At 42.9% G+C, this 57671-nt stretch carries 56 protein-coding genes, 1 rRNA gene and 1 other RNA gene (2 of these 58 running past the window's edge); 16 read left to right on the plus strand and 42 right to left on the minus strand.

The features are described from left to right. From CH367_RS13165 to CH367_RS13205, 8 genes are all read right to left on the minus strand, one after another. On the minus strand, positions 1 to 494 hold the beginning of the coding sequence (locus tag CH367_RS13165; RefSeq protein WP_100762958.1) for a DUF2586 family protein. The gene continues 994 nt to the left of window position 1, outside the view; 494 of the gene's 1488 nt are visible here — the first part of the coding sequence; it begins with the start codon at positions 492 to 494; its stop codon lies beyond the left edge, outside the window. 62 nt (positions 495 to 556) lie between these two features. Beyond that, on the minus strand, positions 557 to 814 hold the full coding sequence (locus tag CH367_RS13170; RefSeq protein WP_100762959.1) for a hypothetical protein: 258 nt from the start codon (positions 812 to 814) through the stop codon (positions 557 to 559). Continuing rightward, on the minus strand, positions 811 to 1431 hold the full coding sequence (locus CH367_RS13175) for an LIC10173 family protein (protein ID WP_100762960.1): 621 nt from the start codon (positions 1429 to 1431) through the stop codon (positions 811 to 813). The genes CH367_RS13170 and CH367_RS13175 overlap by 4 nt, the downstream gene beginning before the upstream one ends. A gap of 68 nt (positions 1432 to 1499) precedes the next feature. Then, positions 1500 to 2078: a hypothetical protein gene (locus CH367_RS13180; protein ID WP_100762961.1), complete on the minus strand. Its 579-nt coding sequence runs from the start codon at positions 2076 to 2078 to the stop codon at positions 1500 to 1502. A 16-nt stretch (positions 2079 to 2094) separates the two neighbouring features. Continuing rightward, entirely contained in the window at positions 2095 to 2487 is a 393-nt protein-coding gene (locus CH367_RS13185) for a hypothetical protein (protein WP_100762962.1), read from the minus strand. Positions 2488 to 2625: 138 nt separating this feature from the next. After that, positions 2626 to 2955 carry a hypothetical protein gene (locus CH367_RS13195; RefSeq protein WP_100762964.1) on the minus strand — a complete coding sequence of 110 codons (330 nt, stop codon included), beginning with the start codon at positions 2953 to 2955 and terminating at the stop codon, positions 2626 to 2628. Further along, positions 2952 to 3185 carry a hypothetical protein gene (locus CH367_RS13200; protein ID WP_100762965.1) on the minus strand — a complete coding sequence of 78 codons (234 nt, stop codon included), beginning with the start codon at positions 3183 to 3185 and terminating at the stop codon, positions 2952 to 2954. The genes CH367_RS13195 and CH367_RS13200 overlap by 4 nt, the downstream gene beginning before the upstream one ends. A gap of 195 nt (positions 3186 to 3380) precedes the next feature. Next, positions 3381 to 3683 (minus strand): helix-turn-helix domain-containing protein, encoded by a 303-nt coding sequence (locus CH367_RS13205; protein ID WP_100762966.1) that lies wholly within the window; start codon positions 3681 to 3683, stop codon positions 3381 to 3383. A 445-nt stretch (positions 3684 to 4128) separates the two neighbouring features. On the opposite strand from CH367_RS13205, the gene CH367_RS20845 reads away from it, so the two are divergent. Further along, on the plus strand, positions 4129 to 4296 hold the full coding sequence (locus CH367_RS20845; RefSeq protein ID WP_165783289.1) for a hypothetical protein: 168 nt from the start codon (positions 4129 to 4131) through the stop codon (positions 4294 to 4296). On the opposite strand, the gene CH367_RS13220 is transcribed toward CH367_RS20845, so the two are convergent. Continuing rightward, positions 4297 to 4695: a helix-turn-helix domain-containing protein gene (locus CH367_RS13220; RefSeq protein ID WP_100762969.1), complete on the minus strand. Its 399-nt coding sequence runs from the start codon at positions 4693 to 4695 to the stop codon at positions 4297 to 4299. It lies immediately after the preceding gene. A gap of 166 nt (positions 4696 to 4861) precedes the next feature. Between CH367_RS13220 and CH367_RS13225 the strand changes: the two genes are divergently transcribed. The 5 genes from CH367_RS13225 to CH367_RS13240 all read left to right on the plus strand — a co-directional run bounded on the left by CH367_RS13225 (position 4862) and on the right by CH367_RS13240 (position 6629). After that, complete coding sequence (locus tag CH367_RS13225; protein WP_100762970.1) at positions 4862 to 5098, plus strand: hypothetical protein; 237 nt, start codon at positions 4862 to 4864, stop codon at positions 5096 to 5098. Further along, a complete protein-coding gene (locus CH367_RS13230) occupies positions 5098 to 5403 on the plus strand; it encodes an LIC13344 family protein (protein ID WP_100762971.1) in 306 nt (101 codons plus the stop codon). The genes CH367_RS13225 and CH367_RS13230 overlap by 1 nt, the downstream gene beginning before the upstream one ends. Positions 5404 to 5436: 33 nt before the next feature. Continuing rightward, entirely contained in the window at positions 5437 to 5616 is a 180-nt protein-coding gene (locus tag CH367_RS20745; RefSeq protein ID WP_125226129.1) for a hypothetical protein, read from the plus strand. Between the two features lie 4 nt (positions 5617 to 5620). Continuing rightward, positions 5621 to 6085, plus strand: coding sequence for a hypothetical protein (locus tag CH367_RS13235; RefSeq protein WP_100762972.1), 465 nt, complete (start codon positions 5621 to 5623; stop codon positions 6083 to 6085). Positions 6086 to 6188: 103 nt separating this feature from the next. Beyond that, positions 6189 to 6629 carry a hypothetical protein gene (locus CH367_RS13240; RefSeq protein ID WP_100762973.1) on the plus strand — a complete coding sequence of 147 codons (441 nt, stop codon included), beginning with the start codon at positions 6189 to 6191 and terminating at the stop codon, positions 6627 to 6629. A 304-nt stretch (positions 6630 to 6933) separates the two neighbouring features. Here CH367_RS13240 and fumC read toward each other — a convergent pair whose 3' ends face one another. The 13 genes from fumC to CH367_RS13305 form a co-directional block, all read right to left on the minus strand. Beyond that, complete coding sequence (gene fumC / locus CH367_RS13245) at positions 6934 to 8328, minus strand: class II fumarate hydratase (RefSeq protein WP_100762974.1); 1395 nt, start codon at positions 8326 to 8328, stop codon at positions 6934 to 6936. Positions 8329 to 8429: 101 nt separating this feature from the next. Continuing rightward, a complete protein-coding gene (locus CH367_RS13250) occupies positions 8430 to 10508 on the minus strand; it encodes a hypothetical protein (protein ID WP_100762975.1) in 2079 nt (692 codons plus the stop codon). A 243-nt stretch (positions 10509 to 10751) separates the two neighbouring features. Then, positions 10752 to 12014 carry a malic enzyme-like NAD(P)-binding protein gene (locus CH367_RS13255; protein WP_100762976.1) on the minus strand — a complete coding sequence of 421 codons (1263 nt, stop codon included), beginning with the start codon at positions 12012 to 12014 and terminating at the stop codon, positions 10752 to 10754. A gap of 47 nt (positions 12015 to 12061) precedes the next feature. Next, positions 12062 to 13432: a tRNA uridine-5-carboxymethylaminomethyl(34) synthesis GTPase MnmE gene (mnmE, locus tag CH367_RS13260; RefSeq protein ID WP_100762977.1), complete on the minus strand. Its 1371-nt coding sequence runs from the start codon at positions 13430 to 13432 to the stop codon at positions 12062 to 12064. Then, positions 13425 to 14135, minus strand: coding sequence for an RNA-binding cell elongation regulator Jag/EloR (gene jag, locus CH367_RS13265; RefSeq protein ID WP_100762978.1), 711 nt, complete (start codon positions 14133 to 14135; stop codon positions 13425 to 13427). The genes mnmE and jag overlap by 8 nt, the downstream gene beginning before the upstream one ends. A gap of 31 nt (positions 14136 to 14166) precedes the next feature. Continuing rightward, positions 14167 to 16047 (minus strand): membrane protein insertase YidC, encoded by a 1881-nt coding sequence (yidC, locus tag CH367_RS13270; protein ID WP_100762979.1) that lies wholly within the window; start codon positions 16045 to 16047, stop codon positions 14167 to 14169. Then, the gene (gene yidD, locus CH367_RS13275) at positions 16037 to 16282 is read right to left on the minus strand and encodes a membrane protein insertion efficiency factor YidD (protein WP_010572996.1); all 246 of its coding nucleotides are present in this window, start codon (positions 16280 to 16282) and stop codon (positions 16037 to 16039) included. Before yidD ends, yidC begins: the two co-directional genes overlap by 11 nt. Further along, complete coding sequence (gene rnpA / locus CH367_RS13280) at positions 16282 to 16599, minus strand: ribonuclease P protein component (protein WP_100763034.1); 318 nt, start codon at positions 16597 to 16599, stop codon at positions 16282 to 16284. Before rnpA ends, yidD begins: the two co-directional genes overlap by 1 nt. Before the next feature lie 10 nt (positions 16600 to 16609). Beyond that, positions 16610 to 16771: a 50S ribosomal protein L34 gene (gene rpmH / locus CH367_RS13285; protein WP_000828326.1), complete on the minus strand. Its 162-nt coding sequence runs from the start codon at positions 16769 to 16771 to the stop codon at positions 16610 to 16612. Positions 16772 to 17016: 245 nt separating this feature from the next. Further along, positions 17017 to 17133: ribosomal RNA gene (gene rrf / locus CH367_RS13290) — 5S ribosomal RNA — on the minus strand. Positions 17134 to 17180: 47 nt separating this feature from the next. After that, entirely contained in the window at positions 17181 to 18971 is a 1791-nt protein-coding gene (locus CH367_RS13295) for an FG-GAP-like repeat-containing protein (protein WP_100762980.1), read from the minus strand. Between the two features lie 57 nt (positions 18972 to 19028). After that, positions 19029 to 21368: a hypothetical protein gene (locus tag CH367_RS13300; protein ID WP_100762981.1), complete on the minus strand. Its 2340-nt coding sequence runs from the start codon at positions 21366 to 21368 to the stop codon at positions 19029 to 19031. An 88-nt stretch (positions 21369 to 21456) separates the two neighbouring features. Continuing rightward, positions 21457 to 22710 carry a valine--pyruvate transaminase gene (locus CH367_RS13305; RefSeq protein WP_100762982.1) on the minus strand — a complete coding sequence of 418 codons (1254 nt, stop codon included), beginning with the start codon at positions 22708 to 22710 and terminating at the stop codon, positions 21457 to 21459. A gap of 128 nt (positions 22711 to 22838) precedes the next feature. On the opposite strand from CH367_RS13305, the gene CH367_RS13310 reads away from it, so the two are divergent. Continuing rightward, positions 22839 to 24731, plus strand: a complete 1893-nt coding sequence (locus CH367_RS13310; RefSeq protein WP_100762983.1) for an adenylate/guanylate cyclase domain-containing protein — start codon at positions 22839 to 22841, stop codon at positions 24729 to 24731. A gap of 25 nt (positions 24732 to 24756) precedes the next feature. On the opposite strand, the gene CH367_RS13315 is transcribed toward CH367_RS13310, so the two are convergent. Both CH367_RS13315 and ssrA read right to left on the minus strand, forming a co-directional pair. After that, positions 24757 to 25413 (minus strand): DsbA family oxidoreductase, encoded by a 657-nt coding sequence (locus CH367_RS13315; RefSeq protein WP_100762984.1) that lies wholly within the window; start codon positions 25411 to 25413, stop codon positions 24757 to 24759. A 107-nt stretch (positions 25414 to 25520) separates the two neighbouring features. Next, positions 25521 to 25870, minus strand: a transfer-messenger RNA (tmRNA) gene (gene ssrA / locus CH367_RS13320). Between the two features lie 172 nt (positions 25871 to 26042). Here ssrA and CH367_RS13325 point away from each other — a divergent pair. Continuing rightward, positions 26043 to 26264, plus strand: a complete 222-nt coding sequence (locus CH367_RS13325; RefSeq protein ID WP_100762985.1) for a hypothetical protein — start codon at positions 26043 to 26045, stop codon at positions 26262 to 26264. 58 nt (positions 26265 to 26322) lie between these two features. Here the strand turns inward: CH367_RS13325 and CH367_RS13330 are convergent, their stop codons facing one another. The 3 genes from CH367_RS13330 to CH367_RS13340 are packed head-to-tail and all read right to left on the minus strand — an operon-like array spanning position 26323 to position 29238. Then, a complete protein-coding gene (locus CH367_RS13330; RefSeq protein WP_125226130.1) occupies positions 26323 to 27288 on the minus strand; it encodes a hypothetical protein in 966 nt (321 codons plus the stop codon). A gap of 46 nt (positions 27289 to 27334) precedes the next feature. Continuing rightward, on the minus strand, positions 27335 to 28702 hold the full coding sequence (rsx, locus tag CH367_RS13335) for an LIMLP_03685 family anti-sigma factor (protein ID WP_100762987.1): 1368 nt from the start codon (positions 28700 to 28702) through the stop codon (positions 27335 to 27337). An 11-nt stretch (positions 28703 to 28713) separates the two neighbouring features. Beyond that, positions 28714 to 29238, minus strand: a complete 525-nt coding sequence (locus CH367_RS13340; RefSeq protein WP_100762988.1) for an RNA polymerase sigma factor — start codon at positions 29236 to 29238, stop codon at positions 28714 to 28716. 112 nt (positions 29239 to 29350) lie between these two features. On the opposite strand from CH367_RS13340, the gene CH367_RS13345 reads away from it, so the two are divergent. Both CH367_RS13345 and CH367_RS13350 read left to right on the plus strand, forming a co-directional pair. Then, the gene (locus tag CH367_RS13345) at positions 29351 to 29653 is read left to right on the plus strand and encodes a hypothetical protein (protein WP_100762989.1); all 303 of its coding nucleotides are present in this window, start codon (positions 29351 to 29353) and stop codon (positions 29651 to 29653) included. Positions 29654 to 29840: 187 nt separating this feature from the next. Further along, positions 29841 to 30089, plus strand: coding sequence for a DUF433 domain-containing protein (locus CH367_RS13350; protein WP_100763035.1), 249 nt, complete (start codon positions 29841 to 29843; stop codon positions 30087 to 30089). A gap of 56 nt (positions 30090 to 30145) precedes the next feature. Here CH367_RS13350 and CH367_RS13355 read toward each other — a convergent pair whose 3' ends face one another. The 6 genes from CH367_RS13355 to CH367_RS13380 all read right to left on the minus strand — a co-directional run bounded on the left by CH367_RS13355 (position 30146) and on the right by CH367_RS13380 (position 37560). Beyond that, positions 30146 to 30673, minus strand: coding sequence for a NuoI/complex I 23 kDa subunit family protein (locus CH367_RS13355; protein ID WP_100763036.1), 528 nt, complete (start codon positions 30671 to 30673; stop codon positions 30146 to 30148). After that, positions 30660 to 32117 (minus strand): NADH-quinone oxidoreductase subunit G, encoded by a 1458-nt coding sequence (locus CH367_RS13360; protein ID WP_100762990.1) that lies wholly within the window; start codon positions 32115 to 32117, stop codon positions 30660 to 30662. Before CH367_RS13360 ends, CH367_RS13355 begins: the two co-directional genes overlap by 14 nt. A 167-nt stretch (positions 32118 to 32284) precedes the next feature. Then, complete coding sequence (aroC, locus tag CH367_RS13365) at positions 32285 to 33427, minus strand: chorismate synthase (RefSeq protein WP_100762991.1); 1143 nt, start codon at positions 33425 to 33427, stop codon at positions 32285 to 32287. A gap of 67 nt (positions 33428 to 33494) precedes the next feature. After that, positions 33495 to 34997, minus strand: coding sequence for an HD-GYP domain-containing protein (locus CH367_RS13370; protein WP_100762992.1), 1503 nt, complete (start codon positions 34995 to 34997; stop codon positions 33495 to 33497). 313 nt (positions 34998 to 35310) lie between these two features. Further along, a complete protein-coding gene (locus CH367_RS13375; protein ID WP_100762993.1) occupies positions 35311 to 36780 on the minus strand; it encodes an HD-GYP domain-containing protein in 1470 nt (489 codons plus the stop codon). 165 nt (positions 36781 to 36945) lie between these two features. Next, positions 36946 to 37560 (minus strand): ACT domain-containing protein, encoded by a 615-nt coding sequence (locus CH367_RS13380; RefSeq protein WP_100762994.1) that lies wholly within the window; start codon positions 37558 to 37560, stop codon positions 36946 to 36948. A gap of 182 nt (positions 37561 to 37742) precedes the next feature. On the opposite strand from CH367_RS13380, the gene CH367_RS13385 reads away from it, so the two are divergent. Beyond that, positions 37743 to 39572 carry an ABC transporter ATP-binding protein gene (locus tag CH367_RS13385; protein WP_100762995.1) on the plus strand — a complete coding sequence of 610 codons (1830 nt, stop codon included), beginning with the start codon at positions 37743 to 37745 and terminating at the stop codon, positions 39570 to 39572. A 52-nt stretch (positions 39573 to 39624) separates the two neighbouring features. After that, positions 39625 to 40014, plus strand: a complete 390-nt coding sequence (locus tag CH367_RS13390) for an SET domain-containing protein (protein WP_100763037.1) — start codon at positions 39625 to 39627, stop codon at positions 40012 to 40014. A gap of 7 nt (positions 40015 to 40021) precedes the next feature. Here the strand turns inward: CH367_RS13390 and CH367_RS13395 are convergent, their stop codons facing one another. Then, positions 40022 to 41248, minus strand: a complete 1227-nt coding sequence (locus CH367_RS13395; protein WP_100762996.1) for a DUF3095 domain-containing protein — start codon at positions 41246 to 41248, stop codon at positions 40022 to 40024. 451 nt (positions 41249 to 41699) lie between these two features. Then, entirely contained in the window at positions 41700 to 43742 is a 2043-nt protein-coding gene (locus tag CH367_RS13405) for a sigma-54-dependent Fis family transcriptional regulator (protein ID WP_165783291.1), read from the minus strand. Positions 43743 to 44092: 350 nt separating this feature from the next. On the opposite strand from CH367_RS13405, the gene CH367_RS13410 reads away from it, so the two are divergent. From CH367_RS13410 to yihA, 3 genes are read left to right on the plus strand one after another with little or no spacing between them, the layout of a single operon-like run. Continuing rightward, on the plus strand, positions 44093 to 46090 hold the full coding sequence (locus CH367_RS13410; RefSeq protein ID WP_100762999.1) for a GAF domain-containing SpoIIE family protein phosphatase: 1998 nt from the start codon (positions 44093 to 44095) through the stop codon (positions 46088 to 46090). 20 nt (positions 46091 to 46110) lie between these two features. Further along, a complete protein-coding gene (gene tilS / locus CH367_RS13415) occupies positions 46111 to 47412 on the plus strand; it encodes a tRNA lysidine(34) synthetase TilS (protein ID WP_100763000.1) in 1302 nt (433 codons plus the stop codon). Next, entirely contained in the window at positions 47409 to 48071 is a 663-nt protein-coding gene (gene yihA / locus CH367_RS13420; RefSeq protein WP_100763001.1) for a ribosome biogenesis GTP-binding protein YihA/YsxC, read from the plus strand. The genes tilS and yihA overlap by 4 nt, the downstream gene beginning before the upstream one ends. 6 nt (positions 48072 to 48077) lie before the next feature. Here the strand turns inward: yihA and CH367_RS13425 are convergent, their stop codons facing one another. The 3 genes from CH367_RS13425 to CH367_RS13435 form a co-directional block, all read right to left on the minus strand. Then, entirely contained in the window at positions 48078 to 48758 is a 681-nt protein-coding gene (locus CH367_RS13425; protein ID WP_100763002.1) for a hypothetical protein, read from the minus strand. A gap of 114 nt (positions 48759 to 48872) precedes the next feature. Beyond that, positions 48873 to 49223, minus strand: coding sequence for a PilZ domain-containing protein (locus CH367_RS13430; protein WP_100763003.1), 351 nt, complete (start codon positions 49221 to 49223; stop codon positions 48873 to 48875). Between the two features lie 128 nt (positions 49224 to 49351). Then, positions 49352 to 50290, minus strand: a complete 939-nt coding sequence (locus CH367_RS13435; RefSeq protein ID WP_100763004.1) for an MBL fold metallo-hydrolase — start codon at positions 50288 to 50290, stop codon at positions 49352 to 49354. Between the two features lie 49 nt (positions 50291 to 50339). Here CH367_RS13435 and trmB point away from each other — a divergent pair, with 49 nt between their 5' ends. Continuing rightward, complete coding sequence (gene trmB / locus CH367_RS13440; protein WP_100763005.1) at positions 50340 to 50993, plus strand: tRNA (guanine(46)-N(7))-methyltransferase TrmB; 654 nt, start codon at positions 50340 to 50342, stop codon at positions 50991 to 50993. A gap of 6 nt (positions 50994 to 50999) precedes the next feature. On the opposite strand, the gene CH367_RS13445 is transcribed toward trmB, so the two are convergent. The 4 genes from CH367_RS13445 to CH367_RS13460 all read right to left on the minus strand — a co-directional run. Then, a complete protein-coding gene (locus tag CH367_RS13445; protein WP_100763006.1) occupies positions 51000 to 54593 on the minus strand; it encodes a tetratricopeptide repeat protein in 3594 nt (1197 codons plus the stop codon). Then, positions 54590 to 56209: an LIC10124 family lipoprotein gene (locus tag CH367_RS13450; RefSeq protein ID WP_100763007.1), complete on the minus strand. Its 1620-nt coding sequence runs from the start codon at positions 56207 to 56209 to the stop codon at positions 54590 to 54592. The genes CH367_RS13445 and CH367_RS13450 overlap by 4 nt, the downstream gene beginning before the upstream one ends. Positions 56210 to 56363: 154 nt before the next feature. Beyond that, complete coding sequence (locus tag CH367_RS13455; RefSeq protein ID WP_100763008.1) at positions 56364 to 57293, minus strand: FecR family protein; 930 nt, start codon at positions 57291 to 57293, stop codon at positions 56364 to 56366. Positions 57294 to 57426: 133 nt separating this feature from the next. Continuing rightward, positions 57427 to 57671: the final stretch of a hypothetical protein gene (locus CH367_RS13460; RefSeq protein ID WP_100763009.1), read on the minus strand. It continues 1066 nt past the right edge of the window; 245 of the gene's 1311 nt are visible here — the last part of the coding sequence; its start codon lies off the right edge, out of view; the stop codon is at positions 57427 to 57429.

A 57671-nucleotide genomic window follows, 5' to 3' on the forward strand; every position in this document is an offset into this window, starting at 1 on the left:
GAGCTCACACCGGCATCCAAAGAAATCGGAGAACCGCTCGCGGGAGTGATCAACGGAGTGGAAAAGTTCGCACCTCCGTCCACGGATTTGCGATATTCCGCAACGCCGGGCGCACCTGCTTTTGTAATCTTAAGAATCACAATTCTGGTTCCTGTCGGAGTTCCTGAGGTTGTAGGCAGAGCCGCTTCTCCGTCTCCGGTTTTCGTCGGAGTTCCGACAGTTCCCGCGACGTCGTTTTGAGGACGTACACAAAGAACCGGAACCGGTTTTTGTCCTTTTGATTCGTCGAACTCTTCGAAGAATTGTTCCAAAGAATCCACGAGTTCTCCCCTTCCAAAAACGTCCTTTGCTTGAGGGGTGTTATTGATGACATAGACTCTGTTTACGTCGCCGGTTTCCGCGGTTCCGACTTTGGAACCGACGCGATCCGGTTTAACGTCGTTGAAGTTGATCCCACCGTCTTGATGGTAGGTAGTCACGTCGCCTGTTGACATTGATACGCTCCTAATATTAAGAGCAACTGAGTAGAATGGCGGACGAGCCGCTCTGTATATTATTATTTCTGAATATCAGATTTTTGATTCGGCTCGTTCGTTTTTACTTTAATTGAATTTTTTTCCTCTGCGTGTTCCGATTGATTTTCCTGTGCAACACTTTTGTTTTTGTCGATGTCTCTTCCCGAAAATTCGCGATAAGCGATCTTAAGAATCTCTTCTTTTACTTCTTCTTCGGGATCTCTTCGTAGATGATCTAAAAATCCCGCGGCCAGCGCCGGGGTAATTTCGTTCTTTTTAATAAACTCGACTGCTTTCATTGTTCCTCCGATGTTCCTATTTCAGTTGGCTCTTCGATCTGAAAGGTTCCCTGAGCCAAAGTGGGAACCGATTCCGTTTCAAAAAGTCCGTCGCTGAAAACGATCTCCATCATCAATTTGTAATATCCTAGATTTTCGGAAGGATCCGAGACGACGAAAGATTCGCCTGGTTTCACCGCTACGGTAGCTCCTTGCGCCGTCGCAAATTTCTGATGATTGGAAAGATAGATGAGAATTTGATCGACTATTCCGAGCGCTCCCGCTCCCGACCCCAAATGTCCCGTGGACGGAACGTCCTTCGAGGAATTCTGCATCCAAAAATGGATTGTATATGTAAATTCTTGAATATAATGTCTTTTTAAAAAACGAATATTTTTGACTCCGCTAACTACTGCGGGTTCCAGTTTTTGAAATCTTTTTCCGTCCGCGATCGAAACGAGTGGAGATTGAAAAATCACACAAAACGGAAACAAACTCGGATAATCGCTTACGTTTGGGCCCACTTGATAAATTCCGCTTTCCGAAAATAAGGAAACCGGCTCGGTCTCCGGAAGATCGGGGAGAACTTTGACCGAAAGGACCAAGGATTTTAAATATTCGATATGACTGATTCTCATGATGCAATTGTTTCCGTAATGATCGATAGTTTAACGCGTTTGCGTTTTCAAACAAGGAGCGAAACGTATCAAACCGCTCCTAATTTTTCCAGGTAGAAAATGCTTGGAACCCCAAGGTCGAAAAGAACATCCAGTTCATACTGAATCATATGTCCGTAAGGATCAATGTAACGAGGTCCTACTCCGTAAGGATCGGAAGCTTTTAAGAATTTTCGACCGTCCTCGGTGATTACAATTCCGATCCCGCGAATGATATGTCCTTTCTGAGTAAGATACGTCCCCAAACCGCAGGGAAATTTCCATTTCTCGAAATACTCGCACAGCTCTTCCTTGTTTCCTTTTTTCTTTACGACCCTAAAAGGAATCTCGTTGTCTTTCATTAGAATATTAAAATGTTCCGCGTGATCGAACGAATCATAAACGTTCTTTCCGTTTTTAATCACCCAATCCTCGAAGAGGGCATAATAGTTGTATGTGGTCAGTTGGATAAAATCGGAAATTCTATAAATCAATCCTATATAAACGATCAAATCCTGAAACACGTTGCCCATACACTGCTGATAATCTTTTAAAAAAAGACGAGGCGTAACCTGATCCTTTCTTTGCGGATTCCAAGGCGAAATAGGATGAGAAATGTATGATATCATAATATACTTCCTTCGTTTAACAAACGGGTTGATTGAGTTCGCAGGATCTTCGTATGGAGAATATACCCGGAATCAAACTGGATTCGAGAATACGAACCCTTAGTTCCGAACAATCCCTTTCCCACTCCGTCCATTTGCGAACGCATTCTTCCTTAAACAAACAACGGGAAAGATCCTTTGCGTGAATTCGATATGCGTTGTATCTTCCGGAAGTCACATACCATTCTCCGGCAATTCGAATCGACGGAGGAGAGCTCGCTTCCGTAGGAATCGTCAAAGCGTAATTTACGGATGAAAAACTTCCTTTACACTGCTCGTTGCGTTGATCACGGACACGATCTGCCGGATTCCGGCACGCAGTCAGAATCATAAGCAGAACCGGGAGAAAGATCGATTTCTTTGATTTCATGCGAACCTCCGCTGTGAATAATTTTTGAAAAAACAGAAACGCCCCTCGCTCCGATCAGAAAAACAAGAATTCCGAATATTAGAATCGCATAAAATTTCGTTTTCAGATCGAGAAGGTTCCACCAAAGCAGAAAGGAATTCATAACTGTCTGCTCCCTACTTCCGATTGAGAGCTTCTATCGGATTCTCCGCCTTGTTGAAAACGGTCTAAAATATCTCCAAAAACTTTTCGTTTCGTATTCAAGTCCTCGTTGATTCGTTTTCCTAGATACAAACTTCCAACCGTTCCGTAGAATACGATCAACCACTGGATCAAATCCATGTGCAACGGTCTTAAAGAATCTGGTGAAAGAATCGACAATACAGACAACGCAATCAGATAAGAAATTACTAATATAAATACAATCCAGGTTCTGAGAGTTGTATCCGAAGGTTTACCGGTTCTATCGTCTTTGAATAAGAATCTCATTCCGATCTTCTCCCTTTTGAAGAGGTGAGTTTGATCAAATCCTTGACATCGGCTTTGATTTCCGAAAGATCCTTCGATATGGATTCCATCTCAGTTTCTATCTTTACGATGCGAATTTCGTGGTCCTTATACATCGTGCTGTATTGAATCGCGGCTGAGACAACAAAACCTAAAACGACAAGAAACTCTTTGATTCCGAGTTTAATCTGACTTATTTTTGAACTCTCCATTCTTCCTCACAAAAAAAATCCCGCACTGTGGCGGGCTTCAATGACTACTCAATCGCTTCCGATTGTGAGGTAAGAATAACACGTCTTCCGATCGAATCCAAGGGTCGAATCGAATCGTATCTGCTTGTTCCGCTCTTAATACTTCGTACGTTTGGGAGCGAATGCGTTATTCGTCCTTGAAAGGAAGAATGGAAATCAATAGATTTGTTTTTTGGTTCTGCGAGAAAGCGCCACCTTTTCCAAATCTCCCACGAAAAATCTACGAACGCGCGGACTCCATTCTATAAAAGGAATCTCGTGATCGATCACGTATTGATTGAACGTTCTTACGGATAGATTCAAATATTGAGCGGCTTCTTTTGTTTTTAGAGATTTCGCATTTTCCTGAAACGTCGGAATTTCCGATTTTTTCGGGACCGAATTTTTTTGTTCGGATCGAGGCAAAGAATCGTTTTTTAATAAAGAACCATTTCTTGTGTTACCGTTGATTACTGACATAGCGTAAGTTTTGAACCTTGCACAAGTCGCTTGTCAAGTTGTTTGTAAAACTTTTTCTTTTGATAAAAATTTATCGATGCGATGGTCCTAAAAATGAATTTTATAAATTTAGAATATTCTATATTTATAATTTTTGGTCCGTAATCGGTTTCGACACAAAAATCAAAGAAAAAATTTGGACCGAGCAGGCGCACAGCGATTCAAAACGAAACAAACTCGAAAAAAAATTCGATTTTCAGGTTCCATTCTCCCTTGCAGAGAATCCGTAAATTAGCACTCATGTGACATATGGAAATTATTGTCATTTGCGTTTGATTTCGAAATGAATTTCAAAATGAAAACAAATGAAGACAAAAAAGAGTCACAGTTTCGGATTTAAGATGGATTTTGTCGGGGGTCATAAATATACTAAACATATATATAGATGATTCGTTGGAGCAAGAATTTGGAAACCAAGGAAGATTTACGCGAGTTGATTTATTGGAAAGTGGAAAGCGCTTTGAAAAAGTTCGAATACGATTTTCAGTTTTCAAGCGAACCGATTCAAGTTCTTCGGCATACATACGCGCAGGAAATCGTAAATCTTATGTTTGATTCTGCGGAAAATAAATGATCACTTCTTCTTTTTAAATTTTTCTATAACCACGCTCAACGCATCCAACTCACCGTCCGGAACATCCAAAAGACTTTCCACTATACTTTCCATTTGAGGACGACTTCTGATCTTCCTAAGAATGTTTCGATAACGATCGGTGTCCGCATCCGACTTCGAATCTACGTCCGTAATCATCATATCACCTTCGCCCGCGATCATCCAAAGAGGATTCACATTGTGAGCGGCTCGAAGTCTCAACAAGGATTCTTGTGAAAAACTTTTGGCCCGTTCGTTGATGAGATCGCTGATAAACGCGGGTTTGAGATCGATCGATCTTGCAAATTCCGCCTGAGAAACGCCCAAGGTCTCGATCAATCGCTTCAAACGATCGGGAAATTTTTTATCCGCTTTATACATTTTTACCGTATTTTTCGATTGACAATCATACATTTTTAACGTACGGTCATTTCAGGCGGGACAGGACTCGCTGAAATCAAAGTCGATTTCGACGTTCGATCCGGTCGTTCGCACGACCCAAGGCTCGCATACGGAAGCGAAATCGCAATCACAAAAAGGAGGCTCGATGATCATCATTAACGGAGATGAATGTAAAGATTTCATTTGTATCACGTTGCGAATGAAAACCTTAGCCAAGTTCGCAAGGGAAGCGGAAGTCAATTACGATTACCTTTCGAAAAGTTTAAACGGACAACATTCCTATACCGAAGTCAGAGAAGCATTCAAAAAATGGAATGTTCCGTACCGAATGGATCGCGCACCACGATCCTACAACAAACGAAAAAACAGGAGAGCGGCATAATGAATCAACTCGGCTCGGCGGCGATCGCCGTAAAAAATCCGATCGCGAACAGGAACAATTTGGATCCGATCGTTCTTTCCGATATAGAGGAAAAAATGGTTTTTCAAATCGCTGAATACGTAAGGGAACAATTTTCCACTTTCGATTGGAGATGGGACGATCACTCGGAAATGCACGATAAGGCGGTCACTTCGCTTTTTCTTGTGAAGAACGACATCGCACATATTTGCGAAAAAAATCCGAGTAAAATCCAGGAATTCATTAGCATTCTTGAATATATTTTGGAAGAGGAATTCGGGGAATAACCCGATTCGAAAACTTTAAGGAGAATTTAGAATATGGAAGTCAATCGTTGTTCACAGTGCGCCCAAAGGGATTCAATGCGTCAAACCGATCTTTGCGAGGAGTGTCTTATCCGAAAGTTCAAACCCTTGATATCTCTTTCGGATAAGATCCGTTCCTTACATTCGAACGATATGGTTTCTTCGATTCAAGAAGAACCGAAAGGAGCGGCGTAATTTTATGAACGACTCCAACAACACGAAAAGATCTCTCGTGAACGGCAAAGTCGTTCACGAGGGAAAATTTTGGAGAAGGGGTAGGACTCTTTCCAAAAGATTGGAACAGATCGTCATAGAATCCGAACTGAATCTTCGGGACATCGCGTATCAATATTCGCACGACGTCGATCCGAATTCTCCATTCCAACCGGGACCGATCTACAGAGAACATCTCGCGGACGTAATCAAGGGAACTCGAAAAACTCCACGTTATGTGAAAGCTATCGAAGAATCCTGGAAGTTATCGATCGAACAAATCCGTACGATCTATCGGGAAGACAAGGAAATGGAAAAAAGAGGCGAGGCATACTCCCCTAGTTTCATTCAAGAATTTGCAAGTTGGTATAAAGACGTTCTTCGTTCTCAAAAGGAAATTTCGAACTTAGATCCGATTCTTGAAGGAAGTGAAATCGAAATCGCTGTATAATATAAATAGAATCTTAGATTGAAACGCGACGTAAAATCGCCTAACACAAATCAATGAAAAATATCTTCGGGTTCCCAAAGAAAGCAAAGAAGGAGGGAATAAAATGGATCATATCGTTTATAAAAATCTTAGAAATTACAAATACCAACTCGTAAAACCTTACAGTTTTCAAACCGAAATCAAAACGAATTCTCCGTTACAAATCGGAAATCCCGAAATTAAAATTTTTGTGGATCTAAACCGGGAAGGTCGACTCAACATAGAAGCAGGATACGCGTGGGATGGACCGAGTGGACCGACCATTGATACGAAAACGTTTATGCGTGGTTCCCTTGTTCACGACGCTTTGTATCAGTTGATGCGCGAAGAAAAATTGGATCGAAACGAATATCGGGAAATCGCGGATAAAATTCTTAAAAAAATCTGCTTGGAAGACGGCATGAATTCGTTTCGAGCTTCCTACGTTTATAAATTCGTTCGTTGGTTCGGAGAATCCTCGGCCAAACCGAAAGATGAAAGTAAAGAATGGGAAGTCGCTCCTTGAAGACCTTCGATACAATCGTATTAGTTTTCGGTTATACGATCTTTTGGACGTTTTTGATTTGGTTCCTGATCGGGATCGGAGCGGCTTGTCTTTGGTATTCGCTCAGTGGCTATTGGAACTCGGAAAAAAATAAAGATGGACGATTTTAATTTTTTAAAAATAGAAAATGAAATTTCAGAAAATTAAAATATTCTGATTTTATGATTCTACTATAAGGCAAATAAAAAGCGCCTCGATCGAAAGATCCAAGGCGCTTTCAAACTCAAAGGGCGGTCACAAACGTGCAATACCCTTTTTATTCTTCTTAATCTACCGATGGATGAATCATCTTTTCCGGAAGAACCCACTGATCGAATTGTTCGCTTGTTAAAAGACCCAGTTCGATTCCGGATTCCTTCAAAGTTGAACCTTTTTTGTGGGCGTTCTTTGCGATCTTTGCCGCGTTGTCGTATCCGATATGCGGATTCAACGCGGTTACGAGCATCAAAGAATTATTCAAGTGTTCGTTGAGTTTTTCCTTATTCGGAGTGATTCCGCGCGCGCAATGTTCTTCAAAAGATATGCAAGAATCGGAAAGTAAACGAATCGAGTTCAACACGTTGTGAATGATCAACGGTTTAAAAACGTTCAATTCGAAATTTCCCGAAGCTCCCCCGATGTTCACCGCGACGTCGTTTGCGATTACTTGAGCCGCAACCATCGTCATCTGTTCGGATTGAGTTGGATTCACCTTTCCGGGCATAATGGAAGAACCGGGTTCGTTTTCGGGAATACTGATCTCGCCGATCCCACAACGAGGACCGGAAGATAGCCAACGTACGTCGTTCGCGATTTTCATCAAAGACGCCGCGATGGTTTTTAAAACGCCGCTCGCCTCCACAAGAGAATCGTGAGCCGCAAGCGCTTCGAATTTGTTTTCAGCGCTTACGAACGGAAGTCCGGTTTCCTTTGAAATCTGAGCCGCGGCCTTTACGGCAAACTGAGGATGTGTGTTCAATCCGGTTCCAACCGCTGTTCCGCCTAACGCAAGTCTGTATACCGCGGGAAGAACCGCCTTTACTCTTGCGATATTGTAATCCAATTGTTGAACATAACCGGAAAATTCCTGACCCAATGTTAAAGGGGTCGCGTCTTGAAGGTGAGTTCTTCCGATTTTTATAATATTCTGAAATTCGTCCGTTTTCTTTTTGAGCGTATCCCTGAGTTGTGTCAACGCGGGAATCAGCTTTTGATTCAATTGTTCCGCGGCGGCGATATGCATCGCGGTTGGAAAGGTGTCGTTCGAAGACTGAGCCTTATTAACGTCGTCGTTCGGATGAACCGGTTTTTTAGAACCCATAACTCCGCCTGCGATTTCAATCGCACGATTCGAAATTACTTCGTTAGAATTCATGTTGGTTTGAGTTCCCGAACCGGTTTGCCAAACGGAAAGAGGAAAATGTTCGTCTAACTTTCCGGAAATCACTTCGTCCGCGGCTTGAACGATCAATTTCTTTTTATCCTCGGTCAGAAGTCCGAGTTCCGCGTTTACGATCGCGGCCGATTTTTTCAGAACTCCCAATGCACGGATCATTTCCCTTGGAAATCGATCGTTTCCGATATGAAAGTGATGCAAGGAACGCTCCGTTTGCGCGCCCCAATATTTTGAATCGTCTACAGCGATCTCGCCCATTGAATCAGTTTCGATTCTGGTTTTCATGAATCCTCCGAAAGCTTACAAGTTGATTGAAATATAAAATTCTCCAAAACGAATATTGATATTTAATAAAATTCTAATATGATTAGAATTAAATCGGATCGTTATTCGTTTTGAAATCGTCTCAGAGTATCCGCGAGCGCGGAAAACTCCGGTTTTTTGGCGGAAACATTGTCCATATAATCCAGAGTGGTTTGGACCCAAGTCGAATCGGATTCCAATTCTCTTCGAATAAAAACGTGTCTGACCTGGTTCATCGCTCTGATTTCCAGATATCTCCGCTTCTGGTCATAGTATATGAGGTCGGCCACTTTGTCTTTTCCGAATTCTGGGGAGGCAACGGCGACCACGACTTCGTCGAGCCAGATCAGTCCGTTGTTTTTACGGTCCACGTAATCGATCGCTTTTTGAACTCGGGCGGGAACGATCATTTCCTTTTCCTTCGGTCCGACGATTACACCGAGCGACATTTTCTTTTTCGGTTTAACGGATTCCGGAGAAGAATTATCCGATTCGACGTTTTTGTTTTCTTTTCTGACTTGGCCCCTGTTCGGGATTTCTTTTTCTTTCGGTGCGAATTTAATTCCGAATAAGCCGAGAATGAATTCTACGATTCTTTCTAAAATCGATTTGGAAGCCCTTTCGGAACGGATTCTTTCCTTTTCCGTATCTTCTTCCCATTCCGCGATCGCTTTGCTCAAACGAATCTGTTCGTCGACTGCGGCTTGTCCGTCTTTCACATCGGAAACTTCTTTTAAGAATTCGTAAATTCCTCTCGGATAACCGTTCTGCCGAACGAGGTTATGGATCGAAGTTCTTCGAGGACGAACCTCGATAAAGGAACGAAAAATCATACTCTTTGCAAGAATCACAAGACCGATCGTTTCGCCGCCCGCGCCCTTTCTTTCTTTTTTGAGAAAGTCTTCTCGCGCGCGAACCCGATCCAAAACTTGGCGGAACAATTCGCTTCTGCTCATTCCGACGCTTTTGATTGCGGCGTCGTCCGCTTCGAAATTCGAAAGATCGAAATTGATCGGCTCCTTCGATTCTTTAAAGCGAAATAGATTTTCACCCGTGATCAAATTGATTAAGGATTCTTTTTTAAGATTTTCTAATGTGATTACGGTTTGCAAAAGCACTTCGTATGCTTTGATAAAATCTCCGCCGCCGGACCAATTCTTCCCCGAAGTGAACGCGGGATGTTTTTTCAACTCCTGTACGTATCTTTCCGCTTGAGAATGGCCGGTGAGTTCGATCCAAGAAGATTCCTCGCCGGGAAGAATCTGCAAAAGAATTTTACGAGCGATCACTGTGAATAAATCGAATATGATTTCGAGTTCGGTAAGTTTAGGAGGTTCGTCCTTATCCTTGGACGCGTGACGAAAGCTGAGAAGTTCGTCCAACGAAGGTTGAAACAAATGAAAACGAGGATGCAGTTGCAAAAGAGGAGATCGAGAACCCCGTTTTTCAAGAACCGGTAAAACTTCCGCTTCCACTTTGATCAAAGAAAGCTGATTTAAAATTTCTCCCGGCTTTTGATTCAACATTTGGAATATATTGCTGAACAAATCCCCTCGGACCTGCAGACGACTCAAAAGAGATTCCAGGGAAAGAGATTCCAAATTCTGCATGGACTTTTCCAAAAACTTGGAATCGGATAAGTTGATCGGCATTCCTTTCTCGTCCACGTTCAGATAATTCTGATGAACCCAATCCTCTACGTCCGAATTTTTGGAAACGTTGAGAATGAACTGATCTCTTGCGTGAAGCATCTCGAGAATGGCCGCAACACTTTGAAGAAGACAACCTCGTTTTACTTTTACGATCTGATCGGCTTTTAAAGACGCGGGTCGAATGATTACGTTCGCGATTTGAAGTTCCCTTACTTCTTTTTGAAACTGAAGATACTGATAGGATTGAATCCCTCTTCGTTCTTCCAAAAATTTTATATCGTGAAGTTTGAGATGTTGAAGTTGTTCGATTTTTGTGAGAGCAAACGGAGATTGATTGAAAAGAAAGTAATTCTCCACTCCCTTCTCCACCAAATCTATATCCTTAAACGCGCCCGGATTGAACTGAAGCATCAGAACCTTGAGTTCTTGATCTCCGATCATATCCTGCGTTTCCTCCGAACTTAGAACGAAGGTTTCGGGAGTCGGAACTTGATTTTCAGATTTGGACATAATCCACCGCGTCCCCAAAGGGTATATAGCTAAGAGACTTCAGAAATTTAGAAAAGTCGAAACCTATTTGTTTCAAAACCGGATTTTCCATTCTTAAGAAAGAAATTATCTCTTTGAATATCGGGAGTTTTCCGAAATAACTCAGTTCTTTTTCTCGATGGAGAATTTTCGATCTATCGATTGCGAAAGTGTTTTGAGCGACTCGGTTGAATTCGATAAAAAACGTCCCTTACGGAGACGTTTTTAAGATCGAATGATTCCTTCGAGGAAACCGAGATATTTTTCTCTTCCAAGATAAGGAATCCTAGAAGAACCGCTCGCTACAGCCGCTTCCGCAACTGCAGGTGCGACGTGAAACAAAACTCGTTTGTCGAACGGCTTCGGAATCAGATATTCCGGGCCGAACGTAAATTTTGCTCCGCCGTAAGCTTTGCTGACCGCGTCCGGAACTTCCAAACGAGCGAGTTCGGCGAGCGCACGTGCCGCCGCGAGTTTCATTTCGAGAGTAATATGACGGGCTCTTACGTCGAGAGCTCCTCTGAATATAAAAGGAAATCCTAATACGTTGTTCACCTGATTTGGATTATCACTTCTTCCGGTTCCCATAATCAGATCGGAGCGAACCGCCTTTGCGACTTGATACGGAATTTCAGGATCAGGATTTGCCAATGCGAAGATGACCGGATCTTTTGCCATGGAACGAACCATGTCTTCGTCGACCATATTCTCCACCGAAACGCCGATAAAAATATCGGCGTCTTTCATCACGTCTCGGAGAGTCGTAGCTTCGGTAGTTTGTACGTATTTCTTTTTGGATTCGTTGAGATCGGTTCGTTTATGATGAATCACACCTTTCGTATCTACGAGAAAGATCTGTTCTTTTTTGATTCCGATATGTTGAATGAGTTCCGCGATCGCGATTCCGGCGGCGCCCGCTCCGCAGATAACAACTTTTACGTTGTTCGGTTTTTTTCCGGTGAGTTCGAAAGCGTTCAACAATCCGGCAACAGTGATGATTGCGGTTCCGTGTTGATCGTCATGGAACACCGGAATGTTCATCTTTTCGATCAGTTGTTCTTCTATATAAAAACTTTCGGGAGCTTTGATGTCCTCGAGATTGATTCCGCCGAAGGTAGGCTCGAGAAGTTTAACCGCATTGATAAATTCGTCCGGGTCCTTGGTGTTCACTTCGATGTCGAAAACGTCGATGCCCGCGAACTTCTTAAAAAGAACAGCCTTACCTTCCATCACGGGTTTACCGGCAAGCGCTCCGATATCTCCGAGACCGAGAATCGCGGTGCCGTTGGTGATGATGCCGACTAAATTCCCTTTGTTCGTATATTCATAAACGAGTTCCGGGGAATCCTTAATTTCCAAACAAGGATAAGCGACTCCGGGAGAATAAGCGAGGGAAAGATCGTAGGAATCCTGAGTCGGTTTGGTTGGAACTACTTCAATTTTTCCCTTAGGATGAAGCGCGTGGTATTGTAACGATTTTTCCCGCATACGATTTTTCCCATATTTTTGAAATCAGGCCGTGCGACCATAACATTTCATTTACCTACACAGAACTTACTGAAGATTCTCCCCAAAATTTCTTCGGTGTCCACTCTGCCGTTCACTTCTCCGATTTCGGAAAGAGCATAGTCTATTTCTTTGATATAGATTTCGGCGGGAGCGCCTTCTCCGATCAATTGGAGCGTGTTGTTGAGACAACGAACGATGGTTTCAAAATGATAACGTTGTCGCTCTTCTAACAAGACATAATCTTCGGAATGTCCCATCGTCCCGGCCCTTTCTTTGATCGCGCCAAGAAGAATCGAAATCCCTTCCTTGGTTTTACAAGAAATTTCGCAGACGGTTAAGTCTTTCACATCGGAAAATAAATTCGGATCCCAGGAGGAATCCCGGATATCGATCTTGTTCGCGACTAAAATAGAACCTTCGAGTCGATCTCTGGTTTTAGCGATAAATTCTTTCCAATTTTCTTTTTTGGAAACGTCCGCGAGAAAAAGACGGATGTCCGCGGATTGAAATTCTTTTTCACTTCTTTCGATTCCGAGTTTTTCGATGCGGTCTGTCGTTTCTCGAACGCCGGCCGTGTCCACGAGTCGAACCGGAATTCCTTCCAAAAGAATTTCTTCGCTGATATAATCGCGTGTTGTTCCGGGAATTTCGGAGATGATCGAACGATCCTTACCGAGAAGAACGTTCATCAAACTGGACTTGCCCGTGTTCGGTTCTCCATAAAGAACGATTCTAAGTTGTTGAATCAATTTTTCGGCGGAGTCCGATTTGGTGATCACGGTTTGACAAAGCATTTTTACTTTTTCGATCCGAGCTTTTCTTTCTTCCAAAGATTCGTATGTAAGATCCTCTGTGGAAAAATCGATTTCGGCTTCGCACTCCGCTTTGAGAGAAATCAACTGACTTCTCAAGTTGGAAGTGAAACGGGAAACTTCTCCGAATACGTTTTTTTGCGCGAGCTCCAATTCAAAACGAGAACGCGCCGATATAAGACGACCGATCGCTTCCGCTTCGGTTAGATCCAGTTTTTCATTTAAGAATGCTCTACGCGAGAATTCTCCCTGCTTTGCGGGACGCGCTCCGGCTCTGAAGATGGCGTCTAACGCTTCTCTTAATAAAATCGGATTCCCATGAAAATGAAATTCGCAAAGATTCTCTCCCGTATAAGAATTGGGAGCCTTGAAATAAAAGAATAGAATTTGATCCACCGGTCGATCGCCGATCTGAAAGACACATTGGATCGCGGTTCTGGGTTGAACGTCGGATGGAGAAATCGGTTTATTTTTTGAATAAAGAAAAGAGGAGGAAATCGTAAGGGCCTCCGGCCCGGACATTCGGATGATTCCTATTGCCCCGGATCCGGAAGCTGTTGATACGGCCGCTATCGTATCATTCAAAATTTGCTTCTTCGAGAAGGTCGTTGTTAGGACCTTTTTCGACAACGTCTTTGTATTTGTGTTTGTCCTTCATCGGAATGATTCTTACTTTTTTGTAAGTACCGTTTCCTTCGGATCTTGTGAAAACCTTTTCGTTTTCCTGAAGAGCCATGTGGATGATTCTTCTTTCGAAAGGATTCATCGGCTCGAGAAGTTTCGATTTTCCTGTTTTAGCAACGGTCGCCGCAACGGATTTACCGAGACGAACGAGAGAAAGTTCTCTTTTGTCTCGATAGGATTCGATATCCAGAACGATTTTTCTTCCATGTCTGATTTTGGAATCGACCATCAGGTTGAAAATGAATTGAAGAGCGTCTAACGTAGCTCCTCTTTTTCCGATCACGAGTCCGGATTCCTTGCTTGCGATTTCGACGTAAATTTTTCCGTCGACGTCGCCCATTCCGACTACTTCGGCTTCGATTCCCATCTTCTTAAGAACGGTGAGCACGACCCCGTGAATGATTTTCTCCGCGGGAAGATCCCGAGAAGTTACGTAAGCACGGACTACGGCCGGCTTCTTTTGAGAGATTCCGAAAAAGCCGCCTTTTCCGGAATCAACGGTTTCAAAACGAACCTCGTCCGAATTCAATCGGAGAGTTTTGAGAGTGTACTCTTCGGCTTCGGACTTCGATTTAGCCTCGGCTTCAAAGATGTAATTTTCCATGTGTTTATCCTCGATAATGAGTTCGTTGTGCTTAAGCTTTTGCCTTCTTCTTTTCTTCGGTCTTTTTCATGTGATTGGTGATCCACTGTTGACCGATGGAAAGAATGTTTTGGAAAGTCCAGTAAAGGGTAACACCGGAAGGCATATTCCAGAAAATGTAAAGCATCATAACCGGCATCACATACATGAGCATTTTCTGATTCGGATCCATAGATACGGATGTCATTCTCGTTTGAAAGATCTGAGTACCGACCATCAGAAGAGCGAGAAGGTTTAAGCCGATTCCGGTTTGAGTAAAATAAGGAATCGCAGGTGAAGTCCAGATTACGTCCGGTTCGCTGAGATCTTTGACCCATAAGAATGGTGAATTCCAAAGATCTATTGTATCAGAAAACGCGGTATAAAGAGCGATAAAAATCGGAATTTGAATCACCATAGGAAGACAACCGCCGACCGGGTTTACGTTATTCTTCTTATAGAGTTCCATCGTTTTTTGCTGACGCATCTTAGGATCGTTCGCAAATTTTTCGTTGATGGTTTTCAACTGCGGACTAAGTTCCTGCATCTTCTTCATACTATCCGCTTGTTTTTGGTTGAGCGGATAAAAAACGAGTTTGAAAAGAATCGCAAAGATGATGATGCTCCATCCGTAATTAGGAACGGTGAATCTGTAGATTTGTTTCAAAACCCAGATGATTCCGTTTCTGAAAGGGGTGGTCATCCCTTGATTGAAGGACTTGCTCAAGTCGGAACTCAAACCCGCAAACGGACTATTCTTAGCCTGGCCCGGATCCAACTCTGGATTACGGAAAACCATTCCAACACTTTCGCGAATCCCGACGTAAGACGCGAAATCGAGATTGTAAGTTTCTCCCGCGCTCAACACTATATTATCATATAATAATACTGCGCCGCTTTCGTTTTTAGGTCTGTTATCCAGAACGACACCTTGCGCTTTATGATCGAGCGGATCGGCAACCGCGATAAAATAACGGGAACCGGTTCCTGCAAAGTCGACGCCGGATTCCGCGTTCGTTTTTACGCTGAAGGATTCGTCCGCACCGGAACTACCCGTAAAAAAATTACCGACCGAAGACCAAAATCCTACGGAAGAACTTCCATCCAGAGTATCGTTAAACGAACCGCCTAAGTGATAGAATCTAAAAAAGTTCGCGGTATCTCTGTCGTTCAAAGCTCTGTCTTTCGGAAAAGGTCCAAGACTTCCGAATGTTCTTAGATATTGAGTGTTCTTCGGAGATGCGAAAGAAAGTTTTTCTTTGGTTAAGTTGACGATGGAAACGGTAACTTTGAAATAATTCTCACCTTGAAAGAAACGAAACGTTTTTTTCAACTGATACGTTTTATCGGGGGATACGGCGGAGAATACGACGGTTCGTTCGGATTTGTTTTCTTCTACGGAAAAAGGAACCTGATTCCAATCGGAGTTCGGAAGCGCGTTTAAGGAATCCGTAAAGTTAAAATCGAAACCTTTCTCTCTGGATAACTCCACACCTTGATACGTTTTACCGTCGACGGTGAGAGCTTCCGGATTTTTACGAGCGACTTGGATCGGTTGTCCGTCGGCGCCGTTGTGATCTTTCATGTAAAACTTGGAGATTCTCCCGCCTAAGGAAGTGAATTCCACGATGTAAGAATCGGTGACGACTAACGTCTTTTTTGATTCGGTAGGAATTACTTTCGTTTCCTGAACCGGAGCGGCGGTAAGAGATTCTTTCTTTTTTTCTGTCGGAACTTGGTCCTGTTTTTTCTCCGAAGGTTTATCGGAATTCGCTTCCTTGGTTTCGGAAGGTTTTTTAGGAGGAGCGGAAGGGAAGAAAAAATAATTCACTCCCATCCAAATTCCCATACTGAGAATTAAAGCTAAAAATAATCTACTTTGTCTATCTTCCATGTGCACAGTTCGTCCTTTTAATGTTAGGTGGTAAGGGATCTTCGAACCCTCGTGAAAGAGGGTTGCATCTCAAAATTCTCCAAGTGCTTAACTGAAGCGCACGGAAGAATCCGTATTCTTGAAACGCTTGAGCGGCATATTCGGAACAAGAGGGTGTAAAACGACAGGCGGGCGGCAATAAAGGAGAGATTAGCTTTTTATAGAGCTGAATCAGTTTGATTGCAAGTTGGTTCATCAGATTCGGTTGATCAGAGAGACCAGAATCTTAACCAGCTCCCCGTGGTTCAGATCCAAAATTTCTTTTTTGGCCAATATCGCGATATCAAAGCCTTGTAGAAAGTTCTTCTCTTCCTCGTGTATGACCGACCTAAGTTTCCTTTTGATCCGATTTCTTTGAACCGCGGTCTTTACCGTACGCTCGGGACAGTAAAGATAACGATTCTTTGATAAAGAATTGGGAAGGTATACTAGAACGATCGGGAAGCGGGAGACTCTTTTTCCAGCCTTAAAAAGAGATTGGATCTCCTTCCTGGATTTTAATGTCTCTTCGATGACTTAATTCTTAGTATTTTTTACCGAGTTTTTCGTCAGAAACAGTAAGTTTGTATCTGCCCTTTTTTCTTCTGCGTGAAAGAACTTTTCTTCCACCTGCAGTAGCCATTCTTGCGCGAAATCCGTGTGTTCTCGCTCTTTTAACTCGGCTGGGCTGGTAATTTCTTTTCATAATTATCCCTGATTGGCGTTAATGATTGCGTTTTTCTTCTTTAAGAAAGAATTCAATGCTCTTTCATACAGAAGCTTTCTGAAAAAGGTCTGAGTCAACCTATTTCACATCCGGATTTGGTGTGAATTCGTCTTTGTCGGGAGTTCTATTCTTTGTGAATTCAGGGAAAAAGAAATGCCCTGATGGAAGGCCCGAACGACGGGAGGAGAATTGTCAGAATCAATCCTCTGTCCAAAAATAAGAAAACCCGGCAACGTCCTACTCTCCCATGCAGCGAACCACACAGTACCATCAGCGATGAGAGGCTTAACTTCCGTGTTCGGGATGGGAACGGGTGTGGCCCTCTCTCTATAGTCACCGGGAATCTTGAGGTCAGGTTCGCGTACCGAATTCTCCCGTCAATCTAAAATTAATAAAAAAGTTCAAATTCTTTTGCGGAGAATTTTTTTAGGAAGTAAGTCGTCTCGACGTAAGAAGCGATTGAATACGCGAACTGGCTGTTGACTTCTCCAGTAAGAATGGAAGTGGCTGAAACTGCGGAAGTGGTCGGAACTCCGGCAGGTGTTCCCGCAAAAAGATAAGCCCGACCTTGATTCGTAGAATAACCGTAAGCACCGATACAAGCGTCCGAAAGTCCATCCCCGTTGCCATCCGCGAACGCCGCAAAGATTCCGAATTGGTCGCCGGAATTTTCCCCGCTCAAAACCGAATGCGCGGTTCCACCGGCCGAAAGATTTTGACCGACAATGCCGGAATTTCCAGAAGAAAGAAAAACGAATCCGTTTCCTTGGGCCAGTCCGTAAGCACCGACAAGCGCATCGTGAAAACCGTCTCCGTTGACGTCGCCCAATGCGACCGAAATTCCGAAAAAACCGGCGCCTGCTTGTCCGGTCAAATACGCATTCGCAATTCCTGAAGTAGATAGATCCTGATTTGCAATTCCCGAATTCCCGGAAGAATGAAACGTATACGCTCGTCCTTGATTTGCCGAATAGGATCTTCCTCCGATCAAGGCGTCTTCGAAACCGTCTCCGTTGATGTCGCCTAACGCGACGGAAATCCCGGATTGGCTTCCCGATTCTCCGATCAAAAGAGTATTAGAATTTCCTGATGCACCAAGGTTCTGACTTGAAACCCCCGAACTTCCGGAAGAATGAAAAACATAAGATCTCGAAGCTCCATCGGCTCCGACCAAAACGTCCGAATAACCGTCCCCATTCGCATCTCCTGCGGCAACGGACATACCAAAACGATTGTTGATTGCGGCTCCAAGCAAAGCCGTTTGCGCCGAGGCGATACTCGACGTAGAAATTCCGTTTGGTCCGGAAGAATGAAATATATCAACACGTCCCTGTGAAGTGCTATAACCGTAAGAACCGATCACTAAATCTTCGAACCCGTCTCCGTTAATGTCGCCGGTCGCGATAGAACCACCGAAAAAAACCGTGGAACCGGCGGTTAACGTAGAAGTCGGAGAGGCTCCGTTTAAAATTCCCGAACTTCCAGAAGAATGAAATATATAAACCGCATCGGTCCCGGTATTCGGTGCGCTTACGATCGCATCCGCGTAACCGTCTCCGTTGATATCGCCCAAAGTCGAAAACCAACCGAATTGACTCCCGGTTGATAAGGACGCCAAACTTGTGTTAGCCGATAGAGCGGATTGAGACGAAATTCCCGAGTTTCCTCCGTGAAAGATATAAACCTTACCGTCGCCGCCCGCGTATTGATTGGCGCCTACGATGAGATCGGGAAACCCGTCCCCGTTTACATCTTGGTTATTTCCTTTTCGAACGTAGATCCCGTAAGACGCACCAAACAATGAGGATCGTACCACAATCGCGTGTTTTGAATTCTGTTTCCAGATCTGAGATCCGGTCGGAAGTCCGAATTTCCAGGTTGTTCCGGTAACAATCGCGGGTTGAAAGGGCGCTCCGTCTAACGACACTTCTGCGCCCGAAGCGAAGGGCGCGAGATCGCCTGTTAAAAATCCGGAATGAAGAATTCCCGAATTACGAACGTTTCGTATAGAAGGAGGAAGACAACCGGTAGTTTGGCCGATCATACACTGAAGAATTACACTTTCGTAATATGGGGAGGAACTCATATCTCCCGGATTGAAACTGCGAATTCGATCACAACAAAGGGAGAATAGTATAAAAAGAACGATTCCGTATCGGAAATGACGCTTTTGCTTCATGTTAAATTCGCATCCAAAAAATAACGGGAAAAGAATTCTCCCGTTCTAAAAAAGAATTTATTTCTTCTTTCTGCTCGGGAGATATTTATAATATTCCACTTCGATCGTATTGATTAGAAATGTATAATATTTAACTAGTTTCTTGTCGTATTTTTTCTTCTGCGCTTCGTTTCTTAAAAATTCCGAAATCTGATCCCGTATCAAGGGCGCTTTTAAATCGTTATGACTGAGAATGATGGAACCGGGCATCCCTTGTGGAACTAAATCGTCCGGAATCAGGATCATGGCCGAGTTTTGTAAAAGAGCGTATTCGATGGTGGAGGCGACTTTGTCGTCGTCCTTCTCCCCCTTGAGATGTGCCACGCTGTTTCGGATATTATCCAAGTTCTCGAAAATCTTTTTACGCAAAGAACGAGAATCGTGAATTTTATCGGTGATCTTCGTAAAACGATTCGGAAACACAAAACGTTCCGCACCCTTTGCGATCAGACTCACCTTCTTCTCCTTAGGCGATTCAACTTTGGATTGAAAGTGTTCGTCTTCGGAATCGTCGCCGGAATAATAACTTTCCGAAGAGGAAGACATCGCACCGTATTCTCCCTTAAACCCCGAACCGAGGGAAGCGGAGGACGAACCTCCGTTGGAAAGTATGTCCGATTTTTCCTTATCTCTAAAATAGAATGCAAGCATCAAACCCAAGAACAAACTCACGGGAATTCCCACGAATAAGATTCCGGTCGTTCTGAAATGTACGGACGCGATTAAAAAGAGAATCATACTCGCGACAAAACCCAACATCCCCATCGGAAGATTGAACTTCTTTGCGAATTCCTGAGAACGTTGTTTTTCGGCTTCCAACTGCTCCAACGCTTGGATTCCTTGTTGAAGTTTGACGATATTCTCGGCTTTGAGTTTTGCGTTTAGGCCCGGATGTTTCGGATTACTCAAACTCGCGTTGATTTCTCTCGCGATATCCAAATCTTTTTGATACGTAGGATTGCTCGTAGCCATTCCGCTTAACTTGTGTAAGACGGCGGCCATATAACCCGGATCGACCGCGTAAATTTCCGAGGTTTGATCGGGTTTTTCGATCACCTTCATTCCATATTGATCGGAAATATCCTTTTTCAATTCTTCGATCAATGCCGGATAACGTGATTCGTCCAACAAACCCGACGATTTTAATTTTTGTTCGGGTGAGAATTTATAGAGCGTTTGATCCTGAAGGGTGTTCTCGGCGATCTTGTGAAGAATTCTCGACTTCAAGGATTTAAAAACGTTTTCTTCCTTTCTTTGAACGAGCCTTTCTTTTTCTTCCATCAATCTGGAAAGAATCTGAATGGAAAGTCTACAGGTTTCGGAAACCTTTTTGCCGAGTTCGTCGGTTTCACGATCGAAAGGATAATCGTTGATCAATGCGATCAGAGCTTTTACTTTTTCGCTGTTTTGTTTTCTTCCGGGTTCGACCATCTGAATGTGAGTTTGTTCAAACTCGGCGATTCTCGTAGCGAACAAACTATAACCGGCCCGAGTACAAAGTTCCTTCAGATAAGGAATCGCGAATTTTTCAAGGGCGTCCGCCTGGCAACGATAATGCGCGATCACTTCCGGTTGATTCACATAAGAACCGTCCGGATTCAATTGAAGATCGTCCAAAATGATATGATAGTCCGGCATAAGTTTCATCACGTAATTCTTCTGAATCGCATACGCGAGAAAATCCCGTAAGAAGTCCATCATAGGAATATAACTGTAAGGTTGAAATCCTCTCTTCAACAATGTGGAGAATTCCGCTTCGAGAGAAGCCAACTTCGGAAAAAGCCAATTCTTTCCCGCTTTGTTTTTATGAAGAAGAAAGGAGCCGGGACTGTCTTCGTCCGGAAGTTTCGGTTTTTTGGATCGGTTCTGAAGAATGAGATCGATCATCTCTTCCGAAAATTCGAAACAAGCTACTCGATACGGAGTTACATCGGTCTTCGCCTCTTTCTGAGGACTTGCGATCGCGATACGAGCCAATACTTTCGCTCCGTTGCGTACCAAAAACGGATAGATATATGCGGACTTATTTTTCCCTTTTTTTTCGTAATCGACTAACTGACGTAAAGCGAGATCGATACTCGGCGGAGACTTCGCTTGTTCGCTGAGATTTCTGTATTTGTTTAAAAGTTCGCCAAGCTTGTCTAACGTGAGAAGATAAGAAGGATGAATACTTTTCGAACCGTGTTTTTCGGTTTTTTTATGCCAGTCTCTGAGTTCGTCCAGAATACAACGCGCGGTTGCGGATAAGCCGACGGCACCCTCGTTTAAAAAAAGATAATCGGGCGTAAGGGACTGGATTTCAACCGGCTTACTCGCCGCCAGTTCCTCAAAGCTTATGTCCTGTTCCGTGCTTTCCATTTTTCCTATTCAATCAACAATGCGGTTCCGAATCTTTGAACCTTTCTAAGTATCCAGTCTTCCATTTCGAATGGCTGGACGAAACCATTTATTTGGAGAATTTTTCCAATACCCGACCGATTCTTAAAATTCCCTCTTCGATCTCTTTATCGTCACGAACAAAGCTCAATCGAAAACATTCTTCCGGATGCGACCACGTCGGATCGGCTCCCGGAAAAAATGTTTTGCCGGGAACGATAACCACTCCCGCTTCTTTTAGAATCGGATAAAGCTCTGAAACGGGCAGAGATAAATTCTTAACCCAGATCCAAAGAAAAAATGCTCCCTCACTTTGATGAATTCTGTACTCAATCTTAGGATTCCAAAGTTTTAAGATCGTTTCCTGAACCAAAATCGATTTCCTTTGATAAAAAGGTAATATTACTTTTTCACAAAGGTCTTTCCATCTTCCCGAACGAAAAAGATCCAACGCGATGAACTGTCCCTGACTCGCGCTCGTTAAATTGATAACCGAATTCGCTCTTTGCAACATCCGAATCGTTTCCTTATCGCCGACCACAAAACCCGTGCGAACTCCGGGAAGGCCCAGTTTGGAAAGACTGAAACCTTGAATCATTCCCGGTTTATGGATGAATGAATTTTTTCCGAAGACCACGTTCGGAAACGGAAACCCGTAAGCGTTGTCGCATAACAAAGGGATTCCTGCGTTATTCGCTCTTTCAATCAGAAACTCGAGTTCGTCGTCCGTGATCACGTTCCCGGTCGGATTCGTAGGTCGGGAAACGCAGATACAACCCGCTTCGTCCTTCCAGTTTTGGACGGAGTCGAACTTTTCCGAAGCGATAAAATATTTATAAGATCGATCTCCGGTTTCCCGGATTTCAGGCATAAAAGAAAGGAAGGAATCCGGTTCCAACGTTTGATCCGTATAACCGATGTATTCGGGAAGAATGGGAAAAAGAATTTTCTTTCTTTGTCCGTTTTCGAAATGCCCGGAGAAAAAATTTAATAGGAAATAGAACGCGTTCTGACTTCCGTTTGTGATCGCGATTTGATCCTCGTCAATCGGAGTTCCCGATTCTTCCGTTAGAATCGAAGCTACGATCTCGCGAAGTTCATGAACTCCGGAGGGAGATTCGTAACTGCCGAGAATTCTTTCCATTCTCCCCGATTCGATTTGTTCCGTTACGATCTCTTTCCAAGTTTGAGCGACCTCGGGAATCAACGCGGGATTTCCTCCGCCCAACATGCAAGCTCCCGGAGGAGGATTTCCGAGATCGTCCATCAGCTGTCCGATTCCGGTTTGTTTTAAGAATTTCCGACCAAAATGAGAATATTGCATACCGTACCAAATTTCTTCCGAAGTCTAAACCAGGAACTAGAATCTAAACGAAAAGAGAAATTTTGTGGATTCTTTTTCCAATGAATTCAAAACATACAACGCACTCATCGGGAAACAGAGAACTTAGAATGGAAACGAATCAGAACAAAGTCAAAGCCGCAGAAATATTAGACCTCGCCGAATTTTTAAAACGATTTCCTTGGACGGAAGAATGGAGCAAGTTTAAAGATCCCATAGAAACTCTTTGGGAATTCGAACTCGACGTAAAAATCGAAACCCTCTGGCCTTGGCTCATAGACACGTCTTCGTTTAACAAAAGACTCGGAATTCCCGAAATGAAGTTCGTGGAAAAAGAAGGAAAACTTTTCGGCCGTTCCAAAAACGCGGGAATTCTAATGGAATGGGAAGAAGTCCCTTGGGAATGGGAATACTGCAAAGGTTTAAACAACGCGAGAATCTACAGCAAGGGATTGGCACGATATGTTCAAACCAGATACGTTCTTGAAAAACTTCCCGAAAACAAAACGAAGCTGATCGTTTACTTCGGATGGATTCCGAGGGGAATTTTAGGGAGAATCATCCTCAAAGTCGGAATGAAACAGCTTTATAAAAGTTATCAAAAAAGTCTCGCCGATCTTTTGGAAGACATCGAAACGAGAAAGAAAAACGAATCCATTCTCAGTCTGAATAAAAGTTTAAGAAATTCTTCCTCGGCTCGAGAAAGCATTAAACTCAAACAGATCAAAAACAATCTGCTTCGCGAAGGAATCGAAGAAACGTTGATCGATCGAGTGATCGATTATATTCTTACGGAAGACGAAAACGAACTCTATCGAATTCGCATTAAAAAACTCGCATCCGAATGGAAAATCCCTCTCGATAATCTTTTGATTTTATTCTTACACGGTTGTAGACAAGGATTGTTTACGTTATCCTGGGACGTCATTTGTCCACATTGTAGGGGAGTAAGATCGGAACTTTTTAACTTAGGAGACGTGCCGTCACAGGATTCCTGCGACGTTTGTGGAATCGATTTCGAATCCACAAAATTGAACACGATCGAAGTCACCTTTCACGTGCATCCTTCCATTCGAGAAGTTCAAAAAAGATTTTTTTGCGCGGCTGAACCCGCAACCAAAACTCACATAAGATTTCAAAGAACGGTTCCTCCGGATTCGGAGTATATTACGAATTTATTATTGAATGACGGGGTATTTCGTCTTCGAGTTTCGGGAGAAAAAAAATACAATCTTCTCGAGCTCCAACCTTCTTCGCCAGAAACGTTTCAATGGTCCGCCGATCAAAGAGAACAGGAACTTTCCGCAAAACCGATGCCCACCGTTCAAATTCTCAACGGGGAAAAATCTCCCCGCACTTTCATCATCGAGGAAAGAAAGGAAGATTCGATCAGCCTAAGACCGATCGAACTTTTTAACTTTCAGGATTTCAGAGATCTATTCAGCGAACAAGCGATCGCTTCGGATCTACAATTGGACATCGGAGTTCAAACGATTCTTTTTACGGACATCGTAGGATCGACGAGATTCTATCTTACGGAAGGGGATAACGGAGCGTTCAAAGAAGTGCGGGAACATTTCGTTCAAGCGTTTCGAATCATCAAAGAACACAAAGGCGCGGTCGTAAAAACCATCGGAGACGCAGTGATGGCGTCCTTTTCAAATCCTTTGGATTCTTTTTTGGCGAGTATCGAGTTGCAGAAAACGTTTCAGATTTCGCCGGAAAACAGGATTCAGATTAGAATCAGCATTCACTCGGGTCAATGTCTTGCCGTAAACTTAAACAGCAATATAGATTATTTCGGAAACACGGTGAACTACGCCTCTAAACTTCAGGGAATTACCGAAGCTGGAGAAATCGCGTTTTCGGAAACGATCTTTCGAGACGAAGAAATCAGAAATCATCTCAAGAACAACGGAATGAAAGTCAAAAAGGTTCCTTTCAAACTCCCTTGGTCTCAAGAAGAAAATCCGGCTTACAAGCTGGTCATGAACCCTTTGTAATATTCAAAGAAAAGAATATTCCGAATTAGGAATTTGCGTTTTCTTCTTCCAATCGTTCGAATAGTTGGAGGAAGAGCGCGGATTCCTGAGCGCCGGAAACCGCGTATTTTTCGTTGAAAACGAAAAAGGGAACACCTGAAACTCCCAGTTGACGACCTTGCATTTCCTCTTCGTAGATCGTTTTAAGAAGTACTTCGTCGCCCTTTACTGAATTCAGATCCTCTTCGCTCATTCCGACTTCTTGCAAACATTCTAATATTGTTTTCGAGTCGGAAAGATTCTTACCTTCCGCGAAAAAATTTCTGAAAAAAGATTCTGCCAACGCGGAATCCTTTCCGGTTTCTTTGGCTTTGCGGATCAATGCATGTAATAAGAACGTGTTCGGCTGATGACCGGCTTGTTCGACTGAAAAAGGAAGTCCTTCCGCTTGTGCGATATCGGCAACTCTTTGAACCATCATCTTCACCCGATCGATAGAACCGAATTTTCTAGTCATGTGAAGAACTCTATCCTCTCCTTCAGGAGCAAGATCGGGATTCAGTTGGAAAGGTTTCCATTCGATTTCAATGTTATCATCGGGGTGGGACTTTTTTCGAAGTGAAATCGCATCCTCTAGTCTTTTTTTTCCTATATAACACCACGGACAAACTACGTCCGAGTAGATTGCGATTTTAGTTTCCAATATCCTTCTCCAAAAATAAAAACGAAACGTTCTTTTCTATTCAGTCAGACTTTGGAAAAGGGGATTTAGTTCAAATATAAAGTAATGAGGAAAGAATAAGACAAAGAACATGGAGACGGCGGGGTTCGAACCCGCGTCCTATTGCGCCCCAGATCAGCCTCTACGTGTGTAGTCTGTGTATAAAATTTCGGAAAGAGTTTAACCCTCAGACAGGACTCTCTCTCCTACCCGGCCCGAATACAGTCTCTTTTAGGAACCGAAAACCAAAAGAGCCGCCTCTTGATAAGTTTCAGAACGTTTAGAATTCAAGAGAAAAAACTAAGGTTCCGTAGCAGAGATTAAGCTGCTAAAGCTAATTCGTTATTAGCGGTTATTGTTTGAAGGTTTTGAGAGGAGCCTACAACCTCTACACGCCACATAATCCCTGGCAACAACAGTCGAAACCAATTTCGTCCCCTGCTGTTCTTTGATTAGACTGTCAAAATTAAAAAACTCGGGCTTTGTCGCAAGTTTTTTATCAAAGGAAGAATTTTAGCCGAAACTCTTCGCAATAATATTTAAACACCGGGAAAAAACCCGAAACCATTTGTTAAATCTTTAACATTCGATACCAAAGAGGTGCAATTACAATGGATCAGATTAAGGATAAAATATCTTCTTTCGGAGCTTTTCTTTCTTTTGCGGGAGTCGCTTCGGGAGCGTTGAGCTTTTTCAATTACAATCTAAGAATTCTTATGTGGATCGACAACTGGGGAACCGCAACCGGTTGGGCGATCAGAGGCGGGCTCGTAGTCGGCGGCGTAATTCTTTACTTCCTTGGAAAAATGGGAAGAAACTCCGTAGCCGCTTAACAGCGTTAAACCTTAAGGGTCGCCGATTCAAACTCGGACGGCCCGATTCTCACTTTGATTAAAAGTAAAAAACGAAAGAAAGTTTAGATTCCATTTCTCCCGCCTCGGGTCGCATCCGTCCTCCCACTCGAATATCAAACGAACCCTTCTCCGCTCCGATATTTTTTTGCGGATTGAACTTTGCATTCATCGAAAGCATTTGTGTGATCGAAAAATCGAGCAATAAAACGGTAATCAAACCTGTGATGGATCTTTCTTTTCCTTCTTGAACTTTATCGTGAGTCGTATAACCGCCGCTAATCGGATCTTTCACCAAGAAAGAATTTTCGTAAGCGAAAACCAAACTTGCAAACTTTGGGTTTTGACTGGAAACGTTCGGATCCAAGTTTACGTAAGCGGCGGCAAGATGAGTAGGATCTTCATAATAACCGGAACTGTGTTTGGAATAAAGAGAAATCAGATGAACCAAATACAATTCGGTCAAAGAGAAAAGCGCTCCGAGCGAAGGATAACCTAAAAAGTATAAATTCGACCAACCCGGAATCAAACTCGGAAGAGATTCCAAAATCGAAAGTTTGGCCGCTTCGGTTCTACTCTTAAAGGTAGGATCGTTTTGTGTGTTCAAAGATTCGTTTGAAGTCGTGGGATTTTCCGGTTGATCCTCTTCTTCAGAAACGGCTTCCACTTCTTCGACCGGTCCATTCTCCCCGGGTTTTTCTTCCCACTGAACGGGAATGGATTTGATCGATTTAATCGCGGTGATCGGAACATTGAACGTGCTACCTGATTCCGTTCGGATTTTGAGGGAGGTTTTTCCCAAGTTCGTTTTAACGTTTTTGTATTCGACCCCGTTTCTTAAAACGACCGTATCCGCAAACAATGGATTTTGATCAAAACGGAACAATAGTATTATAAAAAGAGAATATAAAAAATAGGTTTTAACGCGGCCAAAAAAAAAGGACAAGCCTGTGCGGAATTTCGGAGAAGGATTCGGAACGTTCTTTTTCAATTCGGAAAAATTCATGGATTTCGAAAAATCCTCCCATGAATACAAAAGTCAAGATAGGTTTTTATTCGAAATCGATCGAATCAACTGCGTCGATCGGGAAAAGAAGGTTTCCATCGTTTTTCAAAAGAATATAAAAACTCTCGTGTTGATAAACGAAACCTTTCACATGAGAACCGTCTTTGAAATGAATCACCCTTTCGATATCGGGTTGGTTTTTATCCTTTAAAATCTGAATTAAGGCGGTGTTGTCGAGTTTCGCGACCAAAGACTTTAATTTTTCGACCTGTTTGAGATCGGTAGGAGCGAAACGGACCATGGATTTGAATTTCTCTTCCAAATCCTTTTCCTGATTCGGAAGCATGTTCTTAATCTTTTTATTCAGATCGTCGTCCATCGAAAACATGGAAACCACACTTTCGCTTCCGAGTTTACGAACATCGGAATTCAACGCAAAGACAAAACTCTCTTCCAGTTTTTCGCCCTTTGCTTTCGCTTCTTCGATGCTTTTTTCAAGAGAACGAATCTTCTTCAAACTCGACTCCGGAATTCCCTTCCAAGAAAGGGATTGTCCGCGAACGATCTGAACCTTTTTACTTTGAAAAAGAATCGGAAAGTTCATCTTCAGAAATTCTCTTTCCTCTTCCGTTAATGAATTCGCAGTTTTTTCAAAAGCGATAGAAGGACCGGTTTCAATTTCCACCTTACCATCCAAAACGTCCAGATCGAGTTTAGAATGCAATTCTCCGACTTCTCTGGAATATACGACCTTCGTCCCGACAAGGAACGCTCTTACATCGGGAGAAAGAATCGCAAGCAACCCTTCTCCGGCGGTTTCGTTTTGAATCGAATCCACAAGTACGGAACCGCGTGCCACGTTTAAGGAAGAATATTTTTTATTACCGGTAACCGAAACTTCAGAACCGGGTAACATACGAACAGCGACGCTCTTCGTACCTTCGACTTGAAATTCGCAGATCGAAAAATTTCCGGAAACCAATTTGCGATCGAGAAGATTCGCCCCAGGTTGGGAAGCGACGCCGTCGATCTTACAATCTCCGTAAGAATTGATAAATGCTTGTTCGAGTTTCGTATCGGACCAGGTTCCGTAACTCAACCAGAAGGAAATTCCCGCGATTAAAAGTACGGCCGCTACGGCGAGACCGGAAGTCAAGGGACGGGATTTAAAAATAACATTCGGAAAGTTTAATATTTTTCCGTTACGTCCGGATTCGGATTTTTCGGCGGAATCGGAAAGTGCATAGGACAAAACCGAATTGACCCGAGTAGAGGATTGGTACATAGAACGAGCTTTCTCGTTTTTGATCACAAATTGAAGAAGCTCTTTTTTACCTTCGGCATCGAGTTCACCGTATAGGTATCTCCCTAAGAGATCTTCAAAACGTTCTATGTTGTCTACTTTTGCTTTCATTGTAGAAAATCTTAGAATTGGTGTCCTTTTTTTTCCATTTGGGCTCTGAGTAAAGAGACGGCTGAAATCAACCTTCTACTTACCGTTCTTTCTGAAATTCCCAAAGCTTGCGCGGTTTCTTTCAGAGTTTTCCTTTCCAATTCCTTATATAATATTATACTTTTTTCCGGCTCAGGAAGACTCTCAATTGAATCTTTTATCGCTTTTTCTAAAAAAGCTTTCTCTAAATTTTCCGGAATTTCCGGATTTACTTCTATATCAGTGACCAAATCGCCAAGACTTAGGTTCCCGAACTCTTTTTTCTGTTTATTATAATGCTTGAAGTATAAATTTTTTGCTATAGAACAAGTCCACGTACTGAAAGAAGCGATCTTAGAATCGAATTTGTCGAAAAAAGTAAACGCTTTTAAGAAAGCTTCCTGAGTAAGATCCTCGGCCACCTCCGGATCACCGGAAATTTTGAGAAGGAAGTGATATACGGTTCGGTGGTTTTCCTCGTATAAAATCGAAAAATCTGTAGAATCGGATTGAACCATTGAGAAAATGCCGGTGAACCTGGGCTTTTTGCAATTCTTCAGGTAAATTCCGATTCTAAAAGCACAAAAAAGAATTTAGAACGGGCCATTTTTTACGATTTGCCCGAAAACTATGTCATATCAACAAAGAAAATCGGTCTTTTTGGGCATTCTAATCCTGATCCAACTTCAATGTGCCGCTGAAGATTTCAAGGCCCGCGATTCTGCGTGTTCCCAAAGATCCAAAAAGCAAAGCGACTGTTTTGAACAAATCATCACATACTGCGCTTTGAATCAAACGAGCACCGACAAACCCATAACGACTTTCTGCAACAGCCAACCTGCGATTCTTTTACTTTCTTGTGTGGCGATTCATCCGGAATGCCCGGCTAACGCTTCTTCGTCCACTTCCTCCTCGAGCAATTCGACCAAATAATTCCTCATTAAGAAATGATTCTTACTTTATGATGCGGAAACGCTCGTAAGTTTTTTGGGAATTCCCGGTAACAAAAGGGCATTCTTTTCGAAAAAGATAGTATACGAAATTGAAAAAAGTACGACTCGATTTCGATAAATTTTTTTTCCGTTACAAATTTTGTCGGGTCCTATTGTTAAAGGTATATATGAGTAACGACAAGTTTACTTCGATAGAAACAATCCCAGGTTATCTGGGCGGTAAACCCTTCATTAAGGGAACCGGAGTTCGGGTTTTGGAAATTTTAGATTTGTTATTGGCTGGAATGTCTAGAAAAGGAATTCTCAGGGAGTATCCCGCAATTTCGAACGAGGACATTGATTCTGCGGTTTCTTTTTTAGAAAATAAATTGGATGTCGCAAGACAGAATCAATATCTAAAACAAAAAGTCAGTTAAAGAACGTTAAGGCAGATTCTCCTTTGATCGGAGATCTGCCATATTACATTCAATTTTTATAATCTTTCTCCGAGAATCGGTCCGCCTACGAGTTGCATCATTCTCTCTTTGGTTAAAACCAAATCTTCTCGGTTATCGGTCGCCATCTCGGCGGGTCCGTCCAAATAAATAGCGCCTTTCGGACAAGCTTCCTCGCACATTCCGCAAAAAATACAACGCAACAAATCGATTTCGAATTTCTTAGCGTATTTATCCTCGGGATGAAGGTGTTGAATTTCGGGAGTCACTTCTCCCGCTTCGATATAAATCGCGTCGGCGGGACAAATCCACATACAACAGAAACAACTTGTACATCGTTCACGACCTTGTTCGTCGCGTTTCATCGTATGCATTCCGCGAAATCGAGTGGAATACTTTCGTTTCTTTTCGGGAAATTCTATCGTTACCGCTTTTCTTAAAATCGCGGCCTTGATAAAATGTTTGAGAGTGATCCAAAGTCCTTTTCCGATGGAATAAAAATAGAATTTTTCATACCAGGAAAGTTTATGACGACTTGCGACTCTTACTACGTTAACGGTTCCCAACGCCAACCTCCTTTGGAGAAGAAGCAGATTCTTTGAGTAACTCGGCGAGTTTTTGGAAAACGGAACCGGAACTCAACAAACCTTTCGGCGGATCCATCGCCTTTTGAAAACGCTGATTCAATCCGTTCTTATTGGTAAACGAACCGGATTGTTCCGCAAACGTTTGAATCGGAACTCCATAAGCCGCTTCCGAAATTCCTTCGGTCAGGTTGGTGGACAACGCCACAAGAGTTACGTTAGACGAAATAGAGGATAAGAATTCTTTTCGATTCTCCTGAATCACGAAAACCAGATCGATTTCTCCGGATTCGACGGATTTGCGAATCGCATCGATCCCTTGCGTGGAAACGAATCCGACATCGACAGCTCCTCTCGTATTCGGTCTTAAATCCGTGGTCATCAAAAAGTCTTTTTGTTCAGGCGCCTTGTATTGAACGTCTTGAACTCTCGCTTCTAAGATAACCGATTTTCCGAAAGATTCCACACTTTGAAGAATGGATTTTAAGTTTTCGTTCGATTCGCTCGCTCCGCCGAGAATCGCGATTTTGTTCGCGTTTCTGATTTTTTCCGCGATCGCAGGCAATACCGCGAGACTTTCGGATGCGTTTCCGTTTTGATAATACGCAAACAAACGATTCTCGTTCAACCAATCGATATCAAAACGTCCTTTGTCGCAGAGGAAATACATATCTTTTTCCTCGTCGATTCGAGGCATATAACGATACATTTTATTATCTCTTACGTTCGTCGTAATGTTACAACCCGTGCTACAACCGTGACAGATCGATTCGGCGTTTTTATACCACCAAACTCTCGATTTGAATAAGGTTTTGTTGTTGAGAAGCGCTCCGGTCGGACAGAGATCCGCGAGTGCGCCTTGAAAGTTGTGTTGGATCGGTTCATTCTTTGCAAGACCGATGATGGAATGATATCCGCGTTCGAACAGACCGAGATTGGATTCTCCCACGATCTCCTCTTCGAAACGAACACAACGGTAACATACGATACAACGGTTATGGTTGATGATTAGATTTGTTCCGATCTCTTCCTGAGGAACATTCCGTTTTTCTAATGTGAATCTGGAATTGCCCTTTCCTTCCTTGAACGCATTGTCTTGAAGCTGACATTCGCCCGCTTTGTCGCATACGGGACAATCCAAGGGGTGATTGGCCAAGAGGAATTCCATCGTGCCTTCACGGGCTTCCTTGATACGATCGTTTTTCGTGAATATGGAAAGACCTTCCGTTACCTTTGTGTTGCAGGCCGCTTGAAGTCTCGGAACTCCCTCGATTTCGATAAGGCACATTCTACACATGCCCACGATGGAAAGTTTTGGGTGATAACAGAAGAAAGGAATATCGATGCCGACATCTTTAGCCGCCGATATGAGGTTCTTTTTTTCATCCACCTCATACTCGATTCCGTCGATCTTGATTTTTACCATGGAATCATCCTTTTGATTAAACCCGGTACTGGGAAACAATTCTATAGAAACGTACCATTCTCATTCTGGCAACCTGTTTCTAAATTCTCCATAGGCCGTGGAATTTTGTTCTTGGAGTTTCGCTTGGACGGAAGTTGAAAAACATCCGTCCATTTTGAGACTGATTCTTAAAGTTCTAAGTCTTTGTAATAATCGGGGACGTTCGCCCATTTTTGAAACCACTGAGGATTGATCGCTCTTTGATAGAGATACGCATCCACGAGTACCAAGTTGACGACCGCTTCGATGATCGGTACCGCTCGGGGAAGAACACAAGGATCGTGACGACCCTTTGCTTCGAGTGTGGTTTCTTCTCCCTTTAGAGTTACCGTATTCTGTTTCTTAAATATCGTAGAAGTCGGTTTAAACGCCGCACGGATCACGAGTTCTTCCCCGTTTGAAATTCCGCCCTGAAGTCCGCCGGAATTGTTCGTTTTGGTTCTGACTCTTCCGGTTCCTTCTTCCACATAAAATTCATCGTTATGCGCGCTTCCCGTTAAAAGTGTTCCCGAAAATCCGGAACCCACTTCGAATCCCTTACAAGCCGGAATGGAAAGAATGGCTTTGGCAAGATCTCCGTCTAATTTGTCGTAAACGGGATCTCCCAATCCTGGAGGAAGATTGTAGGACACGCACTTGATCGCTCCTCCGACGCTGTCTCCCGCTTCTTTCATCTTGAGAATCAGGTTTCGCATTTCGTTGGCGCTGGCTTCATCGGGGCAACGAACTTCGTTTTGATCGACTTCTTCCCTGGACTTCGGATATTTTTCTCCGATTGTCGATTGAACCGTTCCGATCGAATCGACCCAAGCGACGGTTTCGATTCCGAGATCGTCCTTGAGTATCATTCTTGCGATGGCCGCCGCCGCAACGCGACCGATCGTTTCTCTGACGGAAGAACGACCGCCGCCTACGTGAGCGCGAAAACCGTACTTCACTTGATATGTGTAATCCGCGTGAGAAGGTCTAAACGTAGTTCTAAGATTTTCGTAATCTTTGGAGATCGTATTCTGATTATCTACGATGAGTGCGATCGGAGACCCGATCGTTTTTCCTTCGAAAACTCCGGATACGACTCGAACCGTATCGGTCTCGTCTCGAGGAGTTGTAAGATTGCTTTGACCCGGTCTTCTTCGGTTTAAGTCTTTTTGAATTTCTTCTAAACGAATGGGGATTCCTGCAGGAACTCCTTCGACAACCACTCCCACGGATTCTCCGTGAGATTCTCCGAACGTACTGACTTTAAAGATTTTTCCCCAACTAGAAGGCATAATACCACGAAAACAGGATAAAGCTCAGGGATAAAGCGAGTTTCTAAAAGAATCTTTTGGTTTTCTCTTAAGCGACAGAACGCGGAGCAGTACCTCGGAAACTCTGATCCACTTTTTCGTAAAGGTTCGGCTCCAATTCGGGATCGATGATGTAAATCACTCTTCTCGGATCCATGCTGTTGTTCAAATCGAACACCGCTTTTCTTTTATCCTGACGGAAAGAATGAGGGTCGTAACCTTCGATCTTGATCTTACCTTTGTTCGTGATGACGGGACGAATCGTTCCGATTCTTTCCAGAAGCGGTCTTGTTTGATGTCTGTAAATTTCCTTGATGACGCAGGTTTCAAAGTGAACCTTTCTTTGAGAATCCATCGAAACGACGATGATATAATCTCCGGGATTGAGAACGCTTCGGTTCTCGCAAAGACTGAGTGCCATCAGATCAAAAAAGTCTCGAACGATCTTTTCGTTATACGAAAAGAAACTGTTGTTAAGAATCAACTTCATCGACGTTAGCGCGTCGTAAGCCGGACGCCAATCCTGATCCGAACTCAGCGACGCAAATTCTCCCGAAATCGAAATGATTCCCGGGTCTTCGTCCGTATACGTATTGCTGAGAATATGATGAATTTGTTTTTGAATGTCTTCGATCAGAATCTGTTTCGTCTTGTCGTCTTTGTATTTCTGAAGGTATTCGGTCAACTTGCGGATGATCATGTTCGTGGAAGGATAATTGTTGTTTAGACCTTCTCCACGATACGTTCTATGACTGTTGAGCACTGCGGCCTTCACGTCCGAATCGATTCCGTTTAAATTTCCGATCATAAGATAACTGATGATCGGATGGTTTTTGATGTAATCGAATTCTTCGGGACGAAGATTGGTGTGATTCGGAAGTTTCATTCTCGATTTGCCGATATCTACCATATAAGAAGCGAGCATAACGTTGAATTGTTTCGTCTTTTGAATCTCGTTATCGGTTTTACTGAGGGCCTTCATTCCTCGCAGTTTCATCGCCATCGAAATCACGGTACGTTTGGTCATGATTTCGGAATCCGCTTTGATTCCCGCCTGTCTCATCACTTCGATCACGTTTACAAGTCCGAGTTCCATATCCGAACTCGATTTAAAATCCATGAGGATATCGTCTATGCCCTTCTGAACCATACGGATATGATTGCTATTGAGAGGGTAGTGTTTGAGTTCCTCCAATAGATCCGAAGCTTCTCTGGCAAGAGTAATCGTTAGATCCACGTTGACGAGTTTCGTGAAAGAAACTTCTTTTCCGTGAACGTTGTCGGGTTGTTTCGGTTTAACGAACTTGTCTTTTTCCGAAATGAGAAAATAGATTCCCTGACTTTCGAATTTTTGAAGTCTTGTCACGTCCTCTTCCGAAGCGTCCGATTTTTTATGAATCAAAATCTGCCCGTTCTTGTTGTAAAAATCAACGGGGATCTCGCTCTGACTGATAAAACTTTTGATCACATCCGAGTTGAACTCGAACTTTTCCAAAAGTTCTTTATTTACGGAGCTTACAGAATGTGAATGATTGCTCATATTAGAATTCATATAATAAAATACCGTTATTTGCGTTTCGAAAAGAATCGCGTACCATAGAACTTTCTAGCAATCCTTTCTTGCGATATACGTGATCGGACTGGAAAAAAATTATTTATTAAACGTACATCTTAACTCAAATTCGGTTTGTTTCAAGAAAAACCGCTCAAGAATTTATTTCCAAACGATCGAAATGAAACGTTTCGAATCGTCGTGTTTTTATAGAGCGAGATCGCGTTAAATTCGGAAGGGTTTTTGACGGGATTGAGATTACTTTGTAACAAACGGACGCAAACGAAAGATTCGCACGCGTCCCCTTAAGGAATCAGGCGCTTTCTTTCGGAATTTCTCCGGTTTGTTTGGTCAGCTCTTCGTAAAGACGCGCGTCCATATTCGGGTCGAGAACGTAGACGATCCTTCTCGGGTCCTGATTTTTTTCCAGATTGTAAACGGCCTTTCTACGATCCAGTTTCAAAGAGGTAATATCGAATCCGGAAATTCTCAATTTACCCATGTTGCTGAAATTGGGTCGTATGGTTCCGATTCTTTCCAACATAGGACGAATTTGAGTTCGATACATTTCGCGGATGATACAAACTTCGAAAAAGACTTTCTGATTGGAATCCTGAGTCACAACGATTACGAAGTCCCCTTCTCGGATGAAAGGTTGGTTGTTGCAAAGCGACAATCCGATATGATCGTAAAAATCCCTTAAAGTTTTTTCATTATATGCAAAAAAGCTGTTATTCAAAATCAACTTCATCGCCACTAACGGTTCGAAAGGATCTCTCCATTCCTGTCTCGTGGTCAATGATGCGAATTCTCCCGCGATGGAAATGGCGCCGATGTCTTCCATAGGAAGATTGTTGGTAAGAATATTACGGATTTGTTTTTGAATGTCCGCGACCAAAACGGTTCTCTTAGGATCGTCCTTGTATTTTTCCTTATACACGTTGAGCTTCTGAACGAGAACCTTGGGCTGAGGATAATTGTTATTCATCCCCTCGCCCTTGTGTGGGCGGTGATGATTTAAAACCAAGGTCTTAATCGTATCGTCCAAGTCCGGAAGATTGGCCACCATAAGATAACTGATGATCGGATGGTTTTTGATATACTCGAACTCTTCCGTTTTCAAATCCTTTTGAGAAGGAATTTTCATCTGAGTATAACCCACGTCCGCAAGATAAGAAGACATCATCAGGTTCATCTGATCCAATTTCTTCTGTTCCATATCGACCTTGGTAAACGCCTTCCCGGCCCTTACCTTCATCGCCATCGAGATCACGGTACGTTTCGTCAATATCTCCGAATCCATGGGAACACCGGCGCTACTCATCACTTCGATGATATTCACCAAACCGTTTTCCATATCGGGAGTGGATTTAAAATCTTCTAATATTCCATCGATGGATTTGTTGAGATTTCTTACTTGGCTTCCGTTGAGAGGAAACTTTTTGAGTTCGGCGAGAAAGCTCGAAGCGTCCTTGGCAAGCCCTACGGTTAAGTCCGCGTTGACCAGCTTTGAAAAACTTACGTCCCGGCCGTTTACGCTGTTCGGTCCGGCGCTTTGTTTCCCTCCGGAAATCTTTTCGAATTCCGATTTTAAAAAGTAAATCCCCTGACTTTCGAACTTTAATAATTTGGTGATGTCGTCGCCGTTCGCGTTTTCCTTTTTATGAATCAGGATCTGCCCGTTTCTATTATAGAAATCGACCGGAATAACGCTGTTGATTTTGAAGTGTTGAATGATTTCTTCTGTAAAGTCGAACTTCTGTAAGTCTTTTTGGGCATCCATGAGAATCGTCGTAAATCTGAAATTTATTTTTTGAGTGCGGTAATGCGAACTAACGTAGCTTAAAATAGCCGCTCAAGAATTCCATTCTTAATCCATTAAAAGGCGGGAATAAATCGTTTGCACCGAATATTTTTTATAAGAGACGAAAAAAAATTATTTAACGAATTACTTCCAAGAAGAATTCAAACTAATTTCGAGTATATTCCGGCTCACTCTATCTTCTAAAGAAGTTCCGGAAAAACCGCTACCTTTAACATCGGAAAGTATAAACGTGTCTTGAGCACGATTTCCTGTTCGATCCGTCCGAATTGTAGCTGAATGAATGTTAATTCCGTTTTCTTTAAGAACTCCCGTAACAAAGTAAAGAAGTCCCTTACGGTCCGGGGCCTCGAGCGTGAATTTGGTTTTCGTTCCCATTTCTATGTCGTTGAATTCCAATTTGGAATCCGTACTGAGATGATACGTATTTCTAAGATCGATTTCGCTCGAATGGTGAATGATCTCTTCCAAAGCGGAATCTTCCGTAAACACGGAAGACATAAGAATTCCCAACTTAGAAGCTTTGATCTTGGAATCCGTTTCCTCAGACTTCAGCGTAAAAACGTCGTAACTAAAAAATTGCCCGTTCTCTTGGATCGTTTCTATATCACCGGATACGATTTCCCAGCCCATAAAAAACATCGCTTTCACCATTTTGTGAAGAGTACCAGGAGCCGTTTCGGAAGTTTTTAACGTAACCGTATAAAGCCCGTCGTTCTCTTTGTAGTGAAATTGAATCATTCTTTAGACCTGCTTACTAAGATAATTGCACGTTTCAAAAAAAACGACTCTTTTCCGGGAGTATTCTGTCTCCTTAGAGCTGAAAAATTCTTGCCTCGGAGTTTCGCGGAAAAACAGTCAAAGTAGAGTGGAAATGAAAGATATTTGCCGAAAATAAAAGGACGCTATTTTTCCAAAATGGTATGAAAAGACCCCTCGAATACAATCCGGAACTGATCCAAAAGTCGGAACCTCTTCCTCATGAAAAGGAAAAGGGTTCAGCTAAAAAATGGAAAGCCCCGAATCCGAAAAAGGAAAAACCAAATTCGGATGGAGAAGGCGCGCCGGGTCTTTTAATTTTCGGGTTATTCCGTTTTGTAAAAAAATATAAGGGAAGAATTTTCGTCATCATCGGACTTCTTTGTTTCGAAATCGGATTTTACGCGAGCATTCCTTTCAGTTTTAAATACTTAATCGACGAAGCTTTGATCAATCGAAATCAAAGCGCTCTTTATTGGATCGGCGCTTATCTCGCGATCGGAACGATTACCTTTGCGATTCTTGGAACGGTAAGGGATTATCTTTACAACTGGGCTTCCGCGAGAATCATACAGGACTTAAGACTGCAGATGTACGAACATCTGGATCGATTGAGTTTGGATTTTTTCTCGAACAATAAACTCGGAGATATTCTTTCAAGATTTTTCAACGATCTCGCGGCGTTGGAACACGCGTTGCTTGCGTTTATTCCCTGGGGACTTGGTCCTTTGTTGGAAGCGATCTTCGGAACCATTCTTCTTTTCTTATTGGATTGGAAGTTGGCGTTGATCGCTTTGTTGATCTGGCCGATCAGTTTTTTAGGTCCGGGATTTTTGTCTCGCAAGTCCACTGAAATCAGTTACACAAGAAAATTAGAAGAAGCTCAAGTACTCAGCTTGGTGGAAGAATCCATCTCCGCTCAAAACCTGATCCGTGCTTACGATCTGAGCGATTATTTCTTCAGTCGTTTTAAGAATAACTGTGAAAAATTGTTTCAGGTTTCACTCCGGCTCGGCTTGACGAATTCTTATCTCGAACGTTCCGCAGGCTCTGGAATTCTTCTTTTACAGGGAGTTCTACTGCTCGTTGGAACTACATTCGCATATCATAATGCTCTTAGCATAGGAACGTTGGCGGCGTTTCTACCTCCGTTCTTAAACTTAAGTTATTCTCTTTTGTATCTTTCCCAGTATTTACCTGCGTTGAATCACGCGAGCGGCTCCGCAAAAAGAATATTAGAATTATTGCGTGCTCCCGTTTTCGAATCGGATCCCGAAGAATCCTCCATTCCCGAATTGAAAGAAGCGATTCATTTCGAGAACGTTCACTTCAGATACAAGGGAAGATCGAAAAATCTGAGCGACATTACTCTGACCATTCCTAAAGGAAGTTATACCGCGATCGTAGGCGGTTCGGGAGTGGGTAAAAGCACGTTCATCAAACTTCTATTGGGAATGGTTCAACCGAACGAAGGAAGAATTCTTTTCGACGGAACCGATCTCAATTCCTTATCGAGAAGTTCTGTGAGATCCTTGGTCGGAGTTGTGTTCCAAGAAACGTTTCTTTTTAATACGACCATCTTCGAAAACATTCGAATCGGAAAACCGAGCGCGACACTCGAAGAAGTGATCGAAGCCGCGAAAAGAGCGGAGATTCACGAGATGATTCTTTCCTTGCCGATGGGTTACGAAACGAACGCGGGAGATCGTGGAACAAAACTCTCGGGCGGTGAAAGACAAAGAATCGCGATCGCAAGGGCCTTTTTGAGAAATCCGAAAATTCTGCTTTTGGACGAAGCGACTTCTTCCCTGGATCCGGTTACCGAAGCGAGAATCATGAAAACCCTTTCGTTGTTGAGAGAAGGTAGAACCGTGATTTCGGTTACGCACAGACTTTCCACAATCCGCGAAGCCGATCAGGTTTTTCAAATGCGCAACGGAAAACTCGAAAGATTTTCGGTTCCCGAACCGGAACAACAGGCGATGGTTCTGTAAGAATTACGTTTCTTACTTGCAATTTTTTTCCGGCCTAATTTACATTCTTCCAATGCTTTTAGTACCCACTTATATCGCCGACTCTCCGATCGGCGGCTTCGGTCTTTTTGCGGGCCGGGATATTCAAAAAGGAGAATTGATTTGGAAGTATCATCCTAAAACGGTTTGGGTCATCACCGACCAAGAGTTGAATTCTCTTCCCCCTTCCGTTCAAGTAATGTTTCGCACTTATTCTTATCAGACCGAAGACAAATGGTTTTATTGTTCCGATAACTCGAAGTTCATGAATCACAGCGACGACCCGAACACAAAGGAAGATTTTACGAGCGATAAAACCAATCCGATGGGACAAGACAGCGCTACAAGATTGATCCACAAAGGAGAAGAGCTTACCTGCAACTATAAACTCTTCGACGATAACTGGAAAATAAAATTAAGTTAAACTCGGTTCAGCTTCTTGAAGCTTTGATTTGTTCCTTAAGTCCAATCGCCGCAAGAGTATAACCTCCGTCCGCGGAGTCGACGAAGTGAACTTCACGAACCGAACCTTCGTGTAAAGCGCAGGTCATCAAAGCTCTATCGGAAACATGAAATCCGTAAAAAAGTTTTCCTTCTTTGTAAAGACCGTCCAAAAATTTTAGGAACAACTCTCTCGAATTCGAATCGCAGGCGACTACCATCTTCAAGGTTCCGTCGTATTTCCTGAAATCGGAAGCGATCACTTGCGATTTTCTTAATTCTCTCAATTCCATTCCGTTGACTTTCGGTCCGAACTTCCATTGTGTGTTGATCGCAAGATTTACGGCGAATCCTTCGATTTTGATTTTGAGCATTTTCAGAAAATGGAGAATTCCTTTTTTACTTCCCGCGTGAACGGTCGCTTCCTTGTTGAAGTATTTTCCGGACATGTCGACTTTGATTCCTTCCTCTTTGAGTGGATGAATGTCCGTATCGTTCCCCAATAAAGTTCCCACCTGATCCAAAATGATTTTGAGCAATTCCTGATCGGAAGCCGCGCTCGGAGAATTCATCTTTATGATAAACGAAACCGTTTCACCTCTGTGGCTCGGGATGTCCTGCCATCTACAAGTGAACCCGGTAAAGTCCGGTTTGACCTTCGTTTTGTGCGTTAAGGGTATGATATAAGGATTTGTGGAATCGTCGTTCTTTACAAAAGTTTCGGCGACGTCCAACGCGCTTCCGGTAAGAATCGCTTGGTTGTAAAAATCGGAGATCTTTAGTTTACAAAGTTTTAATTCTTTTCCGGTTCTTTTTAAATCGCCGACGTTTACGATTCCAGCTCTGAGTTTTAAACCGAAATTGTTTTTTACGAGTTCCCTGATCGAAAACAAAATATCCTTCACACCGGGAAGAACGCTATCGGGAAGCAACAAGGTCATCCCGTCTCCTCCGAATAGAAACGGATAATCCATATCGCCCATCAGATTGGAAACCGCCATCGCGGTGACGCCGCCTGCGATGTTCACGTCCTTGTAGTTTCCGTTTCGAATCGCATCGGAAGAATTCACCACATCGGTGATGACCAAATTCCAATCGTCGGGAACGGTAAAATAATTGGAAGATTCGATGATATCCGTAAAGGAAGAAAGCGCGGGTAAGTATTTGTAGAAGTTATGCGTGCTCAACGAAGTTTTATTTTCCGAAGTTTGAAGCATCCTAGTTCACCTAACCAGATTTATATTTTTACCAAAAGAATTTTGAAAACGAATTTTGAGCGTCTGAAAAATCAAAAACGATCTTCAATCAAAAAAAGGAAAGGAAGAATATCGAAAATTCGATCGTGTTTGAACCGCATTCAATAGAATGAAATACTATTCTTAGACGTTTTAGAAGAATTTCATACTTATTTTTTGTCCGAAAAGAAAGGCTCAGGGCGTGACATAAAATTCGGAATGCTCCGACAAGAAGGAGAGTTTTCGAGTGACCGGTGAGGATTTTTCTGTTAAAGGAAAATTTCCCGATTCTTTCCCGCCACCACTCCACCACCGCCCAATTCAGGGTGGGGCTCAAAATTTTACGGGAGATTGTAGGAACTCATACGATCGGGATCGACTAAGATTCAATTCGATTCCGTAGATTCGCAGGAGTTCCTACATTTTTCCAAAATCAATAATCGATTTTAAGATCCTTGATTTTTTTATCCAAAGTGTTTCGGTTGATTCCCAAAAACTTAGCGACTCTCGTTTTTGTGTATTTGAATTTTTTCATCGCATACTTGATCAAACGAGCTTCCACTTCTCCCACAACAACTTCGATCGCTCTTCCGTCCAGAGCATCCAAATGAGAAGAAGAGAATCTTGAATTCGCGATTTCGACGGAAGACTCTGCGTCTCCGGTTTCGGGATCGAACTCTTCGTCTCCATAAAGAAGACGTCCGTTGATTTCGGAAAAATCCTGAATGTCCAACATCTCCAACTGAGAAAGAACAACCGCGCGTTCGATTACGTTTTCAAGCTCTCGAACGTTTCCGGGCCAACTATAGTTCATGAGAAGTTTATGAGCTTCTCTCGTGATTCCGGTGATTTTCTTTCCGTTCTCTTCCGAATACTTCGCGATAAAGTGATTGATCAAAAGTGGAACGTCATCCGCTCTTTCACGCAACGGAGGAGTTACCATATTCACGACGTTGAGCCTGTAAAAAAGATCCGGTCTGAATTTTTTCTCCGTGATCAATTCCTCCAAGTCCGCGTTCGTTGCGGCGATGATTCTTACGTCGATCTTTTTGGGTTTCACCGAACCGACCGCTTCGATTTCCTTTTCCTGAAGAACGCGCAACAACTTGGATTGAAGATTGAGATCCATTTCACCGATCTCGTCCAGAAAGATCGTTCCCGTATCGGCCATCTCGAACTTTCCTTTTTTATCCGCGACTGCGCCGGTAAACGATCCTTTCTTATGACCGAAAAGTTCGCTTTCGAGAAGATTCTCCGGAATCGCGGCGCAATTGATCTTGATAAACGGTTTATCGGCGCGGGAAGAATTGTAGTGAATCGCAGACGCGATCATTTCCTTACCCGTTCCGGATTCTCCCGTAATCAAAACGGATGCGCGGGAATCCGAAACAAGATGGATCATCTCGAAAAGTTTTTCCATCGGCTTGGATTTTCCGATCAAAGATCCGAACTTGTATTTATTCTTGAGTTCGCGTTTGAGAAGAACGTTCTCTCTCGAGATTTCTCTCTTCTCTTCGTCGATCAGTTTTTGAATCCGAATCGCCTGATAAATGACGGACGCAACTACTTGCAAAAAGTCTAAATAAGTTTTTAAGTCTATGTATTTTTTGTGAACGAAGTAAACGCTTACGACTCCGAGAACGTCCGTATCCGATTTGATCGGCGCCGCGAGAAAACTAACGTTCTCCGGATTGTTTTTGAAGTGCGCGGCGTTGCCCACACGATTCAAAAAGTTTTCGTCGTTTGCGATCGATTCAACGATGATCGGTTCTCCGGTTTCAAAAACCTTTCCGGTAACTCCTTCGCCGGGAAGATAAACTCCCTTCTCCATTTCTTCGGCGGTTAAACCGGAAGCGGCCTCGAGTCTTAAGATCGCTTTTTCGGCTTCGAAAAGAACGATACTTCCCCGCTCGAGGTTTAAGGATTTTTCCAGACGATCCATGATGTCTTCGAAAATTTCCTGAAGAACCAACGTGGAAGTAACGGTTCTTGAAATATCGATCAACACCTGTTGAATTTTATTCTTCTGTTCGAGTTGTCTGAAAATCTGCAGGTTTTTGAAGATCTGCGCGGCCTGATTGGCAAGCGTCGAAATGATCTCCAAATGTTCTTCGTTGAAAGCGCCTTTGCGGCTTGAATCTAGGGAGATAACTCCGATCACTACATCCTCGACGATCATAGGGACCGCGAGTTCGGACATAATATCGTCCTTTATGGAAATGTAATGTGGATTGGCGGTTACGTCGCTGACGATCATACCTTCGCCGGAAGCGGCTACAATCCCGGTAATTCCTTCTCCCACCTTCAATTTAACTTTCGTACGGATCGATGGATTCATACCTCGAAAGGTTACGATATCCAAAACATTTTCTTTTTCATTAATCAGCATCAGAGAGCCCGAACCGACTTCGCAAATCTGGATGCAACGTTCTAGAATTAAATCCAGAAGTTTATCCGGATCCAAAGTTGAGTTCATAGCGGTTGCAACTTCTTGTATAGATCTTAATGGACTTGGCTTCACATATCCTGACATGCTTAAAATTTTTGCGATTTGATACTTTTGGGGTCAATCGATTTTTTGCGCCGCGCTTATTTTTAGAGCGATTTTTTTAAGTGTGCTGATTAATATTTAGCCTCGATTTCACAAGATTTTGTCCCATTTCAAATAAGTAAGAATTCTCCATTTGCCTATTTTGGCCTTTCTAATAAGAATTAACCGAATTTTAACCAATCTAATAAATAATTTGTATCAGTATAAATGGGATTCCCTATAATTTTGCGTCTATGGCCTGCGCATTCTGCTCAGAATTTAAGACGCCGGAGGGAATGTTTCATGCCGGGCGATTTCTTTGCAGATCCTGTGGCCGAGAATGGATTTTAGAAAAAAGAAAGAATCCCAGACTTTCTCCGCCGACGGATACAAGTTTTAGCAACGAGGTTTTGCTCGAATTTCTTTCCTTATTCAACACGAGCCCCAACTTAAATCACCTTCTCGAAAGTTTCACTTCTCTCGCGTTTTACAAACTCGGAATTCCCGGCATAAGCGTGATGATCTACGAACCTCGTTTGGATCGGATGACCGTGATGTCGGTCAAAAATCAAAAGACCTCCCTTTCCAAGGTCGCGCTTCATTTCGAAATCAAAAAGGGCGAAGACAACGGGGCTTTAACCGAATGTATCGAAAATTGCAAATCGATTTATTATAAGTTCGCTGATCAGAAACACAAACATTTCAAACAATACGCGAGACTCAATCGAACCGTTGCTTCGCTTGCGATTCCGATTCATCTCAACGGGGAAGTGTTAGGAATTCTTTCCGTCGATTATAAAACCGACGATCCCGAAAAGGCGGAAAACGATCGTTACTTTCTGGAATTGATCGCCGCGCAATTTGCGGTCACACTTAAAAACAGAATTCTTTTCGAAGTTTCTCAAACCCAGTCCCGAAATTTCAGATCGCTTCATTCCGCCGCGCTTCGTCTTTCCTCTTTAGGATTCAAATACAAGGTGGAAATTTTTAGAGTGATTCTTCTTTCGCTCACCGAGTTTTCAGAAAACGATTTGTATTCTCTTTTCGAATGGAACAGAGACAATCATACTTTGTTCGGACATTTTTTAACCGGAAACATCACAAGTCCCGAAATCAGAATGGACGTGGATATGGCGAGACAATCCACGTTTAAGGTTAGAATACAAACGACTTCGGAAGAAAAAGAATCTTCCGAAACTTCCAAAAAAAGAAATCTTAGAAAGGAATTGGAACCGATTCCCGGAGAAATGTCCCTCCCGATCAATCGATACGAGTTTTTTCTCAAAGAAGTTTTCGAACTCAATGAATCCAAACTTGCACTGTCTTCCGATTTTCCCGAACTCGAAAAATTCGGGATGTGGGGTTTGAATCTCGCGATTCTTCCCGTGGTTCATACGGACAAATCGGACATCGTAGTCATCTTAGGAAAAAGAAAGGACCGTCAATTCAATTCGGAAGAATTAGAAGTTTTGAATGCGTTTGCGATCCAAGCCGGAATTTCCATACAGAACTATCATCTATTCGATCAAAGAGCTCAAAAAGAAAGGCTCGATAAAGAAATCGAAATCGCGAAAGAACTCCAACGTTCTTTGCTTCCTAGAAAGATGCCGGAACATTCCGGTTACGAATTCGCAGGAACGATGGTTGCGGCGCGCGGCGTTGGAGGAGATTACTACGATTTTATCACCGACCCGTTTAACACCGAAACGGTGATCTGCATCGGAGACGTAAGCGGAAAAGGTGTTCCCGCGGGAATCGTGATGGCAACGGTGAGGACGATCATCCATTCTCTTGTAAGAAAAAAAGTAAGTCCTTGGGACATCGTAAACACGGTCAACACGTATATCTTTCAAAACTACAACGATTCCACTTCGCCGCGATTCATGTCGATGACCGTAATCAAATGGGAAATGAACCGGAACGAATTTTCGTTCAGCGGCGCTGGACAAGGAAATCTTTATCTTTATAAGGCTTCTACCCGACAGATCGAAGAAATTTCGACGGGCGGAATCATCTTGGGAATCGATCCCGATATTTCCAAATTCGAAAATCTAAATCAGTTTAGAATGCAGGTCGGAGATCTTCTGATCATGTGCACGGACGGAGTTTTAGAAGCATCCGATCAGGACGGAATTCAGTTCGAATCGGATCGATTTAAAAAATCCATTCTCCAGTTTCAAGCCGAACCCTTACAAGCGATGTTGGACGGTATCGTTTCCGAAATCCGCAAATTTACGGGAAACCAAGAACAGATGGACGATATTACTCTTGCCGCAATCCGAAGACTCCGTTAAACCTGCATTTGCGAATCCTGATGAGAGACAAGATCTCCGAATCCACACGAAAGATTTTCGATACGGTATGGAAAAGAATCGTTCCTTTTCACGAAATGATCCTATCTCGTCCGGCCGTTTTATCCTATTCCGGAGGAAAAGATTCTTCTCTTTTGCTCCATTTTTACTTTTGGCTTTGGATCGAAAAAAAAATCCCCGCTCCGTGTATCTATCATCTCGATCATTCGATTCGATTCAATCTGGAACAGGAAAAAAAAATCCTGGAATACGCGGAGACCACGTTTCCGTTTCCAAAAGAATTCAAAAAAAAGAATATTCCAACTTTATCACGTAAGATCGGAAAAACCCTGGAAGAAACCGGACGTGCATTTCGGTATAAGGATTTGGAAAAGATCGCAAATCGATACGAAGGTTATATCGTTACGGGTCATCATTCCAACGATTATCTGGAAACGATCCTCTTGAATTTGATCCGCGGCGGAGGTTGGAATTCCTTACGCACATTAGGTTGGTTCGAAAAAAATCGATTTCGTCCTCTCTTCGCATTTACGAAAGACGAAATCAAAACGATTCTTCAATCCGAGTTTTGGCCGATCTTCGAGGACGAATCCAATCAAAGCGACGAATACCTAAGGAATAGAATTCGAAATTCCATCGTTCCTCTTCTGATGCAGGAAGGCGCGGACCCGGATCGTATTTATAAAAACTTTCATAGAATGGAGAAACCGGCTCCGAAAATTTTTCCGAAGGAAAACGGACCGGAAAAAATCCCTTCGTATTTAAAAATCAACGTTTGGGTTCTACGCGATCTTTCGCAAAGGGAAAGAAAATTCTTTATAGATCGTTATCTTCGTTCCTTAGGTTTACATCCGATCACAAGAAATTTCTTTCAGGATCTCGTCGAATGTTTGGAGAGGGAGAATTCTTTCGGACTTGAAAACAAAGAAGCTTGGTTTTGGAAGTCGATATCTTCGGATCTTTATTTGATTCCTAAAAATTCTCTTTCTTTAAAAGAATTTAGATTCGAACCGAAAGAAATGATTCTTCGTTGGAACGGAAATCAAAAGAAAATTCCTCCCGGATTGATTCCGGAAGTATGCCCTCCCGGCGCCAAAATTCGCAAAAACGGGATGAGTATAGAAATTTCCGAAATCCTCAGACAGAAAGAGATTCCTGTTCCGGTTAGAAAAATGCTACCCATACTTTATGGGGAGGGGAAAGTTGATGTGATCTGTCTGAGCCTTTGGGATCCGAGGATAGGAGACATTGTGGCGGACAGGGAAGTAGAGATTTTACCTGACTCTCAGGAGCCCGGAAGATGAGCGAGGATCCTCAAAAAAAGGACGAACCGTTCTTCAAAGACGTCGAGTTCAACGCGTCTTATGGGGAAGCGAGCAAGATCCCAACCAAAGGGGTTCCCCAGATCGCGTTCGCGGGTCGTTCCAATGCCGGTAAGTCTTCTTTGCTCAACGCAATTCTCGAAAGAAAATCCCTCGCTAAAGTTTCTTCCACTCCCGGCAAAACCAAGTTACTCAATTTCTTTTTTGTAAATCATTCCGTATATCTCGTCGACTTACCCGGTTTCGGTTATTCGGCCAATTCACATAAGGATCACGAAGCGATGATGGGTCTTTTGATGGATTATTTGAATCTCGCGAAGGATTTGAAATGTCTTTTTTTAGTTTGTGATTCTCAAAGAGAACTTCCGGAAGAGGAACTCGAACTGATCGGAACCTGTTTCGAAAGAAATATAAAACCCGTTTTAGTAAGAACAAAAATCGATAAACTCAATCAAAGCGATCTTTCCAAATTGAGAAAGAAGATGAAAAATATTCACGAGCTTTATCCGATGCTCGAAACGGTTCTTGTTTCCAATAAGTCTGGAAAAGGTTTGCTCGAGCTTAGAAAGATTGTGGATTCTCTGATCGGTTCGGTCGGAACTCCGATCAATTATACGGAAAGAATCGAAGAAATTTCCTAAACGATCTTAGGCCTTCGCGTCGAAAAGATTGCCGAGTTTATCGGAAGAATTCGCGTTTAAAATTCTCAAACTCATCTGAGTTTGTTTATCCACCAACTCTTTAAACGTATCCATCGTATCTTCCAAAATCGCTTTTAGTTTTTCCTGATTGAGAGACATTTCGAGTTTTCTCTTTCTCTCTTCCAGCTCCGTCTTGCGTGTGGAACCGACGCCCTTCTCTTCTTCGAGGTCGGCCTTTGTTTCAAAGGTTTGAAGTTCGGATTCGATTCTACGGATTTCGGAAAGAATTTCTTTTTCCTTATCTTCCAAGTTTACTTTGGAAGCGTCGGACTTTTCTTCTTTTTTCAGAGATTCTTTTTCTTTTGCAGAATCGTCTTGTGAAGAGATTTCGTTTTTACGGGGAGAATCTTCCGATTTTTTTACGGTGGTCGCTTGTGTTTCACCGGAAACCGCAACGAGTTTTCCGTTTCGAAATTCGTAATGGATCTTCATATCCAAAGAACGAATTTCGGCGCTGTCTCGCATCGCTTCGGAACGAAACTCGGCGACATGACCCAGTTCATGAGAGATCACATGAAGGACCGACGTGGACGCGGGAGAACTCTCCAATTGTCCATGGCCTATGTAATGCAAAGATTCATCTCGGGGTATTCCGAGTTGAGTTCTATGTTCTCCGCCGATTCTCATTCTAATACTAGTGTCGGCTTGTACATACCTAAGTTAAGCGGAGGTATATAAAATATTTCTAAAATCGATTGAATTCTTTGATAAAAAGAAAAGAAGAAATTATAAGAAGTCGTTTCAATCCGCCGAAGCGATCTTATTCAAAATTTCAACAATCGCCGCATCCGATAAATCGTGAAACACAAGCCCATACTTATATTTCTCCTGAATCAAATCTCTTCGGATAATATCCGCTTCGATTTCGACGGAAAGCATAGGCGACATAAATTTCACGCGTTCACCTAAGAGAATTTCTTCTCTCGAACTGATCGAAGCTCCGATCATACTGATATCTTCGAGATTTCCCAAAATCTCATTCTTACCAAGAACCATCTTCACTAGGTTGTTCTTCCGAAATCGTTTATAAAAACGTTTATCCGCAAGATTGTCGCTAGCAGTTTTTTTTTGTTGTCCCATCTCTGTGTGCATAGCCGATCCAGCATAACTCAAATCGATTGAATTAAAAGAAAATTTTTTAGAAAGCGAAGAATATGAATCTTCAAATTCTTTTTAGAAGAATTCTTAAAGGAGAATCGATCTTAAAAAATTTAGAAATCTTAGAGAGAAAACGAATCGTTTTCACGTCCGAGCAAAACTTCCATTTTTGTGGAAGCGCCGGCCTCTTGTTGAAAGATTCTAAGAATATCTTCGTCTTTATGATCCGGCTCGTGATGTGTTAGCACCAACCGATCGACTCCCAATATTTCTCCGCAACGAACCGCGACTTTACCCGAGGTATGTCCCCAACCCACTTTTTTTTCGGCTTCTTCGGAACTGTACTGAGCGTCGATGATCAGCATGTCCGTTTTTCCGAACGAATTTTTGAGATCGGAGAACTCGTCCAGATCAGGCTCTTGAACCTCTACGTCAGTGCAAAACAAAAAACTTTTGCCGCTCTCTTCGAATCTGAATCCGGTGCAGTTGCCCGGATGTCTTAGAAGAAACGGAGTCACTTTGACCGAACCGATTTGAGTGCTTTGGTTTTTTTCAAGAAAATGGAACGTCTTTGTGGACATCATTCCCGAAAGAGGAAGCGGAAAATTTTCCTCGTTTTGTTGTCTTTCGAATCGTTCCTGCAGGTTCGGGATGGTAGAATAAAAATGGATATCAACTCCGGGAAAATAAGCGGGTTTAAAAAACATCCAACCCTGAATATGATCCCAGTGTGTATGAGTGATCAGAATGTGGATGGAATCCCCGGGTTTAAGACCTTCGCTCAGAAGATCGTTTCCGAGTTGTCTGATTCCGGATCCGCAATCAATGACGTATCGTTCTCCGGATTGGGCTTGTATATAGACACAAGTGGTATTTCCGCCGACTGTTCGTGAAAGAGACGGATCTAAGGAGTTTAAGAATTCTTCCTCTGAAAACTGCCCGTTTTGCCGTTTGATTTCGGAATGAGCCGCTTTCAGAATTTTGAGAATTTTCTCCCGATATTCCGATTCGCTCAGTGGTGTGGGGAGTGAGCCCCTTACGCCGTATAGTTTTACTTTCACTGTATTATATTAGACAAACAAAATGTGTAAAATTCTCTGACGATAAACCATGATCCAAGAACTCGAACAGAAACTTTGGTCGATCGCAGGCGGTATTCCTTTCGCTTCGGATTATTTTTTGCAAGCTAGCCCTGTAAGGAAACTGAAAAAAGAAAATTTATTCTCAAAAGAGTTCGAGACATATTTTTTAGAGCTTGGTTCGGGTTGGGGAGAAGTCGCGATCGCGATGGCTCGTCAAAGACCGAAGACCGGATTCGTGTTGATGGAAAAAAAATTCGATCGAATCCGCCACACGATACGCGGAATCGAAAAACATTCTCTCGATAACGTTAAGATTCTTTGCGTAAACTTCAATTGGTTTCTGGAAGACATCTTCGAAGAAGAAGCTTTCGGCGAAATTCTTTTGAACTTTCCAGATCCTTGGCCCAAAAGAAGACATCATAAGAATCGAACGATGAACTCCAAGTTCTTGGAATCGCTTAGAATCCTTTTACCGGAAGGAGGCAAATTCTCCTTTGCAACCGATTACGGTCCTTATGCAAGAAAGGCGATTCGTTTATTCAGAGATTCGGAAGTATTTAAACCGGAAACGGTGGAACTTAGATTGGAAAGAAGCGAAATTCCCGTTTCTCACTTCGAGAGAAAGAAACGGGAAGAAGGCAAAAGAATCTATTACATCGATCAGATTCTTTCTAAGAAATAAATTTACTCAACGATAAACCAAGGAATAAATCTTTCCATCCTCGTCTTTGAGAGGATAAGACCAGATCGGTTTTCCGTCGATTCCGTATCGGATCGCCTTTCCCGATTTGAAAAGAACGATCCCGTCGTCTTTTTTACCCGGAAGAATTCCTTCGATGTCCGAAGCCTCGACCGTAAAAGAACTTACCTTCAAAGAACCCGACTCGACACGATAGACCGTCTTGCCGGCGTGAAACCAAAGATAAGGAGAACGAACCACGAATTGTGAAGCCGATTCGTTCGGTAAATCGATGGAAGAGGATTTGTCATTGTCGATGGAAACGATTTTCTTTCCGGAAAGAAAGAAGATTCCCGTTTCGTAAGAACCCAAGTATCTAAGATCTCCGCTTCCCTTCTGTGAAATCTTTTTAGCGTTTAAGTCCTTTAGAGAAGCATCATATACTTGCGCTTGAATTCCGTCTTTTTGAGCGACCGAAAGTAAAACTCCCGATTTGACTCCGGACCAGAACGAACCTTCGAAAGCGATCGAACCGTTCAATTCAAGTTGATCCGAATAGCTGTAGATCTTCGAGTTTTTTCCGGCCGCGATTTCTACGAGAATGTTCTCTCCGGATAAGTTCGCCTTTTTGACTTCTCCGGACGGAAGTTTGATTTCTCTCAATATGATTCCGGTTTTTAAGTCCATCACTTCGAGTTTCTTTTCCGAAACTCCGATCAAACGTTTATCCGCCAGTAAAAACTTGTAAGGAACCGAAGTTTGAATTCTCCAGTGACGAACGCCTCGATCCTTATCCAAAGACTCGACGCTCGTTCCGTAATTCAATATTACGGAATTGTTAATTAGCACCGGAACTCCGATCAGCTTTCCTCTGCTTTGATACGACTGGAGAATCACCGGGTTATCCTCGTCCGCGATCACGAGACGTTCCGCTTGAGCCGCGTGCGGAGAAGAAGGAAACTTTTCGGCAAGTTCTCTTCCCAAATCCAAAACTTCCTTTTTATGAGAAGGGTTTGCCACCTTCGTTTTTTGTTCGGATAGAATTCGAATCAAAGCGAAAAGATTGACTTCGTTTCTTTCCAAATCGAGAGCTTTGCGGATTTCCTTTTCGGCCTGCTCGAAATCGCCGCGTTTATAGTAGATATAGGAAATCTGATAGTGTGCGTCCGAAAACTCGGGATTCTTTTGGATGATCTCTTTAAAGATCGTGATCGCTTCGTTGTAAAGATTATCGTTAAAAAGAATGATCCCTATGTTGTAAGGAGCGAGTTCGTTCGCGGAATCCTGTTGCATCGCCGCTTCGAATTCTTCCTTGGCGAGTTTTTTATTACCCGAATGATACGTTGAAATTCCTTTTCCAATTCTCGCCGCGACGAAGTCCGCGTTTAAAAGAAGGGAACGATCGAAAGAATCGATCGAAGCGTCGTATTTCTTTCTCTGAAGATGGATAATTCCCATCTGATAATGGCTGTAATACGAATCCGGTTTTTTGGAAAGAATCTCCTTGAAACCCACTTCCGCTTTATCAAGTTCTCCTTTGCGAAGAAGGAACGCGTTGATCGCTTCCCTTGTCTGAAGATTTCGAGATCCTTGCGGAGGAGTTTCCAACATGGAAATTCCTTTTTCTTCGTTTCCTAAAGCTAAATGACATTCAGCAATCTTAATATACAGAGTTAGCTTTCCGGTTTTTTGGAAAGCGTCCTGATACAGAGGAATCGCTTTTTCATACTGATGTGTGTCGAATAGTTTGTTCGCCTTTTGGATGGTCGGAATTACGGTGGCGAACTTTTGATTCTCCTGAATGGTCTTTCTGGTTTCCGCGATTTCGGGAATGTCCTTGGAAAGTTTTTCGGCCTTGCCGATCCAATTCAACGCGGAATCGTGATTGCTCTTTTCGTTTTCCTCGAGAGAAATCTTGTAATACAACATCGCAAGACGAAAGTTCACCGCTTCGTTGTTCGGAAATTTTTTCTGAAGATTCTTATAAACGTTTTCGGCTTTTTCGTATTCTTTTTTATCTTCGTACGTTCTTCCGAGAACGATCGCCGCAGACGGATCGTTGCCGGTTAGATTCTCAAGTTCCTTCGTGTATTGATTTGCAAGCGTCTGATTCTTTTGGGAAGAATAAAGACGAATCAAACCTTGAAGCGCGGGAATATTCTGTTTATCGATGGAAAGGGCTTTCTTAAAATTTTCTTCAGAAGACTTGGGCTCTCCCGAAACGAAATACAATCTTCCGAAAGCATTGTGAACGGAAGGTTCTTCCGCAGAAGCCTTCTTCGCTTTTTCGTAAAAAGTTTTCGCTCCTTTGAAATCCCCTTTGCGAAGATGTTTGTCCCCTTCGAAAATTTGTTCGGACACGTCGATAAAAGCGAGAATCTGTTTTCTTTCGGCTTCGGATTTGAGAGACTCGGCTTCTTTTCTCGCGGCCTTATATCGGTTTTCAGCAATCAATAAGAACACTAAATTCGAAACGGGTTCCGCAAAGGTCGGATCGAGTTCCTGAGCTCTCGTAAAATAAACAAGCGCCTTTGCGGGTTCGCCTAACGCTTTCATGTTCAAACCCATTTGGTTCTGATACACCGCGTTGTTCGGAAATACGGAAATCGCTTTTTCTAAAACGGAAACCGATTTTCTATAGTTGCCGGTTTTATAATGTACAGCTGCGATTCCGGAGATCGCTTCCTGATAATCCGACTTGAGCGCGAGAGAAGTTTCGAAAGCTTTGAGAGCCGCTTCGTATTCTCCGTTTAAAATTCTCGCGTTTCCGAGAAAGATATAAGGCGTCGGATTTTTAGGATCGTTTTGAACCGCGGATTGAAAATGAGAAGCCGCTTCCTTATAATTCTTCTTCCGCATCGCTTGGTTTCCGTTTTCCAAAGCCGAAGCGACTCTGGTTACGGAAGCCGATTTTTTTGCGGACAATAACTCAGGATCGTTCTTTCTTGCTTCTTCGAAATAAACTTCCGCTTCGTCATACTTCTTCAATTGAACCGCGGCGTCTCCGAGTTGCATGTTCAACTGAGCGGGAAACGCAAACTCTTGAACGGGAATCTTTTTTAAAGTAGCGTAAGATTGTTCGAACTTACCTTGGTTTTTGAGAAGGACTGCTTTTTTGAAGGAATAGTTGTATTTTTCCTTAACGGGAAGGGATTCCAATTTTCCATAAACATTGATCGCCTCTTCATTCTTCCCTTCGGCCGTGTAAATGATGCCTAACGTCAAGAGAATCTGCTCGTTTTCAGGATCGACTTCGGTTCCTTTTTTAAGAGAAACGAGCGCGTCCTGATTCTTACCGAGTTTGTATTCGGAAATTCCGGCGAGGTAATAACCCGGTGCGGTCGGATATGTGTTCACCGCGAGGTTGGCCTTTTCCAAAGACCTTTCGAAATTTCCCTTTTGAAAGAAAGAATTTCCTTCATTCAAAATCTTTGATACTCGTTTCAGTTTTTCGCGAGTCGCGGAATCCTTTTCCAAAATCGAATCTTGTGTTTGCGATTTTTTAAAATCTTTGCTCAAACAATTCACCGTGAATTGTCCGCCGATCAAAAGGAGTAATGCAATTGATATGATGTTGTTTTTCATGGAATTCGAACCTTTCATTTATATCCCTTGTATTCGATCTTGAGATTTCGGAGAGGAGAACGTTTCGAAAACTTTTCTCCTCGGGTAAGAATGGAAATTCTCCAAACGCCCGAAACGTCGAACTTATCTTCCAAAACCTTGGAATATCCTAAATACAATCGAACGATCCCTTCTTTCGTATCCGTTTCGATTCGAAAAGGACGTCCGTCTTCCTTGTTTTCCTGTTTGAATTTATACGTTCCGACGTTGTTACCGGTGGACGGAAACGTATAAACGCTGAGTCTTTCCTTTTCGTATTCCAAGCTGATCGTTTTTTTAGGAGTATGAAAGGAGATCGCTACGATTCCAGAATCGGATTCCGAAGTGATCGGAATGATTCCCTCGAGCTCCATATTCTCGGGAACAAACGGCGCTGAAAAAACCCCGTACCAACCCGGAGGTAAAGAAGAGGCATTCTGAAAATCTAATGTTTTTCCCGAAAACGCTTGAAAACCTTTTTCACCGGAAAGTTTCCAAAACTCGGGTTCGCCAATCAGGTTATCGGTTTTATAAGGCAACGCGATTTCAGTGATCTTATCCGCGTCTACGATCAATTGACCTTCGTAATAAACCAAAGGTCCTTTTTCGGTATCACGAACCAACTCGAGTTGCATCGCGCCCGGAGTAAGATTGCTTCTGTAAAAAGGAGTTTCTCCGTTTCTAAAGCCGTCTAACGCGACTTGTAATGCGTCCGGAAAACTTAAGATTCTCAAACCCCCGAGAGTGCGATCCTCTTTCCATTCTTGATAAATGGAAATCGTTTGGCCCGCGCGGATCTGTAAGGATTTAAGAATGTCCTTTTGTCCGGGACGAGTGATTTGAATCTGTTGCAAACCTTCCGGCAAAGGATAATTCCGAAACGAAGCGATTCCGATCTTTTCGCCTTGAAACAGAACTTCCGTATCCGCGGAAGATGCGCTGAAGGAAAGATATCCTTGGACCGATTTTTTCAGAATCGAATCGATTTCTCCCGAACTGAGGGATTTTTCCCAAATCGGAACGAGAGAAGCTTTCGGATCCAACGCCAGAACGCCCGAGCCGTGTTTTAAATAATAAACCTGATTGGCCTGGAGATCTTCTCCGCCTTGTGGAGATTGAAACGAACCGTCCACAGTTCCGTATAGGATTTCCTTAACCGGATCGGTGATCTTTTGATTTACGATCCATTTTCCCGAAACTTCGCGAATGTCGGTTTTAATCACCGCATCCACTCCGAGTCTTTTCAGTTCCTGGGAAAGCAGGGAAGAATTTTTCCAAGTCGCATCCGTTATGCGCGCTTGCTTACCTTTTACTTTTGCCCAGATCAATCGCACTTCGTCGCTTAAAAAGGCGCCTAACTTAGGATCGATTCCGCTCGGAACGTTGATCGGAGCCAGCGCGAAAACGGGAACGGAACCTCCGGTTTTTCGAATTTTATAGTCCGCATCGGAGGCGCTCCCGAGAATAATTTCCTCTTCTTTGAGGGCCTTAAACGTCGGCTCCTGCAAAACAGAGTTGAAATTTTCGATTTTTTGAACGGAAGAACAATCAATGAGGATCAATAAGAAAAAAAAGAAGAATGGAAACAGCCGCATTGGGTTAATAATAAATTTCATAACAGTTCAATAACTTTCCATCGGTTGAATGAGAAATACATTATAAAAAAAAACGGGGAAGCAATCATCCGTAATTTTAGATGATTCACTGTAAAAATAAAAAAACCGGGGAAAATCCCCGGTTTTTATGCGCAAGTTCGGGTTTGCTGAAGTCCTAAAAGGTTTCTTTAGGATTTAATTTCAGTTTTTCCTTTTGCACATCTTGTTGCACATATTTGGTTTCGTTCACAGCCTTAGCGGTTTTTGTCACTTCATCTGCGTTGTTGCGATTGGCTTCACGTTTTTGAAGTTCGGCTTTCGCTTCTTCAACGGAACCGGATTGGCTCAAAATCTTAAGCTCTTCGCTGGAAGATTTAAGTTCTTCCACAAGTTTTCCGTATTCAAAGGTTTCGTTTTTATGAAGAACGATAAGTTCCTTCATTTCGGTCAAAGAATCCTTTTGTAAAGAACGAATCAACTTGTCGGTAAGCTTTTGGTTCTTTTCGATTCTAAGTTCGCGGTTTTTGCTCAGAATCACTTCGGAAGAATCTCCCTTTTTAGAAACTGCGATCGTTCCTTCGATCACCGCAAAACGAACGGTGCAATTTTCTTTCGCACAATTGATTTTGGATCCTTCAGGGCTTTCCACGGATGTTAAGAAAGAAGTTCCTCTAACACCTGCAAGTGCGGTCGGAGTCGAAACGGTAAACTCGGTATTCTTCTGACCTTTTTTAACCATGGTCACGATTTTTCCGTAGTTCACTTGAACGTTCGTATCCGATCCGTTCGGATTCATAAGAGTAGAAATTTCGATGTCGGAGTTTTTGGACATCTTGATCACGCCGCTGTCGGCAACCATGATCTCGGCGCCGCCGTTTGCTCCGGTCACAACTCGATCCGATGCGGTAAGAGCAAGACCTAACTCCGCTTTTCTTTCACCGGAATCGGAAAGAACTTTTACATCTCCAAGAACCCACACGATTCTTGCGGTTGCGTTATCGGATTCGGTTTTAACCTGATCGCTTCCGGATGATTTATTGGTACTACAAGCGATGGATAACGCAAGAAAAGCGCAACTAATCGCCATTAATAGAGAACGGTTCATATTACCCCCCGAACTTTAAAAAGATTGCATTCTAGTTAACAGACTTACAAGAAAAAAATTGCAAGAATTTAGATTTAGTTATACCACAGATATAACTAATTTCCAGAAAAAATGCCCAAGATTACGCTCGGGTTTATTTTTTCTTCGGTTTTTCCGGTTCCACCATAATATCGTCCAACTCCTCTTCCAACTTACATTTCGGATAGTTGTCGATGGGAAGACTGGTTCCGACCCAACCAAACGCTTCCTGCGCCGTAATTACGTGAATATCCCAGCCCATAACGATGTTCGGACATCCCCAAACCTTATTCTTACAAAGTACCTGACTGGATTTCGGCTTTGGATAAGCCCAAGCGGAAGGCGGATAAACACATTTCA

It is taken from the genome of Leptospira barantonii (genome assembly GCF_002811925.1).
GTDB lineage: Bacteria > Spirochaetota > Leptospiria > Leptospirales > Leptospiraceae > Leptospira > Leptospira barantonii.

What these genes read in the sequence shown, in the direction of transcription:
- CH367_RS13170 (WP_100762959.1), bottom strand. Translation starts at nt 814, where the DNA reads ATGAAAGCAGTCGAGTTTATTAAAAAGAACGAAATTACCCCGGCGCTG.
- CH367_RS13175 (WP_100762960.1), bottom strand. Translation starts at nt 1,431, where the DNA reads ATGAGAATCAGTCATATCGAATATTTAAAATCCTTGGTCCTTTCGGTC.
- CH367_RS13180 (WP_100762961.1), bottom strand. Translation starts at nt 2,078, where the DNA reads ATGATATCATACATTTCTCATCCTATTTCGCCTTGGAATCCGCAAAGA.
- CH367_RS13185 (WP_100762962.1), bottom strand. Translation starts at nt 2,487, where the DNA reads ATGAAATCAAAGAAATCGATCTTTCTCCCGGTTCTGCTTATGATTCTG.
- CH367_RS13195 (WP_100762964.1), bottom strand. Translation starts at nt 2,955, where the DNA reads ATGAGATTCTTATTCAAAGACGATAGAACCGGTAAACCTTCGGATACA.
- CH367_RS13200 (WP_100762965.1), bottom strand. Translation starts at nt 3,185, where the DNA reads ATGGAGAGTTCAAAAATAAGTCAGATTAAACTCGGAATCAAAGAGTTT.
- CH367_RS13205 (WP_100762966.1), bottom strand. Translation starts at nt 3,683, where the DNA reads ATGTCAGTAATCAACGGTAACACAAGAAATGGTTCTTTATTAAAAAAC.
- CH367_RS13220 (WP_100762969.1), bottom strand. Translation starts at nt 4,695, where the DNA reads ATGTATAAAGCGGATAAAAAATTTCCCGATCGTTTGAAGCGATTGATC.
- CH367_RS13225 (WP_100762970.1), top strand. Translation starts at nt 4,862, where the DNA reads ATGATCATCATTAACGGAGATGAATGTAAAGATTTCATTTGTATCACG.
- CH367_RS13230 (WP_100762971.1), top strand. Translation starts at nt 5,098, where the DNA reads ATGAATCAACTCGGCTCGGCGGCGATCGCCGTAAAAAATCCGATCGCG.
- CH367_RS20745 (WP_125226129.1), top strand. Translation starts at nt 5,437, where the DNA reads ATGGAAGTCAATCGTTGTTCACAGTGCGCCCAAAGGGATTCAATGCGT.
- CH367_RS13235 (WP_100762972.1), top strand. Translation starts at nt 5,621, where the DNA reads ATGAACGACTCCAACAACACGAAAAGATCTCTCGTGAACGGCAAAGTC.
- CH367_RS13240 (WP_100762973.1), top strand. Translation starts at nt 6,189, where the DNA reads ATGGATCATATCGTTTATAAAAATCTTAGAAATTACAAATACCAACTC.
- fumC (WP_100762974.1), bottom strand. Translation starts at nt 8,328, where the DNA reads ATGAAAACCAGAATCGAAACTGATTCAATGGGCGAGATCGCTGTAGAC.
- CH367_RS13250 (WP_100762975.1), bottom strand. Translation starts at nt 10,508, where the DNA reads ATGTCCAAATCTGAAAATCAAGTTCCGACTCCCGAAACCTTCGTTCTA.
- CH367_RS13255 (WP_100762976.1), bottom strand. Translation starts at nt 12,014, where the DNA reads ATGCGGGAAAAATCGTTACAATACCACGCGCTTCATCCTAAGGGAAAA.
- jag (WP_100762978.1), bottom strand. Translation starts at nt 14,135, where the DNA reads ATGGAAAATTACATCTTTGAAGCCGAGGCTAAATCGAAGTCCGAAGCC.
- yidC (WP_100762979.1), bottom strand. Translation starts at nt 16,047, where the DNA reads ATGGAAGATAGACAAAGTAGATTATTTTTAGCTTTAATTCTCAGTATG.
- yidD (WP_010572996.1), bottom strand. Translation starts at nt 16,282, where the DNA reads ATGAACCAACTTGCAATCAAACTGATTCAGCTCTATAAAAAGCTAATC.
- rpmH (WP_000828326.1), bottom strand. Translation starts at nt 16,771, where the DNA reads ATGAAAAGAAATTACCAGCCCAGCCGAGTTAAAAGAGCGAGAACACAC.
- CH367_RS13295 (WP_100762980.1), bottom strand. Translation starts at nt 18,971, where the DNA reads ATGAAGCAAAAGCGTCATTTCCGATACGGAATCGTTCTTTTTATACTA.
- CH367_RS13300 (WP_100762981.1), bottom strand. Translation starts at nt 21,368, where the DNA reads ATGGAAAGCACGGAACAGGACATAAGCTTTGAGGAACTGGCGGCGAGT.
- CH367_RS13305 (WP_100762982.1), bottom strand. Translation starts at nt 22,710, where the DNA reads ATGCAATATTCTCATTTTGGTCGGAAATTCTTAAAACAAACCGGAATC.
- CH367_RS13310 (WP_100762983.1), top strand. Translation starts at nt 22,839, where the DNA reads ATGGAAACGAATCAGAACAAAGTCAAAGCCGCAGAAATATTAGACCTC.
- CH367_RS13325 (WP_100762985.1), top strand. Translation starts at nt 26,043, where the DNA reads ATGGATCAGATTAAGGATAAAATATCTTCTTTCGGAGCTTTTCTTTCT.
- CH367_RS13330 (WP_125226130.1), bottom strand. Translation starts at nt 27,288, where the DNA reads ATGAATTTTTCCGAATTGAAAAAGAACGTTCCGAATCCTTCTCCGAAA.
- rsx (WP_100762987.1), bottom strand. Translation starts at nt 28,702, where the DNA reads ATGAAAGCAAAAGTAGACAACATAGAACGTTTTGAAGATCTCTTAGGG.
- CH367_RS13340 (WP_100762988.1), bottom strand. Translation starts at nt 29,238, where the DNA reads ATGGTTCAATCCGATTCTACAGATTTTTCGATTTTATACGAGGAAAAC.
- CH367_RS13345 (WP_100762989.1), top strand. Translation starts at nt 29,351, where the DNA reads ATGTCATATCAACAAAGAAAATCGGTCTTTTTGGGCATTCTAATCCTG.
- CH367_RS13350 (WP_100763035.1), top strand. Translation starts at nt 29,841, where the DNA reads ATGAGTAACGACAAGTTTACTTCGATAGAAACAATCCCAGGTTATCTG.
- CH367_RS13360 (WP_100762990.1), bottom strand. Translation starts at nt 32,117, where the DNA reads ATGGTAAAAATCAAGATCGACGGAATCGAGTATGAGGTGGATGAAAAA.
- aroC (WP_100762991.1), bottom strand. Translation starts at nt 33,427, where the DNA reads ATGCCTTCTAGTTGGGGAAAAATCTTTAAAGTCAGTACGTTCGGAGAA.
- CH367_RS13370 (WP_100762992.1), bottom strand. Translation starts at nt 34,997, where the DNA reads ATGAATTCTAATATGAGCAATCATTCACATTCTGTAAGCTCCGTAAAT.
- CH367_RS13375 (WP_100762993.1), bottom strand. Translation starts at nt 36,780, where the DNA reads ATGGATGCCCAAAAAGACTTACAGAAGTTCGACTTTACAGAAGAAATC.
- CH367_RS13380 (WP_100762994.1), bottom strand. Translation starts at nt 37,560, where the DNA reads ATGATTCAATTTCACTACAAAGAGAACGACGGGCTTTATACGGTTACG.
- CH367_RS13385 (WP_100762995.1), top strand. Translation starts at nt 37,743, where the DNA reads ATGAAAAGACCCCTCGAATACAATCCGGAACTGATCCAAAAGTCGGAA.
- CH367_RS13390 (WP_100763037.1), top strand. Translation starts at nt 39,625, where the DNA reads ATGCTTTTAGTACCCACTTATATCGCCGACTCTCCGATCGGCGGCTTC.
- CH367_RS13395 (WP_100762996.1), bottom strand. Translation starts at nt 41,248, where the DNA reads ATGCTTCAAACTTCGGAAAATAAAACTTCGTTGAGCACGCATAACTTC.
- CH367_RS13405 (WP_165783291.1), bottom strand. Translation starts at nt 43,742, where the DNA reads ATGAACTCAACTTTGGATCCGGATAAACTTCTGGATTTAATTCTAGAA.
- CH367_RS13410 (WP_100762999.1), top strand. Translation starts at nt 44,093, where the DNA reads ATGTTTCATGCCGGGCGATTTCTTTGCAGATCCTGTGGCCGAGAATGG.
- tilS (WP_100763000.1), top strand. Translation starts at nt 46,111, where the DNA reads ATGAGAGACAAGATCTCCGAATCCACACGAAAGATTTTCGATACGGTA.
- yihA (WP_100763001.1), top strand. Translation starts at nt 47,409, where the DNA reads ATGAGCGAGGATCCTCAAAAAAAGGACGAACCGTTCTTCAAAGACGTC.
- CH367_RS13425 (WP_100763002.1), bottom strand. Translation starts at nt 48,758, where the DNA reads ATGAGAATCGGCGGAGAACATAGAACTCAACTCGGAATACCCCGAGAT.
- CH367_RS13430 (WP_100763003.1), bottom strand. Translation starts at nt 49,223, where the DNA reads ATGCACACAGAGATGGGACAACAAAAAAAAACTGCTAGCGACAATCTT.
- trmB (WP_100763005.1), top strand. Translation starts at nt 50,340, where the DNA reads ATGATCCAAGAACTCGAACAGAAACTTTGGTCGATCGCAGGCGGTATT.
- CH367_RS13445 (WP_100763006.1), bottom strand. Translation starts at nt 54,593, where the DNA reads ATGAAAGGTTCGAATTCCATGAAAAACAACATCATATCAATTGCATTA.
- CH367_RS13450 (WP_100763007.1), bottom strand. Translation starts at nt 56,209, where the DNA reads ATGAAATTTATTATTAACCCAATGCGGCTGTTTCCATTCTTCTTTTTT.
- CH367_RS13455 (WP_100763008.1), bottom strand. Translation starts at nt 57,293, where the DNA reads ATGAACCGTTCTCTATTAATGGCGATTAGTTGCGCTTTTCTTGCGTTA.